Genomic DNA, 57,671 nt, shown 5'->3' on the forward strand with positions numbered 1-57,671 from the left:
CGGTCGGCCGTGCCTGTGATGATCAGATTCTCGACGCTGGCGCCCAGGGTATAGGTGCCGTTGATCACGACGGTGTCGTTGCCCTGCTGGAAATATTCGGTGACCTTGTCCGACGCGCTGTCGAGATAATAGCGGTCGTCGCCAAGGCCGCCCTTCAAAGTGTCGATACCTTTTCCGCCATCGAGCGTATCGTCGCCCAGCCCACCGATCAGAATGTCGTTGCCAGCCAAGCCGTTCAGCCGATTGCCACCGTCATTGCCGGTGATGGTATTGGCCAGATTGTTGCCATTGCCCTGACTGTTGCCGGTGCCGGTGAGGGTCAGGTTTTCGACATTGGCGCCGAGAGTGTAGAGGCGGGAGCTGATAACCGTGTCGATACCTTGACCCGACAGTTCGGTGACAAGGTCGCCGTTGTTGTCGACATAATAGGTATCGTTGCCCGTGCCGCCCCACATTTTGTCGGCGCCGGTGCCACCGTCAAGGATATCGTTGCCGTCCTCACCATAGAGCTCGTCATTGCCGGCCAGGCCGTCGATGACATCGTCGCCCGTCGTGCCGTGCAGTGCCGCAGCACCTCGGTCGTCGCCGGCCGTGCCCACTATGTGCGCCATGACCCTGTCCTCCGCTTTTATTATTGCGGGGACAGTATCATGGCGCTTTGATTTCGCACGTTACAATTTCCGGTGAGCGGCCTTACCAGACCATAGGCCGCGCCCGGCGGGTATGGACTATCAGGTAAACAGGAAATCGGCCGTGGTAATCTTGACGTTGTTATCGAAGATGGCCAGGGCCGTCATATTGCCGGCGCCCGTACCGTTGCTGTCGTAATACAGGGTGTGACTGACATTGTCGTAGATGAACTGGGCCGAAGTCCCGACGGCCGTCGTGCCGTAGGTGAACTCGGACGCCGTCAGCACATGGTTGGCGGCGAAGGCATAGTCGTTATGGCTGAAGACCAGCTTGTCGAAATTCAGGCTGAAGTCGGCAATATGGTCGAGGCCGTTGAGGGCCGCGGCGGAAAAGATGAACTTGTCGACGCTGGTGCCGCCGGTCAGGGTGTCGTTGCCCAGGCCGCCGGTCAGGCTGTCGGTGCCGGCCCCGCCGTTCAGCGTATCGTTGCCGTCATTGCCGGTCAGGCTATTGGCGCCGCCATTGCCGATAATGATGTTGTTGCCGCTGTTGCCGATGCCCAGCGTATTGCCGGCGCCCATCAGATTCAAATTCTCGATACCGCTGACCAGGGCATAGCTGACCGAGGCATAGACCTGGTCCGTGCCGCCGCCACCGCTTTCGTCACAGACGTCGCCCTGGGAATCGACATAATAGAAGTCGTCGCCCAGGCCGCCCTGCATGGTGTCCGCGCCGGCCTGGCCATCCAGCACGTTATTGCCGCTATTGCCGATGATGATGTTGGTCAAGCCGTTGCCTGTGCCATTGAAATTGCCGACGCCCAGAAGGGACAGGTTCTCGAACCCGGCGCCCAGGGTCCAGTTCGCGCCGACAAAGATCGTGTCGGTCCCCCCGTCGTCCGTGCCGGAAACCATCTGCTCCGAAGCCGTCTCATTGGCACCATAAAGAAAATAGTTGTCATTGCCGGCGCCGCCGTAAAGCGTGTCAGTGGTGGAAAACGCCTGCAGACTGTCGTCGCCGCCGAATCCGTAAAGCGTATTGTGCCCGGCACCCCCGCTGTCGCTGGTCGAATCGATGATGATGTTATTCGCCTCATTGCCGCCGAGGACGAAATTGCCGTCGAAGCTCAGCACGGTCAGGTTCTCGATATAGGGGTTGAGCATGATCGACACCGTCGTATAGACAAGATCGGTGCCGCCGTCGTCCGTACCGGGCCCCGACGATTCTTCCGATACGAAGTCGGCGGCGTTATCGACAAAATAGATGTCGTTGCCGGCGCCGCCGTAGAAGGTATCCACGCCACCGCCGCCATTAAAGGAATTGTCGCCGCTGTTGCCATAGATCGTATTGTCGAGCGCGTTGCCGCCCCCGTAGATATTGCCTGAGCCTTCCAGAACCAGGTCTTCGATATTGGCGCCCAGGGTGAAATCGACATAGCTGTGGACGACATCATAGCCGGCATTGGCGCCTTCGATAACCGTGTCGCTGAAATTGTCGACCCAATAGGTATCGTTGCCGCCGCCGCCCGACATGCGGTCGCCGCCCTGGCCGCCGATGATGACATTGTCGCCGGTGTTGCCGACGATGACGTCCCCAAAAAACGTGCCGGTGACATTTTCGAAGCCGGTGAGAGTCGTGACATTGCCGGCGCCCTGGCCGGCACGGCCGGTGGCCAGGTTGATGTTGGCGCTTCCGCCGAGTTGACCGGCATAATAGGTGTCAACGCCCGACCCGCCGTCGATCAGGTCGATGCCGGCCGAGGAATAGATGTAATCGTCGCCCGAGCCGCCGGTGATGGTGTCATTGTTGACGCCGCCTTCGATGGTGTCGTCGCCGCCGTCGCCATTGAGATATTTCGGACCGGAACCTTCTCCGATGAGCGTGTCGTTGCCGTCGCCGCCGTGCGCCCCATCGTTGCCGTTACCGGTCTGCAGATAGTCGTCGCCTGTCCCGCCGGTCATGTAGTCGTCGCCGTTGCCGCCGTAGACGGCATCGTTACCGTCAGCGCCCTGCAGGATGTTGGAGCCGTCCCCGCCGATCAGGTTGTCATCGCCGGCGCCGCCGTCGACATTGTCGTTACCGGCGCCCCCCCAAAGAATGTCGTTGCCGGCATCGCCGGTGATGGTGCTGCCGTCGTCGCCGGCGGTAATGGTGTCGTTGCCGTCATTACCATGCATGTCGTCATGGCCGGCTTCGCCATAAAGGGTGTCATTGCCGGCGCCGCCGCTCAGATCGTCGTCACCGTTGCCGCCATATATGGTGTCCTTGCCGCCGCCGCCGTCGATCGTATCGTTGCCGCCGCCGCCATCGAGAACATTGGCGCCGGCATTACCTGTAATGGCGTTGTCGTCGAAATTACCGATGCCGGAGATCGCGGCATAGCCGGTCAGGGTGAGGGCTTCGACATCGCTGCCCAGGGTATAGGTGACACTGCTGACGACCGTGTCATAGCCTTCGCTGAACGCTTCGTAGACGACGTCGTGGTTCGCCCAGTTGACGTAATAGGTGTCGTCGCCATTGCCGCCGATCATGGTATCGGCGCCGGTGCCGCCATCCAGGACGTCATTGCCCGAGGTACCGTACAGGGTCTGGTCGCCGGCTTGCGAAGCGGYGTTGGAAAAGGCGCGTTGAAAGACGCCGCTGCCGGACCCATCGAGATTGCTGTCGGTCCAGGTGATGACGAAACCGCCATCGCTCAGGGCCGAGACATCGGGATCGAGCATGGTGGCCCCCACGCGCTCCGGCACCACCAGGGACGTGCCGCCGATGGCATGTCCCTGATCGTCGAAGCGCTGGAGCAGGATGGTGGTGTCGGCACCCCAGACCACGACATAGCCGCCGTCGGCAAGCGCCGTCACGGAGGTCTCGGTGTTCGTGAACCCTGCCGCGCCGAGCACCGCCTCATCTCCCTGGGCATTGCCGGAAGCATCGTAACGCTGGCTATGGATGGTTGTGATATCGCCGTCACTGGTCCACACAACGACGAAACCGCCGTCGTTCAGCGCCGTCACATCCGGATTGTAGACGGATTCGGCGATCGTCACATTGACCTGGGTTTCCCCGCCGATCTTGGCGCCGGCCGCATCGAACAGCTGGTAGTAAATATTCTCGGCGGTGCTGTCGCCATTGAGAGCCGTCCAGGTCGCGACATAGCCGCCGGTGTCCAGGGCCGTGATCGACGAATCCTGCAAATAGTTGTTGTAGGGTGTCGTGTTGACATGCGTTTCGACGCCGACCTTGACGCCGGCCTGATCGTAACGTTGCGCATAGATCCCGCTGCCGGATTGGACGCTGTTCCAGTAGACGATATAGCCGCCGTCGTTCAGGCCGGTGACCGACGGAGTCGCCTGGTTGCCGCTGGATGCGGTGCTGACGCGCACCTCGCCGCCCACCTTGGTGCCCGTATTATCGAAGCGCTGGGAATAGATGCCGTAACCGGAGCCGTCCTGCAGATTGCTTTGCCAGGTGACGACATAGCCGCCGGTTTCGAGCGCGGCGACCGCCGAGGCATTCTGGTCGTTGGTGACCGTGGTGTTGACCTTGGTTTCGAGACCCAGCTTATGGCCGGTCGCGCTGTAGCGCTGCATATAGACACCGTCGCCGCCCGTGTCTTCGCCGGCACTGGTCCAGGTGATGACATAGGTGCCGTCGGCGAGTGTGGTCACCTGGGCCTGGCGCTGAGCGCCGGAGGTATAGGTATTGACGCGTGTTTGAGCGCCGACATTAAGCATGCTGACCATAGAAATATCCCCTGAAATATCGCCTCCAGGCGGAACGCCCGGCCCAATATGACAGGGTTAACACGCCCTTACCGTCACGACAACAATAGAACGAACTGCGTTATGTGTAATTATTTTGCCTGGAAACGGTAAAATATTACCAAATAATGTGGTCAAGGAAAGCCGTATCGGTCGCCGACATATAACGTATGGTGATAACATTTCCACCACCGAGATCAATCAGCGTATCGGCGCCCGCTTGAGAGATAATGGCAGTTTGCGGCGTGCCGTGGGTATAGTCCGAGACATCTATCCGGTCATTCTGGCCGACCCGGAAATCGGCGACCGTGTCGGCGCCGCTGCCCTGCGTGAAAACAAAGGTATCGCCCCCGGCCCCGCCCCTCAAAATATTGTGGCCGCTGTTGCCCGCCAGGACATTGGCACGTCCGTTGCCCGTTCCGTTGATATCCCCGGTCCCGATCAGGGTGAGATTTTCGATCGTGTCGCCCAGGGTATAGCTGATCGACGCCAGGACCAGGTCATGATTTCGGGCGGCAGAGATGCGGTTGGATGTCTCGTCGATAACGACATCGCCGACATTGTCGACGACATAGATATCGTTGCCGGTATCGTAGTAAGTGCCTCCATACATGATGTCGGTGCCGGTGCCGCCGTCGAGATAATCATCACCGCTATTGCCGTTTTCAGCGTGGTAACCGCTGCCGTGCAAGACATCGTCGCCATCGCCGCCCCAGATGACGACATCGCCGCCGGGGGTGAAGAGATTGTTATTTCCGGAGTTGCCGTAAATCGTGGCGCGGCCGTTGACCTTGATGGACGTCACAAAATGCCCGTCGTCGATTGAGTGATTCTTGACGACCACAACACCCCCGCCTTCGATCGAGATCCAGGCGTCCGCGCCAACCTGGGTCAAGGTATAGACAACGGGTTCACTGTAGTCAGCGACGATATTGATCTTGTCGTGTTCACTATACTTGAAATCGTTGATGAGCTGGGTCTGGCCGGCAAGGGGCGAGACATTGAAGACATCCGCCGACTGGCCGCCGCTCAGCACATCATTGCCGTCGCCAGCAAAAAGTTGATCCCTGCCGCCGCCACCGGTCAGGGTGTCGTCGCCGCTGCCACCGTCGAGGCGATTATTGCCGGCATTGCCGATCAGACTATTGTTCAGGGCATTTCCGGTGCCGTCAAGATCGGCCGTGCCGGTCAGGACCAGGACTTCGAGATTGGCCCCCAATACATAGCTGATCGAGGACCTGACCGTATCGATGCTGAAGTCGCCGGCATAGGTTTCGGTGACGGTATCGCCGATATTATCGACGACATAGGTATCGTTGTCGGGATGCGCACTGTCGATCGGGTCCTGGGACCCCGGGTATCGGCCCACCATCCAATCGGCGCCGGTGCCGCCGTCGATATAGTCGTTGCCGCCGCCGCCATGGATAGCATCATTGCCATCCAGCCCCAGCAGCGTATCGTCTTCACGCGTGCCAGCTATGTCATCGTGGCCAGATGTGCCGACATGGCCCGGAAGCGCGTTTACCTGAACGGCGAGCGCGTAAATCGACTGATTTTCAACACGGATGTATTTTCCGTTGCCGAGATCCAGCACGGCATCCGCCCCCACCTGCGTCCTGGTGACAGGACCCTGGTTATGGGTGTCGAAGATCCTGATGACGTCGTCGTCGCTGTAATCGGTAATGACCGCGTGCCCCATCAGTCTTTGGCTGAAGACATAGGTGTCGCCACCACCACCGCCGGCCAGGACATAGTCGCCGCCATTGAGTGCGATCACATTGTCAAGATTGTTTCCAGTCAGGTCGAAGGTTCCCGCACCGTCGGCCGTCATGTTTTCGACATTGGCTCCCATTGAGAAGGTTATGCCTGTCCTGGATGACACCTGAACCTGGTCGAACCCTTCAGCGGAATTTTCAACAACCCTGTCACCGGAATTGTCGACATAGTAGGTGTCGTTGCCGGCACCGCCCATCATGGTATCCGCGCCCACCTTGCCGTCAATGCGGTTGCTGCGATAGTTGCCGGTAATGACATTGGCGTCGTTATTGCCATTGCCATAGATGGCCATACCCGAAAGCGTCAGGTTCTCGATATTGGCCGGAAGATTGTAATTAATGTCGGCCCTGATTTCGTCAATGCCCTCGCCGGCATTTTCGTGGACGGTATCGTCCTCGCCACTGCCGTTCCTAAGGAAATAGATGTCGTTGCCTGTCCCGCCATTCAGCGAGTCCAGGCCGGCACCGCCGACCAGAATATCGTCACCGGCCCCGCCACGCAGGAAATCGTCGCCGCCTTCGCCATAAAGGGCGTTATTGCCGTCATTGCCGATCAGGTGGTTGTCCTGCGCATTGCCAACCGCCCTGAGATCAGCCATGCCGGTCAGGGACAGGGTCTCGATATTGGCGCCCAGGCGGAAAGTGACGGAACTGAGGACCGTGTCTCTGCCCTGGCCGGCATATTCCCTGACCTCGTCGTCCGAATTATCAACGAAATAGGTGTCGTTGCCCGTGCCGCCGCGCAAAATATCGGCGCCAAGACCGCCGTCCAACCTATCGTTACCGTCGCCGCCATCGAGGACATTGGCGCCGTCATTGCCGGTGAGATGATTGTCCAGGGCATTGCCGCTACCGATGCGATCGGCATGTCCGTCGAGGACGAGGTTCTCGAGATTGTCGCCCAGGATATAGCTGCCGCGAGTCACGACGGTGTCAACGCCCTGCCCGCTATATTCACGGACCACATCATCGGCATTGTCGAGATAATAGGTGTCGTTGCCGAGACCACCGCGCATGATGTCGCCACCCGTGCCACCCGTGCCACCGTCCAGCACGTCATCGCCGTCGCCACCGAACAGCTCGTCGTCCCCGCCCAACCCCTCGATCAGATCGTCGCCATCCGCACCGTGCAAGGCATGCACGCCCCTGTCGCCGGTTGCCGTGCCGATAAGGTGCGCCATGATTCGTCCCCGATGTTCAGCCGGACGGTATCATAAAGCCCTAACAAGGTTATAAAGACCGGCCGTGCAATCGGCGGCTTTGGAAGACGCGGCTACCAGGTGATATGGTTGAGGAAACTGGCGTCGGTCGCCGTCGTGCTCTGGATGGTGATGACGTTTCCACCGCCCAGATCGATGACCGTGTCTGCGCCGCTTTGCGAGATGAAGGCAGTATGCGCCACACCATGCGTGTAGGCCGAGACATCGATCCTGTCGTTCTGACCGGACGAGAAATCCGTGATGATGTCAGCGCCACTGCCGAGGCCGAAGACGAACGTGTCTGCCCCCAGCCGGCCCGTCAAGGTGTCGTTGCCGGCGCCGCCATTCAGGATATTATCTCCGATATTGCCGACCAGGGTATTGATCAGGCCATTGCCATCGGCGTCGATGGCATGGACACCGGTAAGTATCAGATTCTCGACATTGTTGCCGAGGACGAAGCTGACTGAACTGCAAACGGTGTCGGTACCCTGACTGGCGTATTCGGTGACCTTATCGCCCGTATTATCGACGTAGAAGCGATCGTCACCGGCGCCGCCGCGCATGATATCGGCGCCCTTGCCGCCGTCGATGACGTCGTTACCGGCGCCGCCGCCCAGGGTGTTGTTACCGACATTGCCGATGACATGGTTGTCGAGCGCGTTGCCGGTGGCGAAGCGGTTGCCCGAGCCGGTCAGGGTCAGGTTTTCGACATTCAGGGCCAGGGTAAAGGTCGATGAACTGAGGACCGTGTCGGCGCCCGAATTGGCATTTTCGGTAACGACATCGCCGAGATCGACATAGTAAAGGTCGTTGCCGGCGCCGCCTTTCAGGGTATCGACGCCCTTGCCGCCGTCCAGGGTATCATTACCCAAGCCGCCGTCCAGGGTATCATTGCCGTCACGGCCGTCGAGATGATCGCGACCGTCATTGCCGCGCAGGACATTGATGGCGTCATTGCCGATCAGGGTGTCGTTGCCGGTGCCGCCGGTGGCGTCTTCGATCACGGTGCGCGTGGCTTCGGTCAGACCGCCGGTCACCGCGGCGATGACGTTCGAGCTGTCGGCCGTGAGGGTCACCGTGGTGCCGCGGCCCAGTTGCGCCACGAGATCGGTGTAGTAGGTGGTGACATCGGCGGTGACGGCAAAGATCGGAATGATATTGGCGGCCTGGAGCGCGGCGGCCAGCTGCGCGATCGCCGGATAGTCTTCGCCGGTGCCCGGGAAGACGCCATCCAGAACAGCGTCACCATTATTGGGCGTGGTGATGCCGCCGGCCGCGCCGTCGCCCGCCACGTGGAAGGGCGCGTCGGTGAAAACGACGACGAAGCGCGCGGCATCCGGGCGGAAGCCGACATCAGCCGCTGTCAGGGCCAGGTGCATCAGGGATTCGATCTGGCACTCGGGCAGGTCCTCGCCACTGTGAGTCGTGATCGCATTATAGACGGCCGCCAGATCGGCCGCGTTGGCCGTCAGTCCCTGTTCCAGTTGGTAGACCCATTCTCCTGGCGCGCCGAAGGGGGAAACCGCCTTGTCGATAAAGCTCGACAGGCCAAATTCGCTGTCCGGCTGGACGGCCTGCAGGGCCGCGACAATGCCGGGTACCAGCAAGCGGACACTGGCGATATCGTCACCGAAGGAGCCGGTCAGGTCTTGCAGGAATTGTACATCGAGCGGCCCGACCGTATTGCCGCCCTGGCCCAAATCGCAGACTTCATTCTCGATTTCGGTATCGGTTTCACCCGACAGGTCGATATGGCTGTCGCCGGTGGCTTCATGGGCGTCCAGTTCATCATGGCCGAGGAAGTCCTCGATATGGGCAGCGCCGCCATGGATTTCATAAACGTCGTCACCACTGCCGCCGGATAGCGAATCGTGGCCGGAGGTGCTGACCAGAGTGTCATTGCCGTCACCCCCCAGTTCGACGTCGTCGCCGGCGCCGCCGTCCAGGGTATCGTGACCGGAACTGCCCGACAGGGTGTTGTCGCCGTCATTGCCGGTGAGAGCATGGCCGCCGCCGGACACGCGGATATTTTCGATGGTCGAGCCCGCGGACAGGGTCCAGTCGGAGCTGACGACCACCGTATCCGTGCCGCCATCGACAGCTTCGACGATGACGTCGCCGGCATTGTCGACATAGTAGGTATCATTACCGGCCCCGCCGGACATGGTATCGGCACCGGCCCCGCCGTCGATGGTGTCGTTGCCGTCCAGACCATTGAGCGCATCATTACCCGCGCCTCCGGTCAGCGTATTGTCCAGTTCATTGCCCGTGCCGCTGTGAGCGCTGTCGGTCAAGGCCAGCTTTTCGATATTGGCGCCGAGCGTCCAGGCGACCGACGCCATGACCGTGTCGACGCCCGTACCGGTGCCCGCCGCCTCGACCGTAACGTCGCCGGCATTATCGACGCGATAGGTGTCGTTGCCGAGCCCGCCGGTCATGGTATCGGTGCCCAAGCCGCCGTCCAGCACATCGGCCGCCGCCGTGCCTGTCAGGCTGTTGTCCGAAGCATTCCCCGTACCATGTGTGGCGGATCCGGACAGGACAAGGTTCTCGACATTGTCGCTCAGGACATAACCGTCCAGCGTCGTGTTGATCGTGTCTGTACCCTTTCCGGCCGTTTCGACGACCAGATCGCCGGCGTTGTCGACACGGTAGGTATCGTCGCCCGCGCCGCCGGTCATGGTGTCGGCGCCGCCCGCGCCATCCAGCATATCATTACCCGCCGTGCCGGTCAGGCTGTTCGCCAGCGCGTTGCCCGTGGCGCTGCGGGCCGTGCCGGTGAGCTTGAGGTTTTCGACATTGGCGGACAGGGTGTAATCGACGCTGGCCGTGACGGTATCCGTGCCTTCTTCCGCGTTTTCGACAAGAGTGTCGCCGGCGTTATCGACTTTGTAGCTGTCGTTGCCCAGGCCGCCGATCATCCGATCGGCTCCGGCGCCCCCGTCCAGGGTATCGTCGTGGCTGCCGCCGGTAAGGGTGTTGTCGAGCGCATTGCCCGTCGCGGCATAGGCCGCGCCGGTGAGCACCAGGTTTTCGAGATTGGCGCCCAGGGTCCAGTTGCGGTTGACGATGACGGTGTCAGTGCCGCCGCCGGCCGCTTCCTGAGCGATGTCGCCGGTATTGTCGATATAGTAGGTGTCGTCGCCGAGACCGCCGATCATGGTATCGGCGCCGGACTTACCGTTAAGGGTGTCGGCATTGTCGCTGCCGGTGATGGTGTTGGCGAGGCTGTTACCGGTGCCCGTCAGGCCGAAACCGTCCAGGGTCAGGTTCTCGATATTGGCCGACAATGTCCAGTCGATCGAGGCGATGACGGTGTCGGTGCCTTCGCCGGTCAGTTCGATCGTCGTGTCACCGCTGTCGTCGACATAGTAGGTATCGTTGCCGGCGCCGCCGGTCATGGCGTCGGCGCCCATACCGCCATTGATGCTGTCGTTACCCAGGCCCGAGGCGATGGTGTCGTTGCCGCCCAGGGCGAAAATCAGGTCGTCGCCGGCGCCGATCGTGTGCGCTCCGCCATAACCGGCTCCCATGACGTCGTCGCCGTTGGTCCCATAGATATTGGTGTCGGGCAGCCAGCCCGCCGGGGTATAGACGACGTGGACCGACTCGCCCGAACCCGGGCTGCCGATGATCAGGTCGGATGTGCCGTCGCCGTTCATATCGTTGACGATCGAGACCACGGCGCCGGTCAGGCTGCCGAGATTGCCGACGATCTTGGCGCCCCCCGCCCCCATGGCCACCGCCGACAGGTCGACCGTCGCTGTGGCGCCGCCCCAGACAACATAGACGGCGCCGGCGTTGAACCCGCCCTCGCCTTCGTGCGGCGTGCCGATGACGAAGTCGGCGACCCCGTCACGATTGAGATCGACCCCGCCGGTAACCGACAGGTTGGCCAGGTCGCCGGCACTCTCGCCGGTGATCATGAAGCCGCCGATACCATTGGCTACGTCAGAAAGGTGGACAGAGGTCGTCGTCGACTTGCCGAAGACGATGTAGGCCGCGTCACCGTTGGACGAACCGACCAGGATATCCGATTTGCCGTCGCCATTGACGTCGCCGATGTCGCTCATGGCCATGCCGATGGCGTCGCCGGCATTGCCGATGATCTTGAAACCGCCAGTGCCGGCAGCGATGGACGACAGGTTAACCTGGGTGCCGGTCGACTTGCCGAAGACGACATAGACCGCGCCGGCATCCGTGCCGCCTTCGTCATTGCCGGTGGCGCCAACCAGGATGTCGGCCTTGCCGTCGCCATTGAGGTCGTGGATTGAGCCGAGCGCCGCACCGGCGGCGTCGCCGGCCGCTTCGCCGACAATGCGGAACCCGCCGGTGCCGGTAGCGACACTGGTCAGATTGACGGCCGAGCCAGAGCTCTTGCCCCAGACGACATAGGCGGCGCCGGCATTACTGCCGCCGGCGTCGTTGTCCAAAGCGCCAACCAGGATATCGGCCTTGCCGTCGCCATTGAGGTCGGTGATCGAGGCCATGGCCGCGCCGGCGTGGTCGCCGGCCAGTTCCCCCTTGATGACATAGCCGCCACCGTCACCGGCGAACGGATCAGCAAGATCGATTTCACCACTGCCCCTGCCCCAAAGGACGAAGGCCGCGCCGGCATCGCTCGCCGTACCCTTGTCGACCATGGGAGCGCCGACCAGCATCTCGGCCTTGCCGTCGCCGTTCAGGTCGGTGACGCTGCCGACCGCGGTGCCAGCCAGGTCGCCGGCACTGACTCCGAGGATGTAAATCCCCCCTGGTGTATCGGTGATGTCGGTCGTGGTGCCGCCGGTCGCCGTACCGAAGCGGACAAAAATACGGCCGGCATTGGAGGCGGTATCATCGTCGCCGGGTCCGCCGGTGATAATGTCGGGAATGCCGTCGCCATTGATATCCGTGATACCCGACACCCAACGCGAATAGGGGAAGGTGACCAGGGTCTGCGACAAAGCGCCGCTGCCTGTCAGAGTATAGCCGCCGTCGACGCTGTGGACGAGATTGGACATGAAGCGCTTGGTATTGGGCAGGGGCATGGCAAATCCTCAGGCAAGGGTGCCGGTAGGCACCGCGGGTTGCTTTCACACCGGCTTGGAGCCAATCTTAAGAGATTTGAAATGGCGGCAGGCCGGCGGGACGCCCGACAAACAGGCGTCCCAAATCATGGCCGTGATTTATGTATGCGCCGCCTGCATGCGTCTTTGATCGTAATCAAATGACAGGGCACTGGTCGCCAAGGGTGCGTGCGACCTTTTCGCCCGACCTACCAGACGATATGGCTAAGGAAACTGGCGTCGGTCGCGGTCGTATTCTGGATCGTGATGACGTTTCCACCGCCGAGATCGATCAGCGTATCTGCGCCGCTTTGCGAGATGAAGGCGGTATGGGCCACACCGTGCGTGTAGACCGAGACATCGATCCGGTCATTCTGAACGGCCGAGAAATCGGTGACGGTGTCGTTGCCGCTAAGGGCGGAAAACACGAAGGTGTCGGCGCCCAGGCCTCCTGTCAGCGTGTCGTGCCCTTTTCCGCCGTCGAGGCTATTGTTGCCGGTATTGCCAACCAGGATGTTGTCGCGGGTATTGCCGGTTCCGTTAAGATTGGCCGCGCCCGTCAGGGTCAGGTTCTCGACATTGTTGCCAAGGATGAAGCTCACCGAGCTGAAGACACTGTCCGTTCCCTGGCCGCTATATTCCGTGACGGTGTCGCCCGTATTGTCGACATAGAAGACGTCGTCGCCCATCCCGCCACGCATGGTGTCGGCCCCCTTGCCGCCATCGATGACGTCATTGCCGTCGGCGCCGCCCAGGGTATTGTTGCCGATATTGCCGGTCATCAGGTTATCCAGTGTATTGCCTGTGCCGAAGCGAACGCCGGAGCCAGTGATCCGTAGATTTTCGACATTAGCGCCGAGTGTATAGGTGCCGTTGATCAGCACGGTATCATTGCCGGAGTTCGTGAATTCCGTTACGACGTCGAGCTTGTTATCAATGTAATAGCGATCGTCGCCGGCGCCGCCTTTCATGGCATCGCCCCCCTTGCCGCCGTCGAGCGTATCATTGCCCAGGCCGCCGCCCAGGTTGTCGTTGCCCTCGCCGCCGACCAGCTTGTTATTGCCGTCATTGCCGATGATGGTGTTATTGAGGTTGTTGCCTGTCCCCGCGATATTACCAGTACCTGTCAAGGTCAGCTTTTCGACCTCATTGCTCAGCGTGTAGGACTTTGAACTGATAACCACGTCGTTGCCGCCGCCATGCAGCTCGATAATGACGTCGCGGGCATTGTCGACATAATAGGTGTCGTTACCCGAGCCGCCGTTCATCTTGTCGCCACCCTTGCCGCCATCGAGGACATCATCACCCGCCATGCCGTACAGAGTATTGACGGATGCCGTGCCGGTGATGACATTATTCAGGCCGTTGCCAGTGCCGCTACGGGCGCCGGTGGTCAGTGTAAGGTCTTCCAGATTGGCGCCAAGGGCATAGCTGATCGACGAAATGATGGTATCCGTCCCGGCGTCAGCGTCTTCCTTGACAGTGTCACCTGCATTGTCAACGACATAGGTGTCATTCCCCAATGACGTCCACGCAGAACCGATCATCATATCGGCGCCTTCGCCACCATCGATGTAATCGTTCTCGGCGTAGCCGTAGATAATGTCATCGCCGCCGTAGCCGAAAATCTGGCCGCCGGTGAAAAATATGTTGTCGTTGTAGTCGCTGCCCCAGACGATTTCGATATTGCTCAGAATATCGCCGGTCGCCGGATCGGCCGGATCGCCGGAATTGTCATTCGGAGATTGGTTATTGATCAATATCCCTATACCGGCATGGCGATAGGAAGCCACGTCGACGCCGGCACCGCCGTCCATGACATCGTGGCCTGGCCCGCCTTCCAGGATATCGTTGCCATCCCCGCCGTTCAGCTCGTCATAGTCGCTGAGATTGTCGGGTGACAGGCCGGCAATATTGTCGCCGCCAGTGAGATAGTCATTGCCGGCGCCGCCGTTCAGCTGATCTCCGGCGGACGTACCGAACAGTCTGTCGTCAAAAGCCGTTCCGGTGACACTTTCGATGCTGACATAGAAATCTCCCAAGGCATCGCCACTACCCGACGCGCTGTTGTCGAGGTAAGCAACGATACCTGCCTTGCCATCGCTGAAATCGGCGGCGTCAAAGCCTGCGCCTCCATCCAGATGGTCCGCCCCTATGCCACCGCGCAAGATATCGGCGCCTGCGTCCCCGGACAGCGTATCTCCGCCGGCTCCGGCGATCAGATAGTCATTGCCGGCGCCGCCACTCAGGGCATTGTCTCCAGCGCCGGCTACGATCAGATTATCGACGCCATTGCCGGTGCCGTCGAGATTCCCAGGCCCGGTCAGGAAGAGGTTCTCGACATGATCGGCCAGGATGAAGGACACCGATGCGAACACCATGTCGCGGACACCGCCATCATCGACGCCGGAGACTGATTCCTCCGACACGACGTCACCGGCGTTGTCGACATAATAAATATCGCTGTCGCCACCGCCATGCATGGTGTCGGCGCCTGCACGCCCGTCCAGAGTATCGCTGCCCGCGCCTCCGGTCAGACTCTCGTTCCCTGTGCCACCGGTCACTCTAGCGCCGGCAACGGAGCCGTCAAAAACAATATGCTCGATCGGGTTGAGCGCACCACCAACAATGCGGATGTGATTGTACTGATGTGAAGGTTGGTCGACATAACCAACGGCCAGATAGATGTCCTCGCCGTCGATCTGCCAATTCAGGTCGCCGGCTGTCGCGGTGCCGGTAATGCGTAATGTATCTTCGCCACTTGAGTCGATGATCGTATCGACGCCGGTTATCAATCCAGTATCGTGGCTGGCCGCAATATGTAGCGATCGTCGCCAGCGCCGCCTATCAGCGTGTCGTTACCATTTCCGCCGTCCAGGCTGTCATTGCCCTTGCCTCCGTCGAGCCAATCCATCCCGCCAAGTCCGAACAGGGAATCATTGCCGTCACCACCGCTCAGACGATCGTCGCCTGCGATCGAAACAGGCACTCGCGGATCAAAGGCGACGACATCGGCGTAGCCGTTGGTATCGCCACGCACCAGGGTTCCCGGTGGGCCATTGGCTAGGTCGAGCGGACTGACGGCCACAACAGACCCATCGGCCGAAAACGAAAGGCCGAATTCATTGCCGGCGTCGTCACCACCATAAAGCAGGTCATAGGCGGCGGTATGGGTGGTGCCGGTGCCCGGATCGTAGATCATCAGGTCGAGAAAATCTGGCTGGTTGATACCATTGATCGTGGGGTCGTAACCGACAAAGGCGATCATGTGGGTATTGCCGACAAAATGCGGCGCGTGGGTTTCCAGATTGAAGGAAGATGCATTGCTGGGCACCATGGTTGTGACGCCAGTGGCGATGTCCATGATGAAAATATTGGCATCTGTCGTGCTGTCGTCAGCCGTGAGGTTTGGCGTTTCGCTTACGAACAGGAGTTTGGTGCCATCGGCGGAGACCTGCGGCGGCGCCGCATTGGCCGAGAAGCTATAAAAAGCGTCGTCATGTCCGACAACACGGACCTCGCCGGTCGACAAGTTCTTTAGAAAAATGTCAGCGCGCGTGTCCGACAGACCCTGGCCAGTGAGGTTCAGACTGTTGCCGATAAAGGCCATCCAGTGACCGTCGGCTGACAGGCTGTAGGCGCTACCTCCATTCAAATAAGGCCCTGCATCGTTGGTCAGGCTTTTTGTGTGTCCCGTTGCGGTATCGCGAGCAAAGACATCGGTTCGAAAATTGCCGCCAACCTTATGGTACTGTTCATAATAAAGGGTCTTGCCATCGGCCGAGACATTGATATTGGTCCAGAAATAACCGCTTCCCTGGCTGGCAACGACGCTTAAGGCGCCGCTGGCAATATCTTTGCGGTAGATAATCTGGGTGGCATCAAGGTTTCGGTCTTCGGGGTAGTTGAGGGAGCTGAAATATATCGAACGTCCATCCGCGGAAAAGGTATAGGTATGACTGGCGTGAAAATAGTCGCTAATATCAGCCGGTACAATATTGCCATGGACGTCGCTATTGATTCTTGTAATGGCACCTGTTGTCAGGTTTTTTAAAAAGAGATCCTGGCCGTAAGTGGGGTCCGTATTTCCGGCGGGCATGTCGCCCGCCACAATATTGCTGGCGGTGCTGCTGAACAAAACATACTGGCCGTCCGGAGACACGAGTGGCCGATAGGAATCATTATTGCCGACGCCACCATCGACAGCGGCGCTGACGAAGACGGTATTTTCCTGGAAGGCATCCTGACCGGTGATGACATCATCGAAAGCGGAACCGATCACGCCGTCGATGGACACTAAGGTGTCGTGGCCTTGCGGGCCGTCAGCCTCGGATGTCGCTGCGCTCAGGTCGACCGTGACTCCAGCGGTGGCACCGGCGTAGGACACCGTGTCATGACCTGTGCCGCCGTTGATCGTATCGTCCCCCGGCGTTCCGTGTAAAACATCGTCGCCGTCGGTACCTGAAATCTGCCCCATATCACGCCCCCCAAAACCCAACTAACTATTGGGGCGACGTACCACGAATTGCGGTAGCCGACGACATTTATGTATAAACTTAGGGCAAGTATTTATTCGAAGGCTCGTCGCGAAGATCCGTCAGATCGGCATCCGCATGATTTCCTGATAAGCGGAAATGACCTGGTCGCGGATGGCGATGACGCTTTGCAGCGAGGTTTCGGCGCTGGCCACCGCGGTGATGGCGTCGATCAGTTCGACCTTGCCGGATTGTTGTTGCGTCATCATGGTTTCGGCGTTCTGCGTCGACTTCAGGGTCGATTCCATGGCGCCCTGCAGCATCTTGCCGAAGTCGGGCGCGTTGACGCCGGCCTCGTCCTTACCCAGGGTCTGGGTCTGCTTCATCGCCGCCCCGTAGGCGCGCGCCGCTACCAAAGGCGTCATGCGTCAGTTCCTATTTATCGAGAATGTCGAGGGTTTTTTGCGTCATGGCGCGCGCCGTTTCGATGACGTTCAGGTTGGCTTCGTAGGCGCGCTGCGCCTCGCGCATATCCATGGTTTCGATCAAAGGGTCGACGTTCGACTTCTTGACATAGCCGGCGGCGTCGGCGGCCGGATGCGACGGGTCGTAATCCATGGCGAAGGGCGAGGTGTCCGGCGCGATTTCGGCCAGGCGCACACCCGTGGCGCCGTCGATCGTCGCCGAGGTGAAGACCGGCGTCTGACGGCGATAGGGGTCGCCGCCCTTGGTCTTGCTGGTCGAGTCGGCATTGGCGATGTTTTCGGCGATGATGCGCATACGCGCCTGCTGCGCCTTCATGGCGCTGGCGGCGACGGCCATGGTCTGATCGGCATTGATGGGTTTGTTGTTGATCATTTATGTTACTTACCCGGGGCTTTCGCGGCCATGCGCATCATGTTGAGCGACTTTTCGTAGAAACCGACGGCGGCCTGGAACTGCAGCCGGCTTTCCGACATTTTCAGCATCTGCTCTTCGAGGACGACGCTGTTGCCGTCCATCGTCGTTTCGGAGTCGAGCTTGACCACCGCCTTGGAACCCGAACTGGTCAGGCCTTCGGGCTGGATATGCATGGCGCTGGTCAGGGTCAGGCCCAGCGACGACCCTTGCGGGTTCTGGCCGGCGACCAGGGCGGAGAAGTCCTGCGGCGTGAGGTCTTTCGGCTTGTATCCGGGCGTCGAACCGTTGGCGACATTCTCGGCCACCAGTTTTTGCCGGTCGCTCAGCCAACCCATGCGCGATTGCAGCGCGCCCAGCAGCGATACGCCTTGTGTGTCCATCTTGTCCGCCTTTCCGCTTAGCGAATCGTCTCGACTCAACCTAATGAGAGAAAAGTCCCAAACTATGGGCAAATTATGCCCACCTTTTGGTTAACGAAGCCTTTAGGTAAACAGGCTGTTAACCATGGCGGACGCATAAAAGGCGAACGCATTCCGAAAAATGTCTCCCATTTTTCGGGCAGAATGCGTGATCTAAAAGGTAAAGATGGATATCCTGCAGACCCTGCGCGCAATCTTTGCACTGGCCGTAGTTTTGGGCCTGATACTCGGCCTTGCCTATGCCTTGCGGCGATATGCGCCACAATTGATGGCGAAATTGCAGTCGACGCGCGGCCAGCGCCGGCTTCAGGTTGTCGAAACCCTGGTCCTCGATCCGGCGCGCCGGCTGGTTCTGGTGCGTTTCGACGACGAAGAACGCCTGATCCTGCTGGGCGAAGGCCACGACCTGACCGAACCGGGAACCAAGACACCATCGCAACGCCCTGCCCCCTCCGCGGACCCCGCCGATGACCTGTTCTAGCGTAGCCGACCTGCCCGCGCCGGTGAAGAAACCTTTAGGCCCGAAGACGGTCAACCTCATCGTGTTGGCGACCTTTATCGTCGGCTTCATGCTGATGGTCTTCCCCTATCACGCCCTGGCGCAGTCGGTGAATGTCGACCTCGGCAAGGGCGGTTCGTTGAGCGCCCGCGTCGTGCAACTGATCGGCCTGATGACCGTGCTGTCCCTGGCGCCGTCGATCGTCATCATGACGACGTCGTTTATCCGCATCGTCGTGGTGCTGTCCCTGCTGCGCACGGCATTGGGTCTGCAACAAAGCCCGCCCAACGCCGTCATCATTTCGCTATCGCTGTTCCTGTCGGCCATCGTCATGGCGCCGACCTATCAGGCCGCCTATCAGGATGGCATCCGGCCGCTGATGGACCAGGAAATCGAAATGCCCGCGGCCTTCGACGCCGCCAGCCAGCCGTTGAAGGGCTTTATGCTGGCCCAGGTCGATCCGAAGGACCTGGGGTTGTTCGTCGGGCTGTCGAAGATCGACATGCCGGAGGACAAGATGGATCTGCCGATCCGCGTCGTGACGCCGGCCTTCATGATTTCGGAGCTGAAAAAGGCCTTCGAGATCGGCTTTTTGCTGTTCGTGCCGTTTCTCGTCATCGACCTGGTCGTTGCCTCGGTGCTGATGAGCATGGGGATGATGATGTTGCCGCCGGTCGTGGTGTCCTTGCCGTTCAAACTGATCTTTTTCGTTCTGGTCGACGGCTGGCATCTCGTCGCCGGCTCGCTGGTGCAGAGTTTCCATCCGGCGCTGGGGAGCGGATAGATGCTGCCGACCGATCAACTGACCGGACCACTGTTCGGGATCACCAAGGAGGACGGCCTCGTCTTCTTTCCCTATGCCATCCGCACCGTGCCTGTGCCGGTTACAGAGAAGCAGGTCGAACGCCTGCGTTCGGCGACGATGGTGGCGGCGGTCATTTTCGTAGCGTTGCTGCTCGGCGGCCTGGCCTTTGGCATAGCGCTGACTCTGATGGTCGTCGTGACGAAATTCACGCCGGTGATCTTCGGGTTCAATCTGTATTGGGTACTGCTGGTACAGGCCGGGTTCATCGTCCTGACGGCAACGCTGTACGACATGAATATCCGACGGATTCTGAAGACGCCTTAGGCAGGCTTGCTGGTCAAATCGGCGGCCATGCGCTTTTTGAAACCCGCCAGGTCTTTCCATGAGGTTGCCACGCGCACCGGCCGGCCCTTGGGGTCGATCAGGGTCATGCCCTCGTCGGTGACGGTCAGGTTCAGGGTCTCCATCACCAGGTCGCTTTCGTCATAGGCCATAACCACCGCCACGGCATCGAACAGGGTCGAACTGTTTTTTGTCAGGTCGAAGTCCTTGGGCATCCACGGCGCATTGGGCAACCAGACCTCGCTGTTGCGGATACAGGCGCGGGCGAACGGGTCGGAGCTGTTGCGCACGGTCTGCATGTCGTCGCCGTCGAGGATCAGCAGGCCACAGGTGTCGACCGGCGTGATCGAACAGGACAGCCAGTCGGCGGCAAAGACGGCGCGCAGAGCGGCCGGGTCGATCTTGACATTATATTCGACCGCCGGCGTGGGCGCGCCGCCGTAGCCCAGGCGTACCGAACCGTCCATGCCGATAAAACGCGCGCGGGCGGCGATGGCCGGTTCCAGCTTCAGGGCCGCGGCGCTCAAGGTGGCCGGGCCGGTGCTGATGATGGTGACGGGCTCGGGCGACGCCATGATGGTGTCGACAATGGCCTGGGCGCCGTCATAGCGCACCTTGCCGGGATAGTCCTTGAGCTCGAATTCGCCGACCCAGTCGCTTTGCGGCCCGGGCGCATCGGTGGCGTCGGGTCCGACGGCGACGACGACGTCTTCACGATGGCCGAGGACCAGCAGTTTCGCCGCAACGCGGGCGCGGTAGGCCATATTGCTGACGTCGGTGACGACCAGTTTGAGGTCGAGTTCGGGCCGCCGCAACAGCAACAGCAGGGCCCAGGTGTCGTCAACATCGTAACCGATATCGGTATGGAAGATGACGGGAATAGGCTTCGCGCCGGCCTTCGCCGTCGTGGCTAACACGCTTGCGGCCAGGGTTGCCGCTATCAGGCCCCGGCGGTTAAAAGTCGTCATCATGATGTCCACCCATATTTTCCGCGACCCTAGCACAGCCTCGCCCGGCATAGGACAAGAAAAAAGGGAGGCTGCCCCCCGGCAACCTCCCTCCTCCCGCCTGCTCCCCAAACACGTTATGCCCCCAAATGGGAACGTGTTCTCCCGCAGACTCCGCCAGCCCCGAGCCCCCGCTCGGTGCCGGCGCAAAGGGCGCGCTGCCCCCAAACTCGACCCGGAAAGGCAACATGATACCTCTTCCGGAGCGCAGTTCACGCCCTTCCCCCAAACCTTTTGACATCGTGTGGCTGATGTTGCGCGCAAGCTTACGGCGCCTCTTGCAAGAAGAGACTCAAATGTCCAAAGGTTTCGGATAAGGTCCGATGGGATAAATCGGATGGGTCTTGTGCCGAGACTTCGACTGTCAGACTAGAGGATAGAGTTCGCTGGGCTCGATATCCTGGGTCTGCTTGAGTTGCCGCGCATGTTTAGCTTGCGGCTTCTATATGTATGTGRCGATCATGTGCCTTTATTCGCCTTCATCGCCCCGAAAAACTGTATCAACCGGGCGACGCACATATATTACGCTTGTGCGAGATGAGATAAAAGCGAATCCGGACGCATATCACGCGGATGTGAATACAGGCGGAAATGTGGCAAGGTTAATGCGACTTGGTCTTAGCGCGTTACCGCTTATCGATATTGACGAAGGGCACCGAGCCGCCGGTCACGGTCGGCAGGTGGCCGTCCCACTTTTCGATGGCGCGCAACTGCACGACTTCCGGGCTGGAGGCGATCGATACCGCCAGCAAGCGGTTGGATTCGGCCTGGCCGCGCGCCTGTTCGATCTGAGCATCGGCCTGGGCCTTGGCGACCGCTACCTGGGCCTGGGCGGCCGAGGCGTCGGCGTCGGCCTTGGTTTTCATCTGGATTGAGTCGAGAATCACCTGCGGGTAGCGGATGGTGCCGATCCAGTCCAGTTGGCTGATATTGACGCCCTGGGGCTCCCATTTGCGATTGACGCGCGCCAGGGCCTTTTGGATGACGACCTGACGGCCGCCGCGGTAAAGATATTCGACGCTGACCAGTTCGGTTTCGGCGGCGATGGCCGAGCGCACGTCGTTACGGATCGGCCCTTCGAAGAGTTGGTCGAAGCTCAGGCGATAACGCGTGTAAAGCGATGGCGCCTTGGATGGATCGATGCGCATGACCAGCTGCACGTCCGCCGTCATCGGCAGGGCGTTGTTGTCGCTGAAGGTGATTTCTTCATTCTCCGGCCCGCGTTCGTCTACCTCCTTGGTATAGGTATAGGTGCGCTGGATGACCGGGAACTCGGCAATGCGTTCGCCGAGAAGATTAATATGCCAACCCGAGGGCACGGGCGTCGCGTCGACGCCGGCATTGGGGCCCAGGGTGCGGATCTTGACCCCGACATTGCCGGGTTGGATGGTCTGGCCGCAGGAGACAAGACCGCCGAGCGCCAGGATGAGCGCCACACCGCCGATGACAGGAAAACGCCACTTGCCGGCCAAAGCCGTACCCGAATTGATCGTAACCATGTGCCGTCCCTTTGTGATTCTGGCGGTACCATAGAGGGTTTGTCTTAATAGCGGTTAAAGGGAACGCAGTTCGCCGCGGACCCGCTGCAGGATGAGGCCCAGGCGATTTTCCCCGCTGCCGTCGCCACCGACGCCCCAATAATAGTCGCCCGGCGCAGCTTCACCCAGGTCTTCTTCGCCGGTGGACAGCAGCAATTCGGCCAAGACCTTGTGGGTGCGAAACTTGGTGCGCACGGCCGCCAGCATGACGGCGTCGCGCATCTCGTCCCAATCGGGCCGAATCGGAAATTCGCGGGTGCGACCCAGCGCCTTGGCCATCTTGGGCGTCGAGGCTTTGTTGATGCGTTGCCGGTAAGCCTCGTCGCTGAACTTCTGCGCCTGGAAATAGTGTTCGACCGTCTTCCACCACACGCCATCCATCTCGATGCCATGGGGAGAGAAATTGGAAAATTCGCTGAAGGCTTCGGTCTGCGAATAGAAGTAGATCATGCCTTCTTCGCGGGCGGCGGCGTGGCGGCGACGGCCTTGGCCGCGGCATTGTCCTTTTCGCGGAACTTCTTTTTCATGCCGGCGACCCAGCCCGCGAAGCTGTCGGTCGCGGCCGCCGCCAGGGCAAAGTCCCGGGCATTGACGGCGCCGCCGTCCATGGGCGCCAGGGCCACGCGCAGCGCATCGGGCGATGACGCCGTGTCGGCGAACTTGCCGAAGCGGCCGGACAGGCGCGTCAAGGAGGCCTGGTCCTTGAGCAGGCTATAGGCGACGCCGGCGCGGATCAGCCGGCTCTCGTCGCTCAGGGTCAGCGGCGTGTCGCTCTTGTAGCGGTCGCCCAATTGGCGCTCCAGCACCGCGGCGGCCTTGGCCCAGTCCGATTGCCGCCAGTAGATATCGGCACGGACGTCTTCGCCATCGGCYGAATTTTCGTTGCCCAGGGCATCGAGCGCCTTGTCGGGCTCGTTGAGTTCGTTGAGCGCCCGCGCTTCCAGCACCCGGCGCTCGGACATGACGCTTTTCGGCAGCAGGGTGGTGCGCGTGCTCCACAGGGTCTGCAAGGCTTTTTGCGGGTCGTGGTTCATCAGGTAGATTGCCGCAAGGTCCGCCGCCACCGCCGACTTGCCCACCCCGTCCAGGCGGTTATTGACCTGGTAGTTGAGCAGGTCCGCCGCCTGGTCCAGCAAGTCGACATCGACGAGCCGGCGCACGATCCGGCGCACCATTTCGTCGCCGTCGGCGCCGATCGGCGTCAGCTCCTTGAAGTCGTTGAACAGGCCGAGCGCCTCGATCGGTTGCAGGCCGTCGGCCATGCCGCCGAGGAAGAGGCTGCGGAAGGCGGTATTGAGCGAGGTCTGGATCTGCAAGGCCTGGGGGCTGTCCTTGAAGGCCTGACCGCCACCGCGCAAGGTCGCCAGGGCCTCGCGATAGCGGCCCTGCGACAGGTAGATCTGCCCCATATCGCTGACCAATTGCAGCTCGGTATCGTCGCCACGCCAGCGGAAACGCAGGGTATCGAGCACGGCCAGGGTCTTGTCGGCCGACAGCTGGTTCAGTTGATAGGACAGCATGGCGGCGTGCATCATGGCCGGCGCGGCGATGCTGTCGTCCGACGCGCGCGCGCAGGCCTGATAGACTTTCAGGGCCCGCGCCTTGTCGCCGCTGGCCTCGATGATCTGGGCGTCGATGAGATAGGCGGCCAGTTTGTCGAGCGGCTCGACGTCCTGCGAGACGGCATAGCCGATCATCGCTTCGGCGGTCTTCTGATCCTTGTTCTGCAAGGCGGCATAGGCATAGGCGGCGCCGAATTTCGCCCGCCACTCGGCCGGGAAGGCATCCATGGCCTTGAGGCCGGCCTTGAAGTCCTTTTGCGCGTCGGCGAAATGTCCGCTCTTGGTTTCGGCATAGCCCTGCCACAGCCGGGCCGCCGGATCGGCGATCAATTGCCCTGACGACAGGTCGCCCGTGGCGTCGGCGTAGCGTCCGGACAGCATTAAGGCGGCGACGCGCAGGCCGCGCACCTGGGGATCATCGAGCGCGCGCGGCGCCTGCTTGGCGACCAGGTTGAGGACGCCCTGGGCTTCGTAATAGAGTTTTTGACCGACGAGGAAGCGGGCCAGGGCCAATCGCGCCTTGGTCGGGGCGCCGGCGCCGCCCTGGCCTTCATCGGCGGCGGCCACCTGCAAGGCGTTGTAGCGGCCGAGGAAGCCTTCCTTGGGCGAGGCCGACCAATCGGTGTTGACCAGGCTGGGATAGAGGGCGCTCTTGTATTCGAGCCTGGCCTCGCCGGGTTGGGCATTGGGATCGATCGCCGACAAGGTCAGGCCGTTCGGCCGCGATACCTCGACCAGGTCGCCGTCGAGCACGACCTTGACGTCCGGCGTCATGCGTTCGACGACCACGCCCTGGGCGGTCGAGGCCAGGGTTGCTTCCAGCATGGTGCGGGCGGTTGTCAGGTTCTTGACCGGACCGCGCGCCGTGACGATCGCCATGCGATCACCGACGGACGGATCGCGGATCCAGGCGATCTTGGTGGCGCCGGCCACATTGACATTGACGCCCGGCACACCGGCCGAGTCGTCGCGGATCACCGACACTTCACTGGGCTTGACGTTCGGCGCCTGGCCGCCCAGGCGCACGCGCCAAACCAGGCCGTCATTGAGGACGGAGAGGCTGCCGACCGTCGGCGCCTTCAGGCGCAGGGCGGTAAAGCCGTCATTGTGCGTCCACTGCGCGTCCTGGACGATATTGCCGTCCTTCAGCTCAGGCGGCAAACGCAGGTCGGCCTCGCTGTCGAAAACGATCCATACCGAGTCGCCGCGGCGGAAGACGGCCGAGGCCACCGGTCCGGCAAACGGAAAAGCGATGTCCTTGCCGCCGTCGATCGTATTGACCTCAAGCGCCACCACCGGCACCGATACGGCCGGATTGACATGCTCGCCGGCCGGGGCGGTCTTGGCGGGATCCCCCTTCAGCAGGTCCTGCAGGTTGATGCTGATGCCCTTGCCGTCCTTGGCGTCGGGCTTGGCGGCCGCGGGATCGATCTGGACATAGACGGCGCCGTCTTCACGGCCGAAATGGGTGTCGTAACCGTCGGCGACCTTAAGCCACAGTTCGTTGGCGCGCGGATCGCTTTTCAGGTCGACGGCGGCAATGCCGACCGGCGGATTGGAGCGGATATCGCCGAGGTCCGGCTTCATCTGGCCGGGCAGGCGAATGACGACCTGGCCGTTTTCGCGCCGTACCGAGGCGCGGCTGCCGATGGCGCCGTAGATTTCGATGCGGCCGGACGATTTGTTGCGGCCGACGCGGATGTCGATATCGGAGCGCGAGGCGACCTGGCCGAGATTGAGCGTATCGCCCGCCGCTATGCCGGTCAGGCCGAAACTGGCCGCCGCCACAATGGCCGCCGTCGTGCGCAGGGCCATGTTGAGGCTCAGGGGCCGGGTTTTGGTTTTCGGCCGTTCCTGTTCCAGCAGCAGGCGCGCGCGTTCGACAGCGCGTTGCAGCGGCAGGGTCTTGCTCACGGAAGACGGTTTTCGGGCACGAATCATAGCCCGTTAACCATGGCTAAGATCGGTTTAACCTTTGTTAACACGGGCGAGAAAATATCCCTGGATTTCAAGGGAAACGCGGCCCAATCCGCCACAATTGCCCTGAAAAAGACCCGAGTTTCCTTACCTCGCCCTTGTAACTCGCTGTAACAAACGGAATGGCTTCGTGATCCGACCCCGCCTATCCTGATATGGTCGAGAATAACCGAGGTCATTGCCATGTATCATGTCATCGTTCGTCAATCCGCCCGCTCCTCCGCCGCCCATGCGGCCAAGGGTTCGCGCCGTTTGAGCACCGACGCGATGTTCAGCCAGCTGGTCGAAACCTCGGATGCCATGCGCCATGCCTGCGGCTTCGATTCGGAGCTTTTTGCGGCGATGCAGGGCTTGGCGGCCCGATAGTTTACTTGCCTTTTTTCGGGGCCGCGGCCGCCGGTTTGGCGGCGGCCTGAGCCGGTGCGTTGGCCGGCGGTGACGCCGCAGCCGTGCCGCCATTGGTGACCTTGTTCAGCTGTTGCTGCAAGCCATTGGCCTGCTGCATGCGCTTGGCCAGTTTTTCCGTCAAATCCTTCGCCGCATCCGGCGTCATGGCGCCCAGGATCGCCGCCAGGGCGCGGTCCTTCATTTGCGCGGCAATCGGCAGGCGGACATCGTCGGCCATGATGGTCATGGCGGCGGCGGCGTCCTTCGGTTTCATCGCCGCATAGACGGACACCAGGCGCGTCGTATCGTCGTTTTGCACCTTGGTCGCCTGGTCGAGCAGGCCCTGGATTTGCCCTTTGAGGTCGGTCAGTTGCTGGATGCGGGCATCGAGCTTGGCGTCGGCGGCATCGACCAGTTGGCCGCGCGTATTGAGTTGAGCTTCGCGTTGGTCCAGCTGGGCGCGGCGGGTACCGAGATTTTGCAGGATCTGCAGTTCGCTGGGCGACATGCCGGCCTGTTTGGCCAGGTCGTCGATCGAGGTGGCGCAGATCGGCGCCACCGGCGCGGTCGCCGCGGCGTCGCTGGCCGAGGCGCCGGCGGCGGCGGCCATCAGGGCAGGATCGACCGTATAGCTTTCGCTCGGATCGTCGCCTTTTCCGGTCTCGTCGGCTTTCGCCTTGGCAGTCGGCTTCGTATCGGCCTTTTTGGCCTCCGCCTTCTTCGTCGTATCCGCGGCAAAGGCTTGGGCGGCATGGAACATGTCCGGCACGGCGTCGAGGCTGGTGATCGCCTTCATGGCCAGAACACCGGCCACGGCAACGAAGACGATGGGAAGGAAACGCGGCATGGCCATGGGTTACTATCTCTTAAAAGGGGGCGTTTTGCGGCCCTGGGGCGCGGCGTCCGTCGTCGGGCCGCCGAACAGGTCGTCTTCCAACGACGAAACCTGCCGCGTGGGCAGGGTCAGGGTGCGCATCATTTCGTTCAGATTGGCGACGACCAGTTCCGACATCTGGACCTTGTCGAGCATGTCGCTGTCGTCCTCGGGCTTGACCTCGGGCAACCGGCTGTAGCCGTTGCGAGGCCTGGCCGGAGGTATGGCCGGTGGTGGCGTGTCGTCGCGGATGATGTCGCGATCGAACGGACGGCGGGTTTCGGGTCTGGAGGCTTCAGGTTTGGGCACCGGCTCGTCGTCATAGCGCGACCGCGCCGGTTCCGGCATCCGCATGGGCGCCTGGATGACGGGGGCCTGCAAGACTGGTGCCTGATAACGGGCGGCTTCCTGACGCATGGTCTGCATCGTGTCGAAGGTGGTCAGGCCCTTGTCCAGTTCGCGTTGCACGCGTTCGGCGCGCGCCACCTGGGTATCGAGCTTGTGCAAGATGTCGCGCGCCGCCAGAACACGGCCGTGCAGCAAATCCTGGGATTCGTCGGCGTGGCCGCGCAACTCCTTCAGCGAAGCATGGGCGCGGATGGCGGCATCGTCGAGATCGTGGACCGCCTTGGCGAAACCTTCGTGGGCTGCGCGGAGCGCCACCAGCTTCTTGTCGAGGCGCAGGCCCAGGAGCACCGCCACGATGAGCAGTACGCCGAGAACGACATCCATAATCAAGGTCAAGCTCATGACCCGCGGCCCCCTACTTCTTCTTGAACTGCGTCAAGCGGCGCTTGGTCGTCGAAGCCAAGGGCGCGTCGACCCTGACCGCGATATTGTGCCCCTTGCGCCCCATCCGCCCGGTCGTCAGCGGAATGCTGCCGCAACGCAGCTGTACCGGAGAATCATGCTGCGCATTGAGCACAATCGTCTCTCCGACCTTCAGGTTCAAGACCTGAGACAAAGGTAACTGCTGTTCGTCGAGGACGGCGCGCACTTCCATCTGGGTCGTCCACAATTCGGTGGCCAGGTGGCTTTCCCAGATATTGTCGCGGCCGAACTTTTCGCCCATGAATTGCTGCAGCAGCATTTTACGGATCGGCTCCAGGGTGGCATAGGGCAACAGGAGCTCAATACGGCCGCCGCGGTCTTCCATGTCGATGCGCAGCTTGACCAGGATGGCGGCGTTGGCCGGGCGGGCGATGGCGGCGAAACGCGGATTGGTTTCCAGGCGGTCGAGGTTGAAATTGACGGCGGTCAGCGGCTCGAAGGCGGCGCGGGCGTCGTTGAGCACGACCTCGACCATGCGCTGCACCAGGACCCGTTCGATGGTGGTATAGGGCCGGCCTTCGATGCGCAGCGCGGCGGTGCCGCGGCGGCCGCCCAGCAGGACGTCGACGATCGAATAGATCAGATTGGAATCGACCGTCAGCAGGCCGTAATTGTCGAGCTCCTCGGCGCGGAACACCGCCAGGATAGCCGGCAGGGGGATCGAGTTGAGATAGTCGCCGAAACGGATCGATGAGATGTTGTCGAGCGAGACTTCGACGTTATCGGAGGTGAAGTTGCGCAGCGAGGTGGTCATCAGGCGCACCAGCCGGTCGAAGACGATTTCGAGCATCGGCAGGCGTTCATAGGACACCATGGCCGAATTGATGATCGCCCGGATGCCGGAGCGTTCGTTGTAGTCGTCTTCCGAGAGATCGAAGCCCAGCAGGCTGTCGATTTCATCCTGGTTGAGGATGCGCTCGGCGCCGACGGGCATGTTGAAGCGCTCGCCCATCGAGCCCTGGCCGCCGACCATGGCTTCCCATTCGGCCGCGAGGTCGCCGCCGTCGGCGGTGATGCCGGCGGTCGCAGCCTGGGCTTCGGCGGCAAGTTCCGCCTCCCATGCTGCCATCATGGCTTCCTGATCGACTTCTTCTGCCATCAGGTTACAATCATGTTTTCGATCAGCACGGCGCTGACCTTGTGCGGCGCGATGACCAGGTTGATACGGCGCAGGATTTCGAGACGCAGCTGGTAATTACCTTCGCTGCCGGCCAGGTCTTCCGGGCGCAGTTCGCGGATGAAGCCCTGCAGCACGTCATTGATGCGCGGCATGTTTTCGGTCAGGGTATCGACCGTCTCATCGTCCGGGCATTCGAAGGTCAGTTTGAGCTTGAGGTAGGAAGCGTGACCGTCGGCCGCCTGGATGTTGGCGATGGTGTCGGGCAGGGTGAAATAGGTCGTGCCGTTCGGGCCTTCGGCCGTCGTCGGCTGGGTCTTGGGGTCGACCTTCTCGCCGCCTTCCTTCTTCTCTTCCTTTTTCTTTTCCTTCTTTTCGGGCTTGTGGGCACCCTCCTTGCCGGCTTCCGCTGCGGGCGGGTGCTTGGGGGCCAGGAACAGGAAATAGGCTGCCGCGCCACCGCCGGCCAGGACCAAGACGGCCGCGGCGATAATGACGATCAGCATGGGGAACTTCTTTTTCGGCTTGGCTGCGCCCTCGCCGTCGGCGTCGTCGACGGGCGGCGCCTCTTCCTTTTTCTTCTTATCCGGTTTGGCCAAGCTTAACACCCGTCATGCGCATGGAACCCCGAATGCGCATTCTGAGCCCAAATCTTAAACAATTTTTAAAGCGCCCAAATCGGCGCCTGAACCCTCACTATCGCCAAACATAGTTAACGAGACGTTTTTCGCGTTGCGTTCAGGCGGCATTTTTTGCCGTGTGCCTGTGTGGAGGGATTCGTGGGATCTTGCCACTTATCTTTGCAAATCAAGCCATTAGCGGAATTAACCATGACTGGCACGGCAATTGCACATCTCAAAAATCATGGTTAACGCCGCTGATCGCCAAATCAGCAGCCGTAGCCCTAACCCTTTGAGTTCATTTGTCTAAGAGGAGCCGCGCACATGGATAATGCCAATTATGTCGCCCTGTCGCGCCAGATCACCCTGCAGCGGGAACTGGATATCTCCGCCAATAACCTGGCCAATATGAACACCAATGGCTACAAATTCGAGCAATTGCTGGTCAATTCGCAGTTCGGCGCCCCGGCCTATGACGATCCGATCCGCACGCCTGCCAATTTTGCCTATGACAACGGCGTCGGCCGCAACTTCAGCCAGGGCACCTTTACCCAGACCGGCGCGCCGCTGGACCTGGCCATCGACGGCGAAGGCGCCTTCTTCGTGCTGAGCGGTCCCAAGGGCGATGTCTATACCCGCGACGGCGCCTTCACCATGAGCGACGACGGCGCCTTGATGAACAAAAACGGTCTGCCGGTCCAGGGCGACGGCGGCCCCATCGTGCTGGATCCCAAGAACGGCGAGCCGGTCATTTCGCAGGATGGCATTATCTCGCAAACCCTGCAGGGACAAAGCGTCCGCGTCGGCAGGATCAATATCGTGCGCATCGCCAATATGAGCGACCTGCAAAAAGAGGGCGACGGCACCTATAGCCTGACCACCAATGCGGCCCCGGTGCCGGCGGCCGATGCCCGCCTGCGTCAGGGCTTCCTCGAAGCTTCCAATGTCAATCCGATGGTCGAGGTGACCAAGCTGGTCCAGATCAATCGGGCCTATGCCAGCCTGGCCGCCATCATCGATCAGAACAACCAATTGTCGCGCACGGCCGTCGAACGGCTGGGCCGCGTAGCGTAAGGAGATAACCGATGCGCGCTTTAAGAACCGCCACGACGGGCATGGCCGCCCAGCAGATGAATGTGGAAGTGATTTCCAACAACATCGCCAACATGAACACGATCGGCTTCAAGAAACAGCGGGCCGAATTCCAGGACCTGCTCTATCAGAATGTCGAGCGCATGGGCGCCCAGTCGTCGGATTCCGGCACCGTCGTGCCGACCGGCATCCAGATCGGCGCCGGCGTCAAGACAGGTGCCGTCTACCGCATCATGGAACAGGGCAGCCCGACTCTGACCGGTAACGACTACGACGTCGCCATTGAGGGCAAGGGTTATTTCCAGATCCTGATGCCGTCGGGCGAAACCGCCTATACCCGCGCCGGCAATTTCTCGGTCGACGACCAGGGGCGCCTGGTGACCAGCGACGGTTACCTGGTCCAACCCAATATCAACATCCCGCAGAACTCGACCAGCGTCTCGATCTCCAAATCGGGCGAGGTGTCGGTGAGCCAGGCCGGCACCACGGCCCCGACCATCGTCGGGCAATTGCAGACCGCGACCTTCTATAATGAGGCCGGGCTCGACGCCATCGGCGACAACCTGTTCCTCGAAAGCGGCGCCTCGGGTGCGCCCAATATCTCGACGCCCGGCGATGTCGGCTTCGGCACCTTGTTGCAGCACTATACCGAAAGCTCGAACGTCGACGCCGTCAGCGAAATCACCAACCTGATCGTCGCCCAACGCGCCTATGAGATGAACTCCAAGGTCATCACCACGGCGGACGAAATGCTGCAGACGACCAGCCAGCTGGCACGGGGCTAAGTAGATGAACATTTTTCAGCTCAAGCGCCGCATGGCTCCTCGCATAGGCTCGGGCGGGCGTTCGCCCTTGCCAAGGCCCAAGGGCCTTGGAAAATTCGCTTTAGTCGTCGCCCTTTTGATGGCTCCATCTTTCGCTTTCGCCCAATCGGCCACCCTCGTGCTCAAGTCCGATGTCAGCGACGGCGACGGCACGATCACGCTCGGCGACGTTTTCGATAATGCCGGCGCCCAGTCGGGCGTCGTGCTCGGTACCCGCACCGGCGCCACGGCCATTCTCGATGCCGCCGTCGTCCAGTCGATCGCCGCCCGCAATGGCGCCACCTGGGACAATCCGCGCGGCCTGCGTCGCATCATCGTCAGCGCCGGCGGCGACGGGCAACCGGCGGAACCGGCTTCGGCCGTTATCGGCGACACAGCGACCGGCGGCAATGTCTCGGTCCTGACCTTCGTCCACGCCATGAACAGCGGCGATATCGTCCAACCCGAGGACCTGACCTACCGCCAGGTCGCGGCCACCAGCGGCAATGTCCCCAGCAATGTCCAGGCAGTGATCGGCAAGACGGTGCGCTTTCCCATCCGCGAAGGCGCCATCATCCACACCACCGACCTGACCTCGCCGACCGTTGTCAAGCGTCAGGAATCCGTCTCCGTCACCTGGACCCAGAACGGCCTCAGCCTGACCATGAGCGGCCGGGCGACCAAGGATGGCGCCGTCGGCGATGTGATCCAGGTTCAGAACCCCGTTTCGAAAAAGCTGGTCGACGCTGTCGTTACCGGTCCCGGCGAAGCCGTCGCCGGCCAGGCCGCCGACCAGATGCGTTCCCGTCAATTTCTGTCTTCGCGTTAAAGGATAAAGCCCCATGAAGACCCGTATCCTCCTTGCCGCCACCGCCCTTATCGCCTTGTCGGGCTGCTCTTCGGTCAGAGACGCCGTCAAGGGTCCGCAGATGAGCGCCATGGGCTATCCCGCCGCGCTGGTCCCGCAAGACCAGGCCGTCCTGTACCCGCAGCCGAACACCCAGCCGGCTTCGTCCAATTCGCTGTGGCGCATTGGCGCCCGCACCTTCTTCAACGATCAGCGCGCCCGCAGTGTCGGCGATATCCTGACCGTTCAGGTCGATATCAACGACTCGGCCCAGACCACCAATGCCACCGATCGCTCGCGCTCCGGGTCCTACGACGCGGCGACGCCCAGTATCTTCGGCCTTGAATCGACCCTGGGGAAAATTTTGCCGGGCGCCTATAATGCGTCCAAGGCGCTGGGTGCCGACAGTTCCTCGACTTTTGCCGGCAACGGTTCGGTCAAACGCGCCGAAAAGATCTCGGTGACTATCGCGGCCATAGTTACCGGCGTCCTGCCCAACGGCAATCTGATCATCCAGGGCACCCAGGAGGTCCGCACCGACCGCGAAGTTCGTGTTCTGACCGTGTCCGGCATTGCCCGACCGGAAGATATTTCCTCGACCAATACGATCAAGCATACGCAACTGGCTGAAGCGCGGATTTCCTACGGCGGCCGCGGCGACATCACCAATATGCAAGCGGCTCCGGTGGCGCAAAACCTGATGGACAAGTTCAGTCCGTTCTAAGCACCTAACGCCGACGAATTGACTGCGATCGAGGGGGGGTTATGGGCCTGGGATTGAAAGCCTTCAGCAAGCTGAAACGCGGCCTATTAGGGCTGGGCGGCCCAAGTGGCGATCAAATTTTGCAATGCCTCGCCAATGAAGCCCTGACCTATTGCACCCGCCATGGCATTGAGCCTGTCTATCAAGGCTATGTCGAAGGCAAGATTTGGTATCTCTCCCTTCATCCGGCGGAGGAGCCCGTCAGGTTTCATTCCGACTATGGCGAAGTCCTGATGCAGGCGCGCACGTCGTCGGCCGGCCCCGGTTATCATGCCTTTGTCGTGGGATTTCTCGACCATTGCGAGAAAGCGTTAGGGCTGAGCTGGAAGATCGACGACGAAACCGGCTATGCCGCAAGTCGCGATATCTCCGCGCTGCGCGCTGCTATGGCGGAAGACTTGCAGCAAGATACCGAGTCCCCGAGGTCATCGGAGTACGCTCGTTCGGAGCAATTCGCGCTGTCGCAACCGACGGAATTCAATCTCGTCGAGCCCTCCTACGTTGCCCGCCCCCTCGGACTTTGTGACCTCGCATTTTTTGACAACCCCGATCCGGTAGCCTGGTATTCGTGGTGGGACGACGGCGTTACCGGCGAGGTCGTGCACCGCATGGCGCTATGCCAGTTGTGGATGCACGTCCCCTGGCACCCGGCGCGCGACGACGAAGAGGCGAAAATATTGGTGCGCGCCGCAGGACTGGCGAGGCGGGCAGCCGAGATGGGTCATCCCCTGAGCGAAGACGATGAACGCGATCTGGCCATCTTGATGGACGGCGAGGAACTGGCCGCCCCCGGCGAGCCGGAACGCATCGGTTTCTGGCGCCGGCCGCGGCGGTGGAGCGTGCCTGACGGCTGCTCGGTAATCATGCCGGGCTATGTGTACCGAAGTTACGAACCGGAAGCCAGTCGCCTCCGCCTGACATACGGCGAAAGGGCGGTACAGATGGATGTTTACGCCGCCGACGACGATCCCACCACTGTCGCCTATGCGGAACCGACGGGGGAACTGCCCTGGCCCAGCCTGCCCGGGCGCGAGGAACATATGCGGCTAGACGCCGATGATTTTCGCGCGGTCATATTTCGCGGCGATGCCGAAATAGCCGATGAAACGTCTCTTATCGGCTTGTTTCGGGGATATGAGCGCTTCGTGATTGTCACGGTCACCTATGGCTTCGACAATGAGATTGGCTGGGCAGAGGACGTGATGCGGTCAGTCAAGCTGGAGACACCGGTCGCTCCCTGAACCTGTTTGCTTCAGCCTGTTCCCACGGCCTCGGACACGGACTTGAACCCGTCGGCTTTCAGGCGTTGGACCAGGTCGCGGCGGATATCATCGGCCAGGCCGGGGCCTTTGTAGACCAAGGCCGAATAGAGCTGCACCATCGACGCGCCGGCGCGGATGCGCGCATAGGCATCGGCGCCCGATGAGATACCGCCGGCGCCGATCAGCAGCAACTTGCCGCCGCTGGCCGCGCGCGCCATCTTCAAGGCTTCGGTCGCCAGGCCCAGCAAGGGTTTTCCCGACAACCCACCGGTTTCATTGGCGAAGCGCGATGCCAGATGCGGCCGCGACAAGGTTGTGTTGGAGACGATCAACCCGTCGAGACCATGCGCCATGGCCGAGGCCACCGTATCGGCGATTTCGGATTCGCTCAGGTCCGGCGCGATCTTGAGGAAGATCGGGAAGTTGCGCTCCGAAACCCGCACCAGGGCCTGACGGACATCCTGGACGCGTTCCAGCAATTCATCGAGGTGCGACTTGCCCTGCAGGGCGCGCAGACCCGGCGTATTGGGCGACGAGATATTGATGGTGAAGTAGGAACCGTGGCCCCATAACCGTTTCAGACCGGCGACATAGTCGTCCATGCGGTCGATGGCGTCCTTGTTGGCGCCGATATTGAGGCCGATGACGGCCTTGTGCTTATGGGCGTCGATATGTTCGAGATGGCCGAGGAAAACATCCAGGCCCTTATTGTTGAAGCCCATGCGGTTGATCACCGCCTCGTCTTCGCTGAGGCGAAACAGCCGCGGCTTGGGATTACCGTCCTGGGGCAAGGGCGTCACCGTGCCGCATTCGGCAAATCCGAAGCCCGCGCGCACCATGGCCAGAGGCACCTCGGCATTTTTATCGAACCCTGCCGCCAGGCCGACGCAGTTGGGAAAGTGCAAACTGCCACCGTCGAAGGGCACATCGACCGCCAGTTCCGGCGTCTTCAGCGACGAGACAGGACCAAGACCGGCCTGCAACAGGCCGATCGTCAGCGTGTGGGCCGTCTCGGGCGGCAAAACATGCAGGGCGCGCGTGGCGAGGGCATAGATCATTTGGCGAGATAGAGTCCGTCATAGATCGGCCGGCCGGCGGCATCGACCTCGAAAACGGCGGCGGTCGCCGTGGGGAAGTTGCCGCGCACCTTGTCGACGACCTCGGGGCCGGCGGCGCCTTCGAAGAGATATTCCGCCACGAGATATTGTATGCCGGGATTATGGCCGACAACGAGGACACAGGTGCCATCGTCCTCATGGGCTTCGATCGCATGGCGCAGGGCGTCCGAGCCGGCATTGTAGAAATCTTCCGACACCAGGGCCGGGATATCGCCCAGCACGGCCGCGACCTGGGCAAAGGTGCCTTGCGTCCGCGCCGCCGCCGATACCAGGGCGAAATCGGGTTTGACGCCATAGGCCTTGAGCGCCTGAGCGACGCTGGTGGCTTCGGCTTGGCCGCGCGAGGTCAGTTGACGATCGAAATCCTCGCCGGATTCGGCCTCTTTTTCGGCCTTGGCATGGCGCATGATGACAAGCTGTTTCATGCCCCCTGCTATGGCGGAGAATCGCCTCAAGCGCAATCCGACAAAGTGCCCAGCACTTTTCGGTTAAATTGCGCGCAAAAACAAAACGCTAGAGCAAAACTGCGCAGCATTTTTGCTCTAGCGCCGGGCAAGCGCCACACTTCCTCACAGCATATGTAACTTGGCTTGCCCGCAGCCCAGCCTAAGGTGAACGGGTCAGGGGAACCATGTCGTGCGCACACTTATTCTTGCCGCCATTTTCGCCGCCACCACCACGCAAGCTACGGCCAGTGACTTGTCCGATCAGGTATTGGCCGTCCACAATACCGAGCGTGCCGCCGTCGGGGTGGCGCCGCTGACCTGGAGCGACAGTCTGGCCGAAGGCGCGCAAAGCTGGGCCGATCACCTGGCCAGCATCGATCGTCTGGAACATGCCGGCAATGATATCAATCCGAACGGTGAAAACCTGGCGGCCGGCAGCGCCGGCGGCTATACGGACGGCCAGTTGGCGCAGCTGTGGGCCGATGAGAAGAGTTATTTCGTTTACGGTACTTTTCCGGACGTCAGCAGCGACGGCAACTGGGCCAGTGTCGGTCACTATACCCAGATGGTGTGGCGCAATACGACCGAGGTGGGTTGCGCGCATGCATCCAATGGCAGCAATGATTTTCTGGTGTGCCGATACAGTCCGTCGGGGAACTATATCGGCGAGAAAGTGTATTAAGGCCAGGGGGCACAGCCCCCTGGACCCCGAAACTTAGGCGATTTCTCGGGACGTGGGGACGGGCTGCTGGACGCCCAGGACGCCGCGCAGGTCCTGCAGGATGGAGCTTTGGACCTTTGCCGTGTGGGCGATGAAGGGGCGGCGCCCGGCCTCCATCAAGATCAAGCCACCCTTCAGCGGCCAAATGCGCGGCAGGATGTTTTCCAGCGGACCGGCCCAGCCCAGCAAGGAGCGCAGCGGCGGGGTATAGAGGGCGTAGGACCAGGCGAGCGGCTCCAACTCGGCGTCGCGCAAGGCGCTTTCCAACTGTAAACGGCTGTAGGGTTGGCCGTACCCGAACGGTGTCTTTTCGGCATGGGCCCAGAAGCCGCCGCGTGCCGCCACGGCCAGGATCAGCTTGCCATTGGGCGATAACAGGCGCGACGCTTCCAGCAACAAGCCCTGCGGCACGGGAGATTCTTCCAGGGCATGGACCATCAGGATGCGGTCGAACAAGGCCGTCGGAAACGGCAGGGCGTCCTCTTCGACCAGGGTCGCCCGTACCCGCAGATCGGCCGGCCAGATCTCGGCGCCCTGCCCGGCCGGCATGGCCGCGATCACCCGCCGCGCTTCGTTGAATTGCCCGAGATAGGGTGTGCAATAGCCGATGCCCAGGACATCGAGGCCGCGCACATCGGGCCAGGCCTCCGACAACTTGTCACCGACCAGCTTGCGCGCCACCGTCCCTTCGGAACTGGCATAAAAGCGGTTGAGGTCTTCGACCGAACGGCGCAAACGTCTTTCCTATTTTGAACTGAAACCCTACATAGGTAATCAGTTTACACGATATCAAGGCGTTTCCTACGATGGGCCTAAAAATACACGTCATTCCGTGCCTGACGGACAATTACGGCTTCCTCGCCGTGGACGAAGCCACCGGTCGGGTCGCCTGTATCGACACACCCGAAGCCGCCAAAATCATCGCGGCGGTCGAACGGTTGGGCCTGCACGGCATCGACGTCATTCTCAATACCCACTGGCATCCCGACCATGGCGGCGGCAATGCCGATGTCCAGGCGCGTTTCGGCTGTCCGATCCACGGTCCGGCCGAGGTCGCCAAGCGGTGGCCGCTCGATCATGTCATTGAGGCCGGCGACGTTTATTGGCTGGGCGAAACCCGGCTCGACGTCATCGATCTGGAAGGCCACACGCTGGGGCATATCGGCTATGTCGATGCCAAGGGTGGGAACGCCTTCATCGGCGACACATTGTTTCCGCTCGGTTGCGGTCGCTTGTTCGAAGGCACGCGGGAACAGATGTGGGGCAGCTTGCTGCGCTTAAGCGAACTGCCGGCCGATACGGTGTTGTACAGCGCCCACGAATATACCCTGGCCAGCCTGCGTTTTGCCGAAAGCCTGGGGGAAACCCCGGCCTTGCAGGCGCGGGCGGCCAAGGTCAGGCACATGCGTGAGGATGGGCTGGCGACCGTGCCGTCATTGATAGCCGAGGAAATCGCCACCAATCCGTTCCTCTATTATCCATTGCGGGAAAAGGATTTCGCGGCCCAGGCGGCGAAGTTCGGCGAGCTGAGAGCGGCCAAGGACGTGTTTTGATCAGTGGCCGATGGTCACGTTATAGGAGGCCATCAGCACATTGACGATGCGCTTGGAGGACGGCCGGCCGCCCCATGTACCGCGGCTGGTGTCGAGTTTCAGCACCAGGACGCCGTTGACGACATTGGCGCTGGGCGGGCGGCCTTCGAGCAATTGTACTTGCTGGATCGGCGCCAGGACGCGTTTGCCGTTGTTTTGCGCGGCGACCTTGACGAGCGCGGCGGAAGTGACATCGGCGGCGTCGGCATAGAGATAGTCGGTGCCGGGCGTGACGTCGGGAGCGTCGAAGCCGAGATTGCGGCCGAGGGCAATGCTGGCGCGGCGGCTGGCGCGGACCAGGGTCTGGAACAGCAGGGTCGGCGTCATGCGGCCGGGGACGAAGGCGTCGGCCTTGCCGGTCATGGCGGCGGGATCGCCCATGGGCCGGTCGTCGCTGAATAGGATCATCCCGCCCCAGCGCGAAGATTTCAGCACGGGTTGACCGATATCGTTCTTATAGATGACGTCGCCCTTGGGGCCGGGCGTGGCGGTCAGTGAAAAGACTTCGTTGTCGCCGTCGAAGCGCATCAGCGGCGTGCCACCGGATTCGTCGAGGATAAAGCTTTCGCCGTCTTCCGAGGTAAAGTGCGCGATCTTGGGTGGCGCCTGGGTGCGGCCGTCCTGGCCGTGCCTGGGGCCGAACATGGCGTCCCGGAGCGACTTCATGGCCTGGGCGTTGGCTGACGCCGCGCACGAGACGCTGGCTATCAGCAAACACAACCCGAAAATACGGGCCAGAAGATGGAAAAACGGCTTGTTCATTGGGTCGATTTTTAGGAACCGACTTGGGCAGATTTAAGACGAATGTTAATTAAAATTCAGGCCATTCGCAGGTGCGATAAAGGCGTGACCTTTTGGCCACGCCTCTTTTTCTCTTACTTTTTCTTCTCATGCACCGGCGGCTGAGGCGTCAAGAAGAGTCGAAAAGTATTAGCGTTCGAGCATCCGACGCGACGTGTACGCTTGTACACGAGCTAGGAAGCACAGAACGATGATGCTTTGCAGACCATCTTCACGCCTCAGAGCATGTGTTGGCCGCCGTTGACGGCTATGGTCGCACCCGTAATGAACGACGCCATGTCGGACGCGAGGAAGGCGCAGATCTCGGCGATTTCTTCCGGCGTGCCGAGACGGCCGACGGGGATGCCGGCGACGATCTTTTCCAGCACGGCCGGCGGCACGGCCTGGACCATTTCGGTCGAGGTATAGCCCGGCGCCACGCAGTTGACGGTGATGCCCTTCGACGCCGATTCCATGGCCAGCGCCTTGGTGAAGCCGATCATGCCGGCCTTGGCGGCGGAATAGTTGGTTTGACCGGCCTGGCCCTTTTGGCCGTTGATCGACGAGATATTGATGATGCGGCCGTAATTACGCTCACGCATGCCTTCGATGACCTGGCGGGTCATGTTGAAGACGCTGTCCATATTGGTATGGATGACGTCCTGCCACTGTTCCTTGGTCATCTTGTGGAAGAAGCCGTCGCGGGTGATGCCGGCGTTATTGACCAGGACTTCGATCGGCCCCAGCTTGGCTTCGACTTCCTGGACGGCGCGCTTGCAGTCGTCGAAATTGTCGACGCTGCCCTTGACGATGGTGACGCCGTATTCCTCGGCGACGGCCTTGGCGGCGGCCTCATTACCGGCATAGCCGGCGGCGACGGTCAGGCCGGCATCGACCAGACGCTTGACGATGGCCTTGCCGATGCCGCGCGTACCGCCGGTGACCAGTGCAACTCTACCCATATTCTCTTCTCCCAGGATTTTTTAAACAGATTCAACAGCGAGGGCGACACCCATGCCGCCACCAATACAGAGGGTGGCCAGGCCCTTTTTCGCGCCCGAACGCTGCATTTCGAACAGCAGGGTGGTCAGGACGCGGGCGCCGGAGGCACCGATGGGGTGACCAATGGCGATGGCGCCACCGTTGACATTGACCTTGGACGTGTCCCAGCCGAGTTCGCGATTAACCGAGATGGCCTGGGCGGCGAAGGCTTCATTGGCTTCGATCAGGTCGAGGTCGCCGATCGACCAGTTGGCCTTGGCCAGGGCCTTCAGGGTGGCCTGGATCGGGCCGGTGCCCATGATGGCCGGGTCGACGCCGGAAATGCCGGAGGACACGATGCGGGCCAACGGCTTCAGGCCGCGCTTGTCGGCTTCGGCGCGTGACATCAGCACGACAGCGGCCGCGCCGTCATTGAGACCCGAGGCATTGGCGGCGGTAACCGTGCCGTCCTTGGTGAAGGCCGGGCGCAGGCCGGAAATGCTGTCGATGGTGACGCCGTGACGGATGAATTCGTCCTTGTCGACAACGGTGTCACCCTTGCGGCCCTTGATGGTATAGGGGGCGATTTCGGCGTCGAACTTGCCGGCTTTTTGGGCGGCTTCGGCCTTGTTCTGCGAGGCGACGGCGAAGGCGTCCTGCTCTTCGCGGCTGATGCCGAACTTGGTGGCGATGTTCTCGGCCGTTTGGCCCATGTGATAATTGTTGAAGGCGTCCCACAGGCCGTCCTTGATCATGGTGTCGACCATGGCCAGGTCGCCCATCTTCTGGCCGGCGCGGATATAGGCAGCGTGGGTGGCCATGGACATGCTTTCCTGGCCGCCGGCGACGACGATGGCCGATTCACCGAGCGCGACCTGTGCGGCGCCAAGCGCCACGGCGCGCAGGCCGGAACCGCAGATCTGGTTCAGGGACCAGGCCGGCGCATCGACGGGGATGCCGGCCTTGATCGAGGCCTGGCGGGCCGGGCCCTGGCCCTGGGCGGCCTGGAGAACCTGGCCGAGAATGACTTCGTTGATGTCGGAGGGTTGCAGGCCGGCGCGTTCGACGACGCTCTTGATGACATGGGCGCCAAGATCGTGGGCTGGAATGGCGCCGAAGCTGCCGAGGAACGACCCAACGGCCGTGCGGGCGGCGGCGACAATAACGACTTCATTGACGGACATGACTATTTCTCCTGAGGCAACAAGCGTTTAACGCGAATGGCCGGGGACTTAAGGCACCTGACAGGCGAAAGCAAGTTTCGCGTTTCCTCGAACCCTTGAACACTGGTTTCAGTTTATGACGCCGACCGTGCCCCATCGTGATGAGCGCGTCATGCAAAAAGCGGCCTATTTTCAGCCGTTTCAGTCAACTTTTTGTGCGCAGCACGGCATGCAGCATGATTCTGGGCCGCTTTGGGGGCGCTTTGGGGCCCTTTTGAGCATAAATGGCGCATGACACAATATGTAAGCCATTGAAAACATTCGATCACGGTAGGTTGTGACCCATGCTCTTTACGCACAAGCAAAAAAAGGGTTTACTGGGGTGCAACATAAACGTCGGCACAGACCGCACGCGCAGCAAAAAGTACAGGAGAGACTCAGATGGCCGATACGGCAACGACAACCAAGCGAGCGAAACGCAACGAAGGCGACCGCGTCATTATCAAGAAGTACGCCAACCGGCGGCTGTACAATACGGCCACCAGTTCCTATGTCACGCTCGACAACCTGTCGGACATGGTGCGCCAGGGTGTCGACTTCGTCGTGTTCGACGCCAAGTCCGGCGACGATATCACGCGTTCGGTCCTCGCCCAGATCATCTTCGAAGAGGAGAGCCGCGGGCAAAACCTGCTGCCGATCCAGTTCCTGCGTCAATTGATCAGCTTCTACGGCGACAGCATGCAAAACCTGCTGCCGACCTATCTCGAAATGTCGCTCGACGGTTTCGCCAAGCAGCAGGAGCGTTTCCGCTCGCAGTTTTCGCAGGCTTTCGGCGGCACGCCGGGTCTGGGCTTCTTTGACGAACAGGTATCGCAGAACCTGGCCATGTTCGACCGCGCCATGCGTATGTTCTCGCCCTTCTCGTTTGCCAATGCCGCCGGCGCGACGCCAGGTGCCGCGACCGAAGGCGGCGAAGCTGCGCCGGCCGCTGCGGCTGCGGCGCCCCGCGCCGAGACCAACGAGGTGCGCGAACTGCGTGAGCAGATGGAAGCCATGAAGGCCCAGATCGATCAGCTTGCGAAGAAAAGCTAAAACTGGCCAGGTTTTTGCAGTAGGCTGGTGATCATGAGCGATTCCGACACCAGCCTGCCTGTACCTTCGGGCCCCGTTATCGAGCACACGCCGAATGATGCGCCGCGCCGCAAACCGCGCGTGGGCAGTATGATCGACGATCCTACCTATGCCGCCCAGATTCTCAGTGGCGGCGAGAAGCGCGGCCTACGCGGCGGGCCGGAAACGCTGGGGCGGGCAAAATCGACCTATCTCAAGTCGGAATATTCCGGGTCGAACGACCGCCGACCGGCACCCGGGCGCGTCACCAAGACTGAAATCTAGCCCATTTCGCGTTTGGTAGAAACGCGAAATGGGCTAGCATCTTGTTTTGACGCGCAATTTAACCGAAAAGTGGGCGGCACTTTTCGGATTGCGCTTGCGGTTATTTCGCGGCACGCGACTTGCAACGCCTGACACTCCTCATTCGCGGAGTTGTGCGTGTTGTCGTTTTTCCAGGCTAAAAAATCCCGTCCCGGTGCTTCGCGCCTGCTGACCCGCGCCTTCGATACCCTGGTGGTGACGTTGATTTTCGCGGTGTTCGGGTAAGGCTTAAGGTTTTAACCACGAAAAGCACGAAAAAAGAGAAAAACACGAAAAGATCGAGCACTATTTAAATCTGTGCCCGCAGGGCCACCCCCTCAAATGCGGCATGGCAAGCTGAGGCGCTACGCGCGAAGACATCCTGGATTTTCGTGCTTTTCCCTTATTTTCGTGCTTTTCGTGGTTAAAACTAAAAAGCCCGCCGGACGCACCGGCGGGCTTTTCGATAGACTGAGCGACAGCCTCAGTGGCCGAAGTCGATATCTTTCCGGGCGCTGATCGCCGTGACGATAAAGCCGGCCAGCACGTCCATCAGGGTCATGCACATCAGCAGGAAAAAGGTCGAGGTGGCGAACGGCCGCAGCAGCAGGAATTCGACCAGGCAAACGATGAACAGGACCATCGACAAAGAGTGGTTGATGATCGCCACCTTGTCCGACTTGGTCGACTTCAGCAGTTCGAAGAACAGACAGATCAGCGAACCGAACAGGATGATGTCGCCGACGCTGACCGCCCATTTGGTGCCGGATGACGGCATGGGCAGGCTGAACAGGATTTGGTTGGTGGCGCTGTAGGCCGCGCCGGCGTCGTTGCCGCTGAACATCGAGATGATGGCCAGCAAATTATACATGGCGACCGGAATGAGCAGTAGCGGAAAGGCTGTAATCAAGGTCGACCCCCTATTGTCAGGCTTTTGCGGCTTATCATCGTAAAAGCCAAGCGCAGCCTCGGTTGCAAGCGTTTCTCGATCTAGATGAGGCATCAAACCTCCTCCTCGTCACCCGGCCTATTTGCCGCCCTCTGTGATGCGTCCGGGCTGGCGCAAACGGCGGTTTAGCCACATTACACCCGGCAGGTCGGATAAGGCTACGGCTAAACGTCCCAGATTGGTATATTTTGACTGACCTGTGGTACGTAAGCGATCATCGACCGTCTCAAAAAGTGTCTCGAAACCCTCACGCGTCACCAAGGACGGCAGGTAACGGTGCATCTGATCGAAATAGGGCAGACGCAAAAAGACATCGCGGCGCAGGGCCTTCAGGCCGCAGCCGGTATCATTGGACTTGTCGTTGAGCATGGCCTTGCGGATGCCGTTGGCCCACCGCGACGCCCATTTTTTCGACGCCGTGTCCTGACGGTTGCGGCGTTCGCCGGCGACCATGCCGACCTCCGGACCGGACGCGCCGAGGCGCCGGGCGATTTTCACGGCATCGGCGGCCGGATTTTGCCCGTCGCCGTCCAGCGTGACGATGATATCGCCGCGGGCGCCGAAGACGCCGGTGCGGATGGCGCCGCTTTTGCCGACATTTTTTTCGTGGTGCAGGACGCGCAGGGCGGGGATTTCGGCCCTGGCGGCGACCAGGGTGGCGAAGGTGGTGTCGCGGCTGCAATCGTCGACGAAGATGATTTCGAACTCGCCGGCGCCATAGACCGCGGCGAAAGCGCCTTCGATCTCGCGTGCGACTTGTACGGCGGAGCCTTCCTCGTTATAGACGGGGACGACAACAGAGACAGTTAAAGGCATGATCGCGGCTCAGGCTGGGGATCGGGTCACGATCGTGTAAGTAATTGCGGGTATTACATAATCCCTTTAGTCTCAAGCGTAAATAGAGCAGCTCGCCGAAGGGGTTTTATGTCTGTCCGTTCGTTTTCGCCGCTGCATTTCCTGCAAACCCACCTTCCTGGTCTAATAGCTGACGGTATGCGCGGCCCCTTACTGGCGGCGCTGCTGGCCTTCCTGGTCGGCCTGCCGTGCGCCATGATGGTGCCGCCGCTTGATCGCGACGAATCGCGCTTCGTCCAGGCTTCGGCCCAGATGATGGAAAGCCACGACTATATCGACATCAATGTCCAGGATGTGCCGCGTTACAAGAAGCCGGTCGGCATCCACTGGCTGCAAGTCGCCGCCGTCAAATTAACCTCCAATGTCGCCAAGCGCGACATCCTGCCCTATCGCCTGCCGTCATTATTCGGGGCGGCGCTGGCCGCCTTCGCCTGCGCCTGGGGCGCCTCGAAAGCCTTCGGCACGCGCGTCGGCACCAAGGCCGGCCTGTTGTTCGCCGCCAGTTTCATGTTGTCGACCGAGGCCTTCTGGGCCAAGACCGACGCGGTGCAATGCGGCCTGATCACTCTGATGATGGCGGCGTTGGCGCAGATCTATCTGCGCACGCGCGACCTGGCGGCCGATGCCCCGAAGCCGAAAATGCTGCGGCTGAAACTCGTCTTCTGGCTGGCCCTGGCCGGCACGATCATGATCAAGATCATTATCGGGCCGATGGTTCTGGCGGCCGCCCTGATCACCTTGTTCCTGTGGGACCGCAAGGTGCGCTGGGCCAAACATTTGAGTTGGGGTTGGGGACTGATCCTGGTCCTGGCCATTTGCGGGCCATGGTTCGTCGCCATCACCGTCACCACCGACGGTCAGTTCTGGGTCGGCGCTGTCGGCCACGACTTCGCCAGCAAGCTGAACGGCGGTTCCGAAGGCCATTTCATGTGGCCGGGCTATCATACCCTGCTGCTGCCGGCGACGCTGTTTCCCATGGCGTGGCTGTTAGGCGGCGCCGTACAGACGGCCATCGTGCGCCGCCACGAGGCCGCCATCCGTTTCGCCATCGCCTGGTTTTTGCCGGCCTTTATCATTTTCGAGCTGTCGCCGACCAAGTTGCCGCACTATCCGCTGCCGACCTTCGGCGCGCTCGCTTGGCTGTGTGCCGTATCGTTGGACGTGCCGTTGAAGCTGTGGGCGAAGATCGTCAATGTCGTCCTGGGCCTGATCGGCGGCTTGGTCCTGACCGCTCTCGCCGTCGCCGCATGGAAGCAACTGGGTGCTCCGGGCGCCCTGGTCTATGTCGTGGCGGTCGGCGCCGCGGCCCTGGCGGTCGCCATCTTCGCCGGCTGGCTGTTCTGGCGACGGCACCCGCGTTCGGCCTTCGGCTTCCTGTTGGCGGCGGGCATCGTTTCGCACCTCGGCCTGATCAGCCTGTTCGCTTCGTTAAAGCCGATGTGGGTGTCACAAAACATGGCCCGGGCTCTGATGACCGCCCACCTCGATCCGCGCCAGGGCCTGTCGCCTGGTCCCGTGGCAGTGTTGGGTTATGCCGAGCCGAGCTTCGTCTTTATCATCGGGACGCAAACCAAACTGCTCAACGAGGACGCCCAGGGAGCTGTCGCGGCCTTGACGGACGGCCAGCCCCTGTTCGTCGAGTCGCGTTATGAGGCGCCGTTCCTGGCGGCGGCCAGGACCGCCAGAGTCACGCCGCACGTCGTCAGCGTGGTGAAGGGGTGGAATTACAGCAATGGCCGCAACGTCGTTTTGACCCTGTATGATAACCCCGCACCGCCGGACGGTCAGTAGACGGTCACCTGGCTTCGCTGACCTCGGTCATCACTGGCGCGGCGCGGCCGGGCTCGCCACGGGTCAGGCGGCGCAGGCCGGATTTATCGACCAGTTTGCGCATCAGGCGGATCGGCACGGCGAAGATGGACGGCGCCGGCTCACGGAAGAAGGCCAGCTTGCGCACTTCCTTTTCGATGATCCACACGCACGTCGTGCCGGCCGGGAAGAAAACCAGGTCGCCGGGGCCGCAATGACGGGTCGAACCGTTGTCGAAACACAGGGTCATGCCGCCTTCGAGGATCTGGATGGTTTCGTCTTCGTCGTAATGCCAGCGGAAGGAACCCGCCGTGCAATGCCAGAACAGGGTGAATTGCAGCTTGTCGGCGCTGAGGAACTGAACGGAATTGGTCGCGGTCGGCGTGCCGGCCACGACCCAGTCGGCCGGAATCGGCGCCGGCTTATAGGTGGCCTGGGCGGTGGAGGCGATCTGAATGTCTTGAGTCATAGGCGTAATTTCCCCGGATGGTGACGATCGGTTGCTGAGACAGGACGCTGTGGTTTAGCCACATGCGGTAGAGGGCCACGGCGTCGTTGCGCCATGGCGGCGTAGGAACTGGACTGGCCAGAAGCTTGTCCAGGGCGCCGAGAAGTTCGGAATCGGGCCCCGCCGCCGTCATCTCTTTCAAGGCAAGTTCGGTATCGTAATCGAACAGATTGGCTGGCAGGGACGGCATGAATGCCTGTTCGCCGGCCAGGTAGCGGTTGATGTCGCGGCGATATTCGCGCGCCAGGGTGTCGGAATCGTATTCGGGATGGCCCTGGAGGAAGAGCGACCCCGGCATGGCGTCGAGCGTAAAGGTATCGGCGCCGGTGTGCTCCGACACGGAGAGCAGATGGGCGCCGGCGGCATGGAGGTCTTCGAGCGGCAGGGCATTCCAACGCGAATGCGGCGTGCGTATCACCTTGGCGCCGTCATTGAACGGATGGGACGGGTCGGCCGAGAAGGAAAAGACGCCGCTGAGTTTGGTATCGCGGCGGCGGCGAGCGATGCCGACGACATGCAGCAAGGCGGCATGGGTGGCCAGGCACGACCAGACGGCCGGCAGGCGGGTAGCGCGAACATAGTCGGTCAGCGCCTTGAATTCGGCCCAATAGGGTTCGTCATTAAGATGGGCGGCTTTCGGCTCGGCGCCCGTGACGATGACGGCGTCGAGGCCAGCAATGACGATATCACTGGCTGGACGTGAGCGCACGGCCAAAGCGGCGGCGGCCAGTTCGCTGCGCGGCGTGGCGTGGAAATGGAAGCGGACCAGCTCGATCGGGCGATCGCCGGCGGCTTCGCGCACCAGGGTTTCGAACTGACGTTCGGTAGCGGCATAGGCCGAGTCCGGCATGTTGTTGACAAGACCGATGCGTAACCGCGGGGGTTGGGCAGGATCGAACATGGTCAGGCCGCCTTATGGTGTGCGATGGGTACAGCGACCACCGACAAGGCCTGGTCGAGGTCGGCCAGAATGTCGTCAATGTGTTCGATGCCGACACTGAGGCGGATCATTTCGGGACGGACGCCGGCCTTGATCATGACCTCGGGCGCCATCTGGCGATGGGTAGTCGAGGCCGGGTGGCAAGCCAGCGACTTGGCGTCGCCGATATTGACCAGGCGCTTGATCAAGCCGAGGCGGTCATAGAAGTCCTTGCCGTTTTGCAGGCCGCCCTTGACGCCGAAGGTCAGCAGCGACGAGCCTTCGCCGCCGAGATATTTCTGCGCCATGGCATGGTAGGGGCTGTCGGCAAAGCCGGCATAGTTGACCCAGTCGACGGCCGGGTGGTCGCGCAGGAATTCGGCGACCTTGCGGCCGTTTTCGACGTGACGCTCCACGCGCAAAGACACGGTTTCAATGCCCTGGATCAGCAGGAAGGCGCTCATCGGCGAGAGGACGGCGCCCATGGTGCGCTGATAAACGGCGCGGGCGCGAGCGGTGAAGGGCGAGGCGAAATGGTCGGCATAGACCAGGTCGTGATAGGAGACGTCGACCTCGTTAAAGGCCGGGAAGCGGGCATTGTCCTTCCACGGGAAGCGGCCGGATTCGACAATGGCGCCGCCAAGCGTGGTGCCATGGCCGCCCATGAACTTGGTCAGGGAATGGACGACAATATCGGCGCCGAAATCGATAGGACGCAGCAGGACCGGCGTCGCCACGGTATTGTCGACCATCAGCGGGATGCCGTGCTTGTGCGCCACCTTGGCCAGGGCTTCGATGTCGCAGATATTGCCGGCCGGGTTGCCGATGCTTTCGCAGAAAACGACGCGGGTATTTTTGTCGATCAGCTTTTCGATATCGTCGGGATGGTCGCTGTCGGCGAAGCGCGCCTCAATGCCCTGGCGTTTCAAAACGGAGCTGAGCAGGGTGTGGGTGGCGCCATAAAGCTGCGGCACCGAGACGATATTGCCGCCCATATCGGCCAGGGTCACAAAGGCAATATGCAGGGCCGCCTGACCCGAGGCGGTGGCCAGGGCCGCTGAGCCGTTTTCCATGGCGGCGACACGCTTTTCGAGGATATCGACGGTCGGGTTGTTGATGCGCGAATAGCGGAAACCCTCGGCCTCAAGATTAAACAGGGCAGCGCCGTGATCGGCGGTGTCGAAACTATAGGAAGCCGTCTGATAGATCGGCACGGCGACCGCATGGGTCGCCGGGTCGGCGTCAAATCCGCTGTGCAGGGCCTGTGTCTCGATCCGCATCATCCGTCTCCGTCAACTGGTCTTAATTTGGCCCGATTTGGAACACGGGCCGGGTTTCGCGTGATCAGATGCAAACTTTGCACCATAATTCCCCTGGCAAGCGACTTGCAGCAATGACGGGATATTAAGCCTTAGCATGCGAGACTTTGGTTCTGATGAACGGACAGCCTGAACAAAATCTTACCGTAGCGAAACCGTCGGCGTCACGCGTCTGGGCGCGAGCGCTCGATTCGACCGGCCGGCTGATGCGCGATCCGTTGGCGACGTTTCCGGTTGTGATCGACCGGCTGGCGGAGCGCTTCGGCGAGGCCCCTGCCCTGTCGTCGCCGGTCGAGACCTATAGTTATGACAGGCTGGCCAGGCGATCGCGGCAATATGCGCGGTGGGCCCTGAGCCTGGGCGCCGGTCCCGGCACGGTGATCGGGCTGCTGATGCCCAACCGGCCAGATTATCTGGCGGCGTGGCTGGGTATAACACGCACCGGTGCGGTGGCGTCATTGCTCAATACCGAACTGCCGCCGCCGGCCCTGGCGCATTGTTTGGCGGCATCGAGTGTGATGCATCTGATCGTCGATCGCCGGTTGGAAGCACGCGCGCGTGAAGCGGCGGCTTCGATGGTCGTGGTACCGGATATTCATGTCGAGCCCGATCTGTCATCATTTCCGGAAGATGCGATAGAACCGTCCGCCGTGGCGGTGACCCTGTCGAGTCCGGCACTACATATCTTTACCAGCGGAACGACCGGCCTGCCCAAGGCAGCGATCGTCAGCCACCGCCGGGTGTTAAGCTGGGCCGGATGGTTCGCCGGTCTGACCGGCACGACCGCGGACGACCGCATGTATAATTGCCTGCCGATGTTCCACAGTGTCGGGGGTGTTGTCGCTATCGGTTCCGTGCTGCTGAACGGCGGCTGCGTCGTGTTGCGCGAGAAGTTTTCCGCCAGCGCCTTTTGGGACGATATCCGGCGCGAGCAGTGCACCATCTTCCAATATATCGGAGAGCTGTGCCGCTATCTGCTGGCTGCCCCCCCGCGTACGGACGACAGAGAGCATGGCCTGCGACTGATGGTCGGTAACGGCCTGCGCGCCGAAGTGTGGGAGGCGTTCGAACAGAGGTTTAAACCTGAGCAGGTTATCGAATTTTACGCCGCGACCGAAGGTACGTTTTCGCTCTACAATGTCGAGGGCAAGGTCGGTGCCATCGGCCGGTTTCCACCCTTTCTCTTACGTCAGCCACCGGCGGTGATCGTGCGCCGTGACGACGATGGGATTGTCCGCGATGGTGACGGCCGGGCGCATCTGTGCGCGGTCGGTGAGGCCGGCGAAGTGCTGGGGCGGATCGACCAGGGCTTAAAGTTCGAAGGCTATACCTCGGCCGCCGATAGCGACAGCAAGGTGATACGCAACGTATTAAACGACGGCGACGCCTGGTTCCGCACCGGCGATGTCATGAAACAGGATGCCGAGGGCTTCTTCTATTTCGTCGACCGCATCGGCGACACCTTCCGCTGGAAAGGCGAAAATGTCGCCACGACGGAAGTGGCGTCGGCCCTGGCTGGACAGGCCGGTATTGCCGAGGCCTGCGTCTTCGGCGTGGCGATTCCGGGTACGGACGGTCGCGCCGGCATGGCGGTGGTCAGCGGAGATTTCGCGGCCGAAGCGCTCGATCTGGCAACCCTATTGCCAGCCTATGCGCAACCGGTCTTTATCCGCGTTGTCGACGGTTTGGCGGTGACCGACACGTTCAAACACCAGAAGACGGCCTATCAGCGCGACGGCTTCGATCCGGCGCTGGGAGGTATCTATTGGCGGCAACCCAAGGGCGGCTATGTGCCCTTGAGCAACGAAGATTATGCCCGCATTCAGACCGGCGCATTGAGACTGTAAGGACTTCCTATGAGCGACGTTAAAACCCTGAAGCCGGTGTCCCAGACCTGGACCTATTACGAAGATGCCTGGCACGAGGGCAATCACGCCATTATGGGACCGCGGACGCACGGCGCCTGGCTGGCTTCGGTGATTTTCGATGGTGCACGTTGGTTCGACGGCGCGGCGCCTGATCTCGACAAGCACCTGGCGCGGGCCAACCGCTCGGCTGTGGCCATGGGCCTGACGCCGCTGGTGTCGGAAGCGCGCTGGCATGAACTGACGATGGAAGGCGCGGCGAAATTCCCCGCCGACGCGGCGCTCTATATCCGTCCGATGTACTGGGCCGAAGCCGGCGGCGTCGGCGGCGGTGTGCGTCCCGATCCCGACAGCACGCGCTGGTGCCTGTGTTTATACGAGGCGCCCATGCCGCCGATCAACGGCCCGAAGATCACCCTGTCGCCCTACCGCAAGCCGGTCAAGGATATGGCGCCGGTCGAGGCCAAGGCGTCGTGTCTTTATCCCAATAACGGTCGCGCCATGACCGAAGCGGCGGCGCGCGGTTTCGGCAATGCTTTGATGTGCGACGCCGACGGCCATATCGCCGAACTGGCCAATTCCAACGTCTTCATGGTCAAGGATGGGGTGGTGAAGACGCCGGCGGCGACAGGCGTCTTCCTGGCCGGGGTGACGCGAGCGCGGGTCATCGACCTGCTGAAAAAAGACGGCATGACAGTCGAAGAAGTCTCGCTGACCTATGACGATTTCTACGCCGCCGACGAGATCTTCATGTGCGGCAATTTTTCGAAAGTCGCCGGTTTGACGGGGATAGACGATCGGGTTCTAGACGTCGGACCGGTGGCCAAACGCGCGCGCGAACTGTATTGGGCGTTTGCCCACGCGTCGAAGTTGGAGCAAGCGGCGTAGTAACATATTACCAGTTACGATATGCCCCTTCTACATTCGGAGTGTCGGTTTTCCTTGAAAAGGGTCAAAACTACTCCGATTCACGCCAATGGCCGTGCTAGGTAACGGCGACGGTCTCCCTCCGCAGCCCGAACGTGATCAGATTTTCTAACCCCCCGCCTTGGCCCGCAAACCGCTGATCGTCAGAGTGGGCGTCAGGCCGTCCTGGTCGTATTTCACGTGGATGATCGAGGCCACGCCGCTGGCTTCGGCGGCGCGGAAGGCGTCCGGGAAATCCTCTGTCTTATCGACCGTGACGCCGAAGCCGCCGAAGGCACGGGCATAGGCGGCGAAGTCGGGATTGACGAGGTCGGTCGCCGACACCCGGCCGGGATAGGCCTGTTCCTGTGACATGCGGATCGAGCCGTAGGAGGCATTGTCCAAAACGATACAGATGATCGGCAGGCCGTATTGAATGGCCGTGGCGAACTCCTGGCCGTTCATCAGGAAATCACCATCGCCGGCAACCGCCAGCACAGTGCGCGCTGGGAATAACCGCTTCATGGCCACGGCCGCCGGCACGCCATAACCCATGGTGGCCGAGGTCGGGGCCATGTGGGTGCCGAACTGGCGGAAGCGGTAGAAGCGGTGGATCCAGGCGGCGTAACCGCCGGCACCATTGCACAGGAAGCTATCGGCCGACAGGTTGTCGCGCAGCCAGATCATGATCTCGGAAATATTGACGGGACCCGGTTGTGCTACTGGCGTTTCGGTAAAGGCGAGATAGGCATCGTGGCCGGCTTCGGCCTGCCCGACCCAGGCCGCGTCGATTTCAGGCCAGGTATCGAGCGCTTCTGCAAACGCCGACGGCGTGGCGCAGATGCTTAAAGCGGGGCGGTAGATTCGGCCCAGTTCGGATGCATCCGGAAAGACGTGGATGAGGCGCGGATCGTCCTGGCCGACCGGAAACAGGGTGTAGTTTTGCGACGCCACTTCGCCCATGCGACCACCCAGCAACAGAACCAGGTCGGCGTCTTTCACCTGCTGGATCAGTTTGGGATTGGGTCCCAGGCCGACATCACCGACATAGTTGGGATGTAACGGATCGAACAGGGTCAGACGGCGGTAGCTGGTCGCCACCGGCAGGTCGTAGCGTTCGGCAAAGCGGGTGAAGGCTTCGCGGGATTCGGGCGTCCAGCCGCTGCCGCCGAGGATGGCGATCGGGCGTTCGGCGGCCAGCAAACGCTGGCGGAAGGCTTCGAGATCGGCGGTCTTGGGCGCGATGACGGGATCGGTCAGAACCGGCGGCGCCTTGACGGCAATGCGTTCCGCCGTCAGGTCGCGCGGCAAGGCCATGACCACGGGGCCCTGGCGGCCGGCGCTGGCAATGTCGAAAGCTTTCGCGATCATGGCGGGGAGTTCGGCGGCATCGGCGGCTTCGACCGCCCACTTGGTCAGGCTGCCGAACACCGCGGCGAAGTCCATTTCCTGCCAGGCTTCGCGGCCCTTGACGGCGCGCGACACCTGGCCGGCGAACAGGATCATCGGCGTCGAATCCTGCTGGGCGATATGGATACCGACCGAGGCATTGGTGGCGCCGGGCGCCCGGGTGACGAAGGCTATACCTGGCTTGCCGGTCAGGCGGCCGACCGCATCGGCCATCATGGCGGCGCTGCCTTCCTGACGGCAGACGGTGACCGTGATGCCGCTGTCGATCAGGGCGTCGAGGACGGCGAGATAGCTTTCGCCGGGCACGCAGAAAATATGCTCGACGCCATAGGCGCGTAGCTGTTCGACCAGGGCCTGGCCGGCGGTTTGGGTGAGTGTCACGGTTTGAGCATGCATTTGATCAGGCGCCAAAGACGGCAAGCTCCGTATAGCTGAGATTGTTGAGATGCGGCGGGTTCGGCCCCTTGGCCCAGCGTGCCGAACGGCCGGTGAAATGCCAGCCGAACAGGCCCTTCGGTACAGCGGCGGCGTCAATCTTCCAGGCGAAAAGGCCACGTTTCAGCAGGGCCCGGCCCAGCGGCCCGGCGAAATGGACCACATCGTCCGGGGACGGACAATAGAGGACATGAACGGCGCCATAGCCGATGCCCGGCAGACGTTTATGTTGAAAAACAAACAGTTTGTCGCCGGCGACCAATGCGATACAGCCCCAGGTCTGATGGTCGCGGGCCAGGCGGGCTTCGAACGGCGAGAGGACCGCGTCGTGGTGCGGACCATAGGTTTCGACCTTGACGCCGCGCGGCGCCGACAGCCACGGCAGGGCGATGACGGTGTCTTCGTTGAGCGAAATATAGCCCAGGGCCTGGATCAGTTTGCGCGTATGTTCGGCAGGCGAGATGTTGAGATAGGTCGTCTTGCGGTCGCGCGTCGCGGCGCGGTCGAGATGCATGGCGAGATGGCGATAATCGGGTTCGACATACCAGCTGGAGAGGTTGCAGCGCGGGGCGTCGAGGCCTGGTGTATAAAGGGTCAGAAGCACGCCGCCAAGACGCGCGCCGTCTTCGAGCACGTAGCCGTAGCGCGGATGATCGCCGGCGGGTAAGGCGTGCAACCGTTCGAGCCCGGAGCGCCAGTAGTCGACCGTGCGTTCGGGAAAACCGCGTGCCAGGAGTTCGGCCACGGCATCGAGATCCGCGTCTTCGATAAGACGGCAGCGAATGGCGGCGGCTACGGATGGGGCAGCGGTATCGGGCACTTTTTGCGTTCTGCTGTGGGTGTCACGTAACATTATGCCGGTGACGTATATTTTCCCTTAAACGTTTTGATTTATCTGTGGTTTGGCCCTCCAGAACGGAATGTTTCTTTATGTCTACCCACGACACCATCGCCGCCGTCTTCACCGACGTCGCCGCCAATCAATCCATCACCTTGAAGCCGCTCAACGACGACACCGAATTGCTGGCGTCGGGCATGGATTCCTTGTGCTTCGCCATCGCCATCGCGCGCCTGGAAGACGAACTGGGCATAGATCCGTTCTCCGACGCCGACACGGCGTTTTTCCCGGTCACCTTCGGCGAATTCGTCAAGCTGTATGAGCGCTGAGATGCGTCTGCGGGACTATCTGGCGCAGGGTTTGGCGGGCGGCGATGCCGCGGCGCGCCTTGATGGACCGGAGGGTGGGTTTCGCCTGGCCGATCTGCTGACGGGTCAGGTTCTGGCCGGATCGCCCCAGGTCTATGCCGGTAAATCCATTCTGTTGCTGACCCAAGGCCAGGCCTCGGCGGCTGCGGCTTTGGTTGCGCTCGACGGACTGGCCAAGCGGATCGTGCTGTGTCCGCCCGATTTCAAACGCGAACATATCGATACGGTCCTGGCTACGGCCGAGATCGACCTGATCGTTGCCGACGGCCCGGAAACCGTGCCGGTCCATCGCATGCAGCCCCTCGCCCCGTCGGCCGAATGGGCCGACGCTCCGTTGGTGTGCGAAACCGAATGGGCGCTGTTTACGTCGGGCACGACGGGATTGCCGAAACTGGTCGTCCATACGCTGGACGGCCTGACCGGCGCCATCCGTAACGGAACGGCGGCGGAAGCGCCCGTGTGGGCGACCTTCTACGATATTCGCCGCTATGGCGGCCTGCAGATCCTGTTGCGTGCCTTGCTGGGCGGCGCCAGTCTCGGCGTTACAGGCCCGAATGAGACGACCGAAGACTATCTGGTGCGCCTGGCGAAATTGGGCGTCACCCATCTCACCGGCACGCCATCGCATTGGCGCCACGCCCTGATGAGTCCGCGCATTGGCGACCTGCCCCTGGTCTATGTCCGTTTGTCCGGCGAGATCGCCGATCAGGCCATTCTCGACCGTTTGCAGGCCGCGTTTCCTCACGCGCGGGTCGGCCATGCCTATGCCTCGACCGAGGCTGGGGTCGGCTTTGAAGTCACCGACGGGCTAGAAGGTTTTCCTGCCGCCTATCTCGATCGCGAAACGCCGGTCGCCATGAAGCTGGTCGACGGCGTCCTGCATGTACGGTCAACGCGCACCGCCGCGCGCTATCTCGGCTATGATGCGCCGGTGCTGATCGAGGACGACGGCTACGTCAATACCGACGACATGATCGAGTTGCGCGGCGACCGCTGTCTGTTTTTGGGACGCAAGGCCGGGCTGATCAATGTCGGCGGTTTGAAGATCCATCCCGAAGAAGTCGAAGCTGTTATCAATCGCCATCCAGATGTCGACCTGTCGCGGGTCTATGCCCGTAAGAATCCGGTTACCGGCGCTTTGGTGGCAGCGGAAGTGGTGTTGAAGAGTACCTCGCGTCCTGAACTGAAGCAGGAAATCCTCACGACGTGCCGGACCTATCTCGGCGTCGCCAAGACGCCGGTGTCCCTGGCCTTTGTCGACAGCCTGCCGATGACGGCCGGCGGAAAACTGGAGCGCAAGCGTGGCTAATGTGATGATTACCGGCGCCAGCCGCGGCCTGGGACTGGCCATGGCGGAGACCCTGGCGGCAGGCGGCTACAACGTCATCGCCGTGTCACGATCCATGTCGGACGAGCTGGCCAAGGCGCAGGCGGTGCACGCGAACATCCATCACGTGGCGGCCGATCTGCTCGACATCGACGGTTTGCAGGCCATCATCCGCAACGCCAAGGCGGCGCACGGACCGCTCTACGGCCTGGTCAACAATGCCGGTTTGGGCACGGACGGGCTGTTGTCCAACATGCATGCCAGCCAGATCGACGCCCTGATCAAGCTCAATATCACCGCACCGATCATGCTCGGCAAATATGCCGTGCGCGATATGATGATGACCGGCAAAGGCCGGATTATCAACATGGCTTCGGTCATCGCCTCGACCGGGTATAGCGGATTATCCGTATATGGAGCGACCAAGGCGGCCATGGTCGGTTTCACCAAATCTTTGGCGCGCGAAGTCGGGCGTTTGAACGTCACGGTCAATGCCATCGCGCCGGGCTTTATCGATACCGAGATGACGGCGGGCCTCGGCGACGACGGCCGCGAACAGGTCAAGCGCCGCTCGGCCCTGCGCCGGTTGGCCGAGCCTCAGGATGTCGCGGGCATGGTGGCCTTTTTGATGGGTGAGACCGGCCGCAATATCACCGGTCAGGTCATGACGGTCGATGCTGGGGCGACGGCGTAAGGGCTTATCCGCAGATTAACGCAGATTTTAAGCGGTGATTTTTCAGAGCCTTCCCGTCGAGCCGCGAGCAGCTTGACCTATTGAAGGGTCATCCACGGATAAGCCAGATAAGGCCAGATGGCGCTTCGCGCCTGGAGCGCTATCCAACGTCTACGCCAAATTTGGACGTGATCATGAAATCTGTGCTGATCTGGCTTATCTGTGGATAAATCGTCTTAAGTTTCAGGGCGTTCCAGACGGCAGATTTTAAGCGCTGAAAAATCACCGCTTAAAATCTGCGTCAATCTGCGGACAATCCCTTAAACGCCCAAGACGCCGCGGACGCTGACCGGCCAGGCTTCGATGTCGGTGCCGTGGGTGGCGAACATGGCGACCGCCAGACGATCCATGCCGAAGGCGACGCAGCCGGTATGCGACGGTACGCCGTCATGGCCGCGCATGTCCCAGACCTCGCCGAAATGGTCCTGGTGATAGTTGAAGCTCATACAGGCGGTCGGTTTTTCATCGGAAATCACCGGGATGCACAGCTCGAACTTCAATTGCTGTTCGACCTGGCTCATCGCCATGATCTGGCCGCCGCGGCCGAAGAACGGATCCGACGCCAGTTCCATGGTGTGCGGCAGTTCGAGACTGTCGGCGATGGCGCGGGCGCGTTCGACCCATTCGGTACGGAAGCTCAATATCTGCTCCGGCGTGCCGACGCGGACATATTCGCGCATGCG

Annotated in this window: 50 protein-coding genes (1 of these 50 running past the window's edge); 19 read left to right on the top strand and 31 right to left on the bottom strand. The window is 61.4% G+C overall.

What is annotated here, in order from left to right; genetic code table 11:
- The 9 genes from AC1DX3_RS14475 to flgB all read right to left on the bottom strand — a co-directional run.
- Window positions 1-611, bottom strand: a 611-nt coding sequence (locus AC1DX3_RS14475; RefSeq protein WP_476990021.1) for a calcium-binding protein, incomplete at its 3' end; no start/stop codon positions are given.
- Window positions 612-731: 120 nt separating this feature from the next.
- Window positions 732-4,370, bottom strand: coding sequence for a hypothetical protein (locus AC1DX3_RS14480; protein ID WP_476990022.1), 3,639 nt, complete (start codon window positions 4,368-4,370; stop codon window positions 732-734).
- Between the two features lie 136 nt (window positions 4,371-4,506).
- Complete coding sequence (locus AC1DX3_RS14485) at window positions 4,507-7,344, bottom strand: hypothetical protein (RefSeq protein ID WP_476990023.1); 2,838 nt, start codon at window positions 7,342-7,344, stop codon at window positions 4,507-4,509.
- 92 nt (window positions 7,345-7,436) lie between these two features.
- A complete protein-coding gene (locus AC1DX3_RS14490) occupies window positions 7,437-12,395 on the bottom strand; it encodes a hypothetical protein (protein ID WP_476990024.1) in 4,959 nt (1,652 codons plus the stop codon).
- 227 nt (window positions 12,396-12,622) lie between these two features.
- Window positions 12,623-15,208 (bottom strand): beta strand repeat-containing protein, encoded by a 2,586-nt coding sequence (locus AC1DX3_RS14495; RefSeq protein WP_476990025.1) that lies wholly within the window; start codon window positions 15,206-15,208, stop codon window positions 12,623-12,625.
- Window positions 15,205-16,890 (bottom strand): hypothetical protein, encoded by a 1,686-nt coding sequence (locus AC1DX3_RS14500; protein WP_476990026.1) that lies wholly within the window; start codon window positions 16,888-16,890, stop codon window positions 15,205-15,207. Before AC1DX3_RS14500 ends, AC1DX3_RS14495 begins: the two co-directional genes overlap by 4 nt.
- Before the next feature lie 120 nt (window positions 16,891-17,010).
- Window positions 17,011-17,313 carry a flagellar hook-basal body complex protein FliE gene (gene fliE / locus AC1DX3_RS14505; protein ID WP_476990027.1) on the bottom strand — a complete coding sequence of 101 codons (303 nt, stop codon included), beginning with the start codon at window positions 17,311-17,313 and terminating at the stop codon, window positions 17,011-17,013.
- Between the two features lie 10 nt (window positions 17,314-17,323).
- Window positions 17,324-17,746: a flagellar basal body rod protein FlgC gene (flgC, locus tag AC1DX3_RS14510; RefSeq protein ID WP_476990028.1), complete on the bottom strand. Its 423-nt coding sequence runs from the start codon at window positions 17,744-17,746 to the stop codon at window positions 17,324-17,326.
- A 5-nt stretch (window positions 17,747-17,751) separates the two neighbouring features.
- The gene (gene flgB / locus AC1DX3_RS14515) at window positions 17,752-18,168 is read right to left on the bottom strand and encodes a flagellar basal body rod protein FlgB (RefSeq protein ID WP_476990029.1); all 417 of its coding nucleotides are present in this window, start codon (window positions 18,166-18,168) and stop codon (window positions 17,752-17,754) included.
- A 205-nt stretch (window positions 18,169-18,373) separates the two neighbouring features.
- Here flgB and AC1DX3_RS14520 point away from each other — a divergent pair, with 205 nt between their 5' ends.
- The 3 genes from AC1DX3_RS14520 to AC1DX3_RS14530 are packed head-to-tail and all read left to right on the top strand — an operon-like array spanning window position 18,374 to window position 19,835.
- Window positions 18,374-18,688: a FliO/MopB family protein gene (locus tag AC1DX3_RS14520; protein WP_476990030.1), complete on the top strand. Its 315-nt coding sequence runs from the start codon at window positions 18,374-18,376 to the stop codon at window positions 18,686-18,688.
- Complete coding sequence (gene fliP / locus AC1DX3_RS14525) at window positions 18,675-19,490, top strand: flagellar type III secretion system pore protein FliP (protein ID WP_476990031.1); 816 nt, start codon at window positions 18,675-18,677, stop codon at window positions 19,488-19,490. Before AC1DX3_RS14520 ends, fliP begins: the two co-directional genes overlap by 14 nt.
- The gene (locus tag AC1DX3_RS14530) at window positions 19,491-19,835 is read left to right on the top strand and encodes a hypothetical protein (protein ID WP_476990032.1); all 345 of its coding nucleotides are present in this window, start codon (window positions 19,491-19,493) and stop codon (window positions 19,833-19,835) included. It abuts the gene before it with no gap.
- Here AC1DX3_RS14530 and AC1DX3_RS14535 read toward each other — a convergent pair.
- From AC1DX3_RS14535 to AC1DX3_RS14550, 4 genes are all read right to left on the bottom strand, one after another.
- Window positions 19,832-20,824, bottom strand: a complete 993-nt coding sequence (locus AC1DX3_RS14535) for a nucleoside hydrolase (protein ID WP_476990033.1) — start codon at window positions 20,822-20,824, stop codon at window positions 19,832-19,834. The two genes, AC1DX3_RS14530 and AC1DX3_RS14535, sit on opposite strands and share 4 nt — an antisense overlap.
- Before the next feature lie 662 nt (window positions 20,825-21,486).
- Window positions 21,487-22,359, bottom strand: a complete 873-nt coding sequence (locus tag AC1DX3_RS14540; RefSeq protein ID WP_476990034.1) for an SPFH domain-containing protein — start codon at window positions 22,357-22,359, stop codon at window positions 21,487-21,489.
- 54 nt (window positions 22,360-22,413) lie between these two features.
- Window positions 22,414-22,848, bottom strand: coding sequence for an NADAR family protein (locus AC1DX3_RS14545; RefSeq protein ID WP_476990035.1), 435 nt, complete (start codon window positions 22,846-22,848; stop codon window positions 22,414-22,416).
- Entirely contained in the window at window positions 22,845-25,874 is a 3,030-nt protein-coding gene (locus AC1DX3_RS14550; RefSeq protein WP_476990036.1) for a tetratricopeptide repeat protein, read from the bottom strand. The genes AC1DX3_RS14545 and AC1DX3_RS14550 overlap by 4 nt, the downstream gene beginning before the upstream one ends.
- Before the next feature lie 246 nt (window positions 25,875-26,120).
- Here AC1DX3_RS14550 and AC1DX3_RS14555 point away from each other — a divergent pair, with 246 nt between their 5' ends.
- Window positions 26,121-26,303: a hypothetical protein gene (locus AC1DX3_RS14555; protein WP_476990037.1), complete on the top strand. Its 183-nt coding sequence runs from the start codon at window positions 26,121-26,123 to the stop codon at window positions 26,301-26,303.
- A 1-nt stretch (window position 26,304) separates the two neighbouring features.
- Here the strand turns inward: AC1DX3_RS14555 and AC1DX3_RS14560 are convergent, their stop codons facing one another.
- The 4 genes from AC1DX3_RS14560 to AC1DX3_RS14575 all read right to left on the bottom strand — a co-directional run bounded on the left by AC1DX3_RS14560 (window position 26,305) and on the right by AC1DX3_RS14575 (window position 29,745).
- Window positions 26,305-27,177, bottom strand: a complete 873-nt coding sequence (locus AC1DX3_RS14560; protein WP_476990038.1) for a MotE family protein — start codon at window positions 27,175-27,177, stop codon at window positions 26,305-26,307.
- 6 nt (window positions 27,178-27,183) lie between these two features.
- Window positions 27,184-27,948 (bottom strand): DUF6468 domain-containing protein, encoded by a 765-nt coding sequence (locus AC1DX3_RS14565; protein WP_476990039.1) that lies wholly within the window; start codon window positions 27,946-27,948, stop codon window positions 27,184-27,186.
- A 13-nt stretch (window positions 27,949-27,961) separates the two neighbouring features.
- On the bottom strand, window positions 27,962-29,002 hold the full coding sequence (fliM, locus tag AC1DX3_RS14570; RefSeq protein ID WP_476990226.1) for a flagellar motor switch protein FliM: 1,041 nt from the start codon (window positions 29,000-29,002) through the stop codon (window positions 27,962-27,964).
- Window positions 29,003-29,127: 125 nt separating this feature from the next.
- The gene (locus tag AC1DX3_RS14575) at window positions 29,128-29,745 is read right to left on the bottom strand and encodes a flagellar basal body-associated FliL family protein (protein ID WP_476990040.1); all 618 of its coding nucleotides are present in this window, start codon (window positions 29,743-29,745) and stop codon (window positions 29,128-29,130) included.
- A 345-nt stretch (window positions 29,746-30,090) separates the two neighbouring features.
- On the opposite strand from AC1DX3_RS14575, the gene flgF reads away from it, so the two are divergent.
- The 5 genes from flgF (at window position 30,091) to AC1DX3_RS14600 (ending at window position 34,512) form a co-directional block, all read left to right on the top strand.
- Entirely contained in the window at window positions 30,091-30,840 is a 750-nt protein-coding gene (gene flgF / locus AC1DX3_RS14580; RefSeq protein ID WP_476990041.1) for a flagellar basal-body rod protein FlgF, read from the top strand.
- An 11-nt stretch (window positions 30,841-30,851) separates the two neighbouring features.
- A complete protein-coding gene (flgG, locus tag AC1DX3_RS14585) occupies window positions 30,852-31,643 on the top strand; it encodes a flagellar basal-body rod protein FlgG (protein ID WP_476990042.1) in 792 nt (263 codons plus the stop codon).
- Between the two features lie 157 nt (window positions 31,644-31,800).
- Window positions 31,801-32,490 (top strand): flagellar basal body P-ring formation chaperone FlgA, encoded by a 690-nt coding sequence (gene flgA / locus AC1DX3_RS14590; protein ID WP_476990043.1) that lies wholly within the window; start codon window positions 31,801-31,803, stop codon window positions 32,488-32,490.
- 13 nt (window positions 32,491-32,503) lie between these two features.
- A complete protein-coding gene (flgH, locus tag AC1DX3_RS14595; protein WP_476990044.1) occupies window positions 32,504-33,232 on the top strand; it encodes a flagellar basal body L-ring protein FlgH in 729 nt (242 codons plus the stop codon).
- Between the two features lie 41 nt (window positions 33,233-33,273).
- Window positions 33,274-34,512: a hypothetical protein gene (locus AC1DX3_RS14600; RefSeq protein ID WP_476990045.1), complete on the top strand. Its 1,239-nt coding sequence runs from the start codon at window positions 33,274-33,276 to the stop codon at window positions 34,510-34,512.
- 11 nt (window positions 34,513-34,523) lie between these two features.
- On the opposite strand, the gene AC1DX3_RS14605 is transcribed toward AC1DX3_RS14600, so the two are convergent.
- Both AC1DX3_RS14605 and AC1DX3_RS14610 read right to left on the bottom strand, forming a co-directional pair.
- Window positions 34,524-35,591: a quinone-dependent dihydroorotate dehydrogenase gene (locus AC1DX3_RS14605; RefSeq protein ID WP_476990046.1), complete on the bottom strand. Its 1,068-nt coding sequence runs from the start codon at window positions 35,589-35,591 to the stop codon at window positions 34,524-34,526.
- Window positions 35,588-36,076, bottom strand: coding sequence for a SixA phosphatase family protein (locus tag AC1DX3_RS14610; RefSeq protein WP_476990047.1), 489 nt, complete (start codon window positions 36,074-36,076; stop codon window positions 35,588-35,590). The genes AC1DX3_RS14605 and AC1DX3_RS14610 overlap by 4 nt, the downstream gene beginning before the upstream one ends.
- A gap of 211 nt (window positions 36,077-36,287) precedes the next feature.
- Here AC1DX3_RS14610 and AC1DX3_RS14615 point away from each other — a divergent pair, with 211 nt between their 5' ends.
- Window positions 36,288-36,779, top strand: a complete 492-nt coding sequence (locus AC1DX3_RS14615) for a CAP domain-containing protein (protein ID WP_476990048.1) — start codon at window positions 36,288-36,290, stop codon at window positions 36,777-36,779.
- Window positions 36,780-36,812: 33 nt separating this feature from the next.
- On the opposite strand, the gene AC1DX3_RS14620 is transcribed toward AC1DX3_RS14615, so the two are convergent.
- Window positions 36,813-37,553: a class I SAM-dependent methyltransferase gene (locus tag AC1DX3_RS14620; protein WP_476990049.1), complete on the bottom strand. Its 741-nt coding sequence runs from the start codon at window positions 37,551-37,553 to the stop codon at window positions 36,813-36,815.
- Window positions 37,554-37,624: 71 nt separating this feature from the next.
- Here AC1DX3_RS14620 and gloB point away from each other — a divergent pair, with 71 nt between their 5' ends.
- The gene (gloB, locus tag AC1DX3_RS14625; protein WP_476990050.1) at window positions 37,625-38,371 is read left to right on the top strand and encodes a hydroxyacylglutathione hydrolase; all 747 of its coding nucleotides are present in this window, start codon (window positions 37,625-37,627) and stop codon (window positions 38,369-38,371) included.
- Here the strand turns inward: gloB and AC1DX3_RS14630 are convergent, their stop codons facing one another.
- From AC1DX3_RS14630 to AC1DX3_RS14640, 3 genes are all read right to left on the bottom strand, one after another.
- Window positions 38,372-39,172 carry a DUF4908 domain-containing protein gene (locus AC1DX3_RS14630; RefSeq protein ID WP_476990051.1) on the bottom strand — a complete coding sequence of 267 codons (801 nt, stop codon included), beginning with the start codon at window positions 39,170-39,172 and terminating at the stop codon, window positions 38,372-38,374. It abuts the gene before it with no gap.
- Window positions 39,173-39,429: 257 nt separating this feature from the next.
- Window positions 39,430-40,152, bottom strand: coding sequence for an acetoacetyl-CoA reductase (phbB, locus tag AC1DX3_RS14635; protein WP_476990052.1), 723 nt, complete (start codon window positions 40,150-40,152; stop codon window positions 39,430-39,432).
- Between the two features lie 21 nt (window positions 40,153-40,173).
- On the bottom strand, window positions 40,174-41,355 hold the full coding sequence (locus tag AC1DX3_RS14640) for an acetyl-CoA C-acetyltransferase (RefSeq protein ID WP_476990053.1): 1,182 nt from the start codon (window positions 41,353-41,355) through the stop codon (window positions 40,174-40,176).
- A 420-nt stretch (window positions 41,356-41,775) separates the two neighbouring features.
- On the opposite strand from AC1DX3_RS14640, the gene phaR reads away from it, so the two are divergent.
- Together phaR and AC1DX3_RS14650 are read left to right on the top strand one after the other, a co-directional pair.
- Window positions 41,776-42,426, top strand: a complete 651-nt coding sequence (gene phaR, locus AC1DX3_RS14645; RefSeq protein WP_476990054.1) for a polyhydroxyalkanoate synthesis repressor PhaR — start codon at window positions 41,776-41,778, stop codon at window positions 42,424-42,426.
- Between the two features lie 33 nt (window positions 42,427-42,459).
- On the top strand, window positions 42,460-42,729 hold the full coding sequence (locus AC1DX3_RS14650) for a hypothetical protein (RefSeq protein WP_476990055.1): 270 nt from the start codon (window positions 42,460-42,462) through the stop codon (window positions 42,727-42,729).
- Between the two features lie 502 nt (window positions 42,730-43,231).
- Here AC1DX3_RS14650 and AC1DX3_RS14655 read toward each other — a convergent pair.
- Both AC1DX3_RS14655 and AC1DX3_RS14660 read right to left on the bottom strand, forming a co-directional pair.
- Window positions 43,232-43,657: a hypothetical protein gene (locus AC1DX3_RS14655; RefSeq protein WP_476990056.1), complete on the bottom strand. Its 426-nt coding sequence runs from the start codon at window positions 43,655-43,657 to the stop codon at window positions 43,232-43,234.
- Window positions 43,658-43,774: 117 nt separating this feature from the next.
- Window positions 43,775-44,512, bottom strand: coding sequence for a glycosyltransferase family 2 protein (locus AC1DX3_RS14660; protein WP_476990057.1), 738 nt, complete (start codon window positions 44,510-44,512; stop codon window positions 43,775-43,777).
- Window positions 44,513-44,620: 108 nt separating this feature from the next.
- Here AC1DX3_RS14660 and AC1DX3_RS14665 point away from each other — a divergent pair, with 108 nt between their 5' ends.
- Entirely contained in the window at window positions 44,621-46,342 is a 1,722-nt protein-coding gene (locus tag AC1DX3_RS14665) for an ArnT family glycosyltransferase (protein WP_476990058.1), read from the top strand.
- A gap of 4 nt (window positions 46,343-46,346) precedes the next feature.
- Here the strand turns inward: AC1DX3_RS14665 and AC1DX3_RS14670 are convergent, their stop codons facing one another.
- The 3 genes from AC1DX3_RS14670 to AC1DX3_RS14680 are packed head-to-tail and all read right to left on the bottom strand — an operon-like array spanning window position 46,347 to window position 49,067.
- Window positions 46,347-46,829 (bottom strand): cupin domain-containing protein, encoded by a 483-nt coding sequence (locus AC1DX3_RS14670; protein WP_476990059.1) that lies wholly within the window; start codon window positions 46,827-46,829, stop codon window positions 46,347-46,349.
- Window positions 46,783-47,769, bottom strand: a complete 987-nt coding sequence (locus tag AC1DX3_RS14675) for a homoserine O-acetyltransferase/O-succinyltransferase family protein (RefSeq protein ID WP_476990060.1) — start codon at window positions 47,767-47,769, stop codon at window positions 46,783-46,785. The genes AC1DX3_RS14670 and AC1DX3_RS14675 overlap by 47 nt, the downstream gene beginning before the upstream one ends.
- Before the next feature lie 2 nt (window positions 47,770-47,771).
- Window positions 47,772-49,067, bottom strand: coding sequence for an O-acetylhomoserine aminocarboxypropyltransferase/cysteine synthase family protein (locus tag AC1DX3_RS14680; protein ID WP_476990061.1), 1,296 nt, complete (start codon window positions 49,065-49,067; stop codon window positions 47,772-47,774).
- Window positions 49,068-49,222: 155 nt separating this feature from the next.
- Between AC1DX3_RS14680 and AC1DX3_RS14685 the strand changes: the two genes are divergently transcribed.
- Both AC1DX3_RS14685 and AC1DX3_RS14690 read left to right on the top strand, forming a co-directional pair.
- A complete protein-coding gene (locus tag AC1DX3_RS14685) occupies window positions 49,223-50,953 on the top strand; it encodes a long-chain-acyl-CoA synthetase (RefSeq protein ID WP_476990062.1) in 1,731 nt (576 codons plus the stop codon).
- A 9-nt stretch (window positions 50,954-50,962) separates the two neighbouring features.
- The gene (locus AC1DX3_RS14690; RefSeq protein ID WP_476990063.1) at window positions 50,963-51,859 is read left to right on the top strand and encodes a branched-chain amino acid aminotransferase; all 897 of its coding nucleotides are present in this window, start codon (window positions 50,963-50,965) and stop codon (window positions 51,857-51,859) included.
- A 147-nt stretch (window positions 51,860-52,006) separates the two neighbouring features.
- Here the strand turns inward: AC1DX3_RS14690 and AC1DX3_RS14695 are convergent, their stop codons facing one another.
- Complete coding sequence (locus AC1DX3_RS14695) at window positions 52,007-53,683, bottom strand: thiamine pyrophosphate-binding protein (RefSeq protein WP_476990064.1); 1,677 nt, start codon at window positions 53,681-53,683, stop codon at window positions 52,007-52,009.
- 4 nt (window positions 53,684-53,687) lie between these two features.
- Entirely contained in the window at window positions 53,688-54,542 is an 855-nt protein-coding gene (locus AC1DX3_RS14700; protein ID WP_476990065.1) for a hypothetical protein, read from the bottom strand.
- A 110-nt stretch (window positions 54,543-54,652) separates the two neighbouring features.
- On the opposite strand from AC1DX3_RS14700, the gene AC1DX3_RS14705 reads away from it, so the two are divergent.
- From AC1DX3_RS14705 to AC1DX3_RS14715, 3 genes are read left to right on the top strand one after another with little or no spacing between them, the layout of a single operon-like run.
- On the top strand, window positions 54,653-54,889 hold the full coding sequence (locus tag AC1DX3_RS14705; RefSeq protein ID WP_476990066.1) for an acyl carrier protein: 237 nt from the start codon (window positions 54,653-54,655) through the stop codon (window positions 54,887-54,889).
- Window position 54,890: 1 nt separating this feature from the next.
- On the top strand, window positions 54,891-56,237 hold the full coding sequence (locus AC1DX3_RS14710) for an ANL family adenylate-forming protein (RefSeq protein ID WP_476990067.1): 1,347 nt from the start codon (window positions 54,891-54,893) through the stop codon (window positions 56,235-56,237).
- Window positions 56,230-56,949: an SDR family NAD(P)-dependent oxidoreductase gene (locus tag AC1DX3_RS14715; RefSeq protein WP_476990068.1), complete on the top strand. Its 720-nt coding sequence runs from the start codon at window positions 56,230-56,232 to the stop codon at window positions 56,947-56,949. The genes AC1DX3_RS14710 and AC1DX3_RS14715 overlap by 8 nt, the downstream gene beginning before the upstream one ends.
- A gap of 299 nt (window positions 56,950-57,248) precedes the next feature.
- On the opposite strand, the gene AC1DX3_RS14720 is transcribed toward AC1DX3_RS14715, so the two are convergent.
- Window positions 57,249-57,671, bottom strand: the 3' portion of a protein-coding gene (locus tag AC1DX3_RS14720; RefSeq protein ID WP_476990069.1) for an amino acid--[acyl-carrier-protein] ligase. The gene runs 498 nt beyond the window's last position; 423 of the gene's 921 nt are visible here — the last part of the coding sequence; its start codon lies off the right edge, out of view; it ends in the stop codon at window positions 57,249-57,251.

The organism is Asticcacaulis sp. P2_B1, assembly GCF_056404915.1.

Bases quoted from the DNA above. Each gene is read 5' to 3' on its own strand.
- fliP (WP_476990031.1), top strand. From the start codon at position 18,675: ATGACCTGTTCTAGCGTAGCCGACCTGCCCGCGCCGGTGAAGAAACCT.
- AC1DX3_RS14665 (WP_476990058.1), top strand. From the start codon at position 44,621: ATGTCTGTCCGTTCGTTTTCGCCGCTGCATTTCCTGCAAACCCACCTT.
- AC1DX3_RS14705 (WP_476990066.1), top strand. From the start codon at position 54,653: ATGTCTACCCACGACACCATCGCCGCCGTCTTCACCGACGTCGCCGCC.
- AC1DX3_RS14545 (WP_476990035.1), bottom strand. From the start codon at position 22,848: ATGATCTACTTCTATTCGCAGACCGAAGCCTTCAGCGAATTTTCCAAT.
- AC1DX3_RS14710 (WP_476990067.1), top strand. From the start codon at position 54,891: ATGCGTCTGCGGGACTATCTGGCGCAGGGTTTGGCGGGCGGCGATGCC.
- AC1DX3_RS14540 (WP_476990034.1), bottom strand. From the start codon at position 22,359: ATGGTTACGATCAATTCGGGTACGGCTTTGGCCGGCAAGTGGCGTTTT.
- flgG (WP_476990042.1), top strand. From the start codon at position 30,852: ATGCGCGCTTTAAGAACCGCCACGACGGGCATGGCCGCCCAGCAGATG.
- flgH (WP_476990044.1), top strand. From the start codon at position 32,504: ATGAAGACCCGTATCCTCCTTGCCGCCACCGCCCTTATCGCCTTGTCG.
- gloB (WP_476990050.1), top strand. From the start codon at position 37,625: ATGGGCCTAAAAATACACGTCATTCCGTGCCTGACGGACAATTACGGC.
- AC1DX3_RS14520 (WP_476990030.1), top strand. From the start codon at position 18,374: ATGGATATCCTGCAGACCCTGCGCGCAATCTTTGCACTGGCCGTAGTT.
- AC1DX3_RS14690 (WP_476990063.1), top strand. From the start codon at position 50,963: ATGAGCGACGTTAAAACCCTGAAGCCGGTGTCCCAGACCTGGACCTAT.
- flgB (WP_476990029.1), bottom strand. From the start codon at position 18,168: ATGGACACACAAGGCGTATCGCTGCTGGGCGCGCTGCAATCGCGCATG.
- AC1DX3_RS14660 (WP_476990057.1), bottom strand. From the start codon at position 44,512: ATGCCTTTAACTGTCTCTGTTGTCGTCCCCGTCTATAACGAGGAAGGC.
- flgF (WP_476990041.1), top strand. From the start codon at position 30,091: ATGGATAATGCCAATTATGTCGCCCTGTCGCGCCAGATCACCCTGCAG.
- flgC (WP_476990028.1), bottom strand. From the start codon at position 17,746: ATGATCAACAACAAACCCATCAATGCCGATCAGACCATGGCCGTCGCC.
- phaR (WP_476990054.1), top strand. From the start codon at position 41,776: ATGGCCGATACGGCAACGACAACCAAGCGAGCGAAACGCAACGAAGGC.
- AC1DX3_RS14610 (WP_476990047.1), bottom strand. From the start codon at position 36,076: ATGAAACAGCTTGTCATCATGCGCCATGCCAAGGCCGAAAAAGAGGCC.
- AC1DX3_RS14680 (WP_476990061.1), bottom strand. From the start codon at position 49,067: ATGCGGATCGAGACACAGGCCCTGCACAGCGGATTTGACGCCGACCCG.
- AC1DX3_RS14630 (WP_476990051.1), bottom strand. From the start codon at position 39,172: ATGAACAAGCCGTTTTTCCATCTTCTGGCCCGTATTTTCGGGTTGTGT.
- AC1DX3_RS14555 (WP_476990037.1), top strand. From the start codon at position 26,121: ATGTATCATGTCATCGTTCGTCAATCCGCCCGCTCCTCCGCCGCCCAT.
- AC1DX3_RS14685 (WP_476990062.1), top strand. From the start codon at position 49,223: ATGAACGGACAGCCTGAACAAAATCTTACCGTAGCGAAACCGTCGGCG.
- AC1DX3_RS14565 (WP_476990039.1), bottom strand. From the start codon at position 27,948: ATGAGCTTGACCTTGATTATGGATGTCGTTCTCGGCGTACTGCTCATC.
- AC1DX3_RS14670 (WP_476990059.1), bottom strand. From the start codon at position 46,829: ATGACTCAAGACATTCAGATCGCCTCCACCGCCCAGGCCACCTATAAG.
- AC1DX3_RS14530 (WP_476990032.1), top strand. From the start codon at position 19,491: ATGCTGCCGACCGATCAACTGACCGGACCACTGTTCGGGATCACCAAG.
- phbB (WP_476990052.1), bottom strand. From the start codon at position 40,152: ATGGGTAGAGTTGCACTGGTCACCGGCGGTACGCGCGGCATCGGCAAG.
- AC1DX3_RS14600 (WP_476990045.1), top strand. From the start codon at position 33,274: ATGGGCCTGGGATTGAAAGCCTTCAGCAAGCTGAAACGCGGCCTATTA.
- AC1DX3_RS14500 (WP_476990026.1), bottom strand. From the start codon at position 16,890: ATGGGGCAGATTTCAGGTACCGACGGCGACGATGTTTTACACGGAACG.
- AC1DX3_RS14640 (WP_476990053.1), bottom strand. From the start codon at position 41,355: ATGTCCGTCAATGAAGTCGTTATTGTCGCCGCCGCCCGCACGGCCGTT.
- AC1DX3_RS14695 (WP_476990064.1), bottom strand. From the start codon at position 53,683: ATGCATGCTCAAACCGTGACACTCACCCAAACCGCCGGCCAGGCCCTG.
- AC1DX3_RS14535 (WP_476990033.1), bottom strand. From the start codon at position 20,824: ATGATGACGACTTTTAACCGCCGGGGCCTGATAGCGGCAACCCTGGCC.
- AC1DX3_RS14650 (WP_476990055.1), top strand. From the start codon at position 42,460: ATGAGCGATTCCGACACCAGCCTGCCTGTACCTTCGGGCCCCGTTATC.
- fliE (WP_476990027.1), bottom strand. From the start codon at position 17,313: ATGACGCCTTTGGTAGCGGCGCGCGCCTACGGGGCGGCGATGAAGCAG.
- AC1DX3_RS14675 (WP_476990060.1), bottom strand. From the start codon at position 47,769: ATGTTCGATCCTGCCCAACCCCCGCGGTTACGCATCGGTCTTGTCAAC.
- AC1DX3_RS14605 (WP_476990046.1), bottom strand. From the start codon at position 35,591: ATGATCTATGCCCTCGCCACGCGCGCCCTGCATGTTTTGCCGCCCGAG.
- AC1DX3_RS14485 (WP_476990023.1), bottom strand. From the start codon at position 7,344: ATGGCGCACCTTATCGGCACGGCAACCGGCGACAGGGGCGTGCATGCC.
- fliM (WP_476990226.1), bottom strand. From the start codon at position 29,002: ATGGTCGGCGGCCAGGGCTCGATGGGCGAGCGCTTCAACATGCCCGTC.
- AC1DX3_RS14560 (WP_476990038.1), bottom strand. From the start codon at position 27,177: ATGGCCATGCCGCGTTTCCTTCCCATCGTCTTCGTTGCCGTGGCCGGT.
- AC1DX3_RS14490 (WP_476990024.1), bottom strand. From the start codon at position 12,395: ATGCCCCTGCCCAATACCAAGCGCTTCATGTCCAATCTCGTCCACAGC.